Below are 56,687 nucleotides of genomic sequence, written 5' to 3'. Positions count from 1 at the left end.
AACTCCTGAATCGTCGAATTGATCGCCGTGTATTCGCCGCCGATGCCCATGCCGGTGAGGAAGCGAAACAACATGAAGCTCCACAGGCTGAACGAAAACGCCGTGGCGGCCGTCGCGCTGATGTACAGCGCAAGGGTGATAAAGAACAGCTTTCGCCGCCCCAGGCGGTCGGTCAGCCACCCGAAGAACAACGCGCCGAGCACCGCACCGGTGATGTACGCGCCGCCCGCCAGACCGATATCGGCGTTGCTCAATCGCAACACCGGACTTTCTTTCAACGCCCCGGAGACCGACCCGGCCAGCGTAACCTCCAGCCCGTCGAGCAACCAGGTGATGCCCAGCGCAAACACCAGCAACGTATGAAACCGTCCCCACGGCAACCGGTCGAGACGCGCCGGGAGGTCGGTTTCGAACAACTTGCCCTTGCCCTGCTGCGATTCGGATGGAGTGCCGGTGGTGCTCATGCCTGATCCTTGCGCCAGTGATCGGGGTGATCTCTGGCTTGAGAGTCCGGCGTGTGGGAGGGAGTTCAGACGGTGCACAATCAAGTCGGACCAGCGTCAATTCGTACGCCGTCCCCCAAAGCGCGAAGATGACGAAGACGCCAGTGCGCCGGGCCAGTCAACTCCACGCACCTGACCCGATCGCGCACCAAAAGGCCCCCTGCGACTAGGGGCGCTCAGCCAAGCCGGGCGCCACCATGAGCTCAGGCCGCACCCACCGCTCGTACTCTTCGGGCGTGATAAACCCCAATGCCACCGCTGCCGACTTGGGCGACAATCCCTCCTGCAAAGCCTTGCGGGTGATTTGGGCGACGCGGTCGTAACCCAGCACGGGATTGAGGACGGTGGCCATGAGCAAGGCGTTCTCCAGGTTGTCGTTCAGCTGTTGACGGTTGATCTCCAATCCCCTGAGCAGTTTGTCGGTGAAGATGCGGACAGAATGAGTGAGCACGCCGATCGACTGCAGCAGGTTGTGAATCAGCACCGGTTTGGCCACGTTCAATTCAAACACGCTGGAGGCACCCGCAAGGGTGATGGTGGTGTGATTGCCCATGACTTGCATTGCTGCTTGAACCAGCACCTCGGCAAGGGTCGGATTGCGCTTGCCCGGCATGATCGATGAGGTCAGTCCATCGTCTGGCAGCCGCAATTCACTCAGCCCGCAACGAGGCCCTGAACCCAACAGGCGAATGTCGTTGCCAATTTTGCTCAAGGATACCGCCAGCACATTCAGCGACCCGGACAGTTCGACCAGCGTGTCATGGGTGCCCATTCCCTCGAACTTGCTTGGATTTGGCGTAAACCTCTCTCCCGTCACAGCACTGAGCGCTTCACAAAACGCGACATCGAAACCTTCTGGCGAGTTAAGGCCTGTGCCCACCGCCGTTCCCCCCTGAGGCAGCAAACGCAGCCGTGGCAGGCAGCCTTCTATACGCTCGATACCGTGGTCAATCTGGTGGGCAAAGGCGTCGAACGCCTGCCCCTGAGTCATCGGGACCGCGTCCATCAGGTGCGTGCGACCGATCTTCAATACACCGGCCCACGCCTGCGCCTTGTCTGCCAACGCATCTCGCAATGCACCCAGCGCCGGCAACAACTGATCGCGCAACTGCAGGGTTGCTGCCAGGTGCATCACCGTGGGGAAGCTGTCATTGGACGATTGCGAGCGATTGACATGGTCGTTCGGGTGCACCGGATGTTTGCTCCCCAGTTCACCGTTCAAGGCCAGGTTCGCCAGATTGGCAATGACCTCGTTGGCATTCATGTTGGTTTGCGTCCCGGAGCCAGTCTGCCAGATCGTCAACGGGAAATGCTCGTCAAACGCCCCTGAGGCCACTTTTTCAGCGGCGTATTCAATCGCCTCTGCCAATGTGGCGGGCAATACGCCGAGACGTCGATTGGCGCGCGCCGCCGCGACCTTCTGCTGACCGAACGCGTGGATCAACTCAGGTGAAAAGCGCTCACCGTGGCCGCCAAACACCTCCAGCGCACGCTGCGTTTGCGCCCCCCAATAGCGGTCAGCCGGTAGGGTGACAGGGCCGAACGCATCATGTTCTGTTCGGGTGAGTGTCATAGCGCTGCCCCCGGCTCGCGGCCCAGTTCCCGTCGATATTCCTCGCGGGCGGTCTGTTCGGAAAACTCACCGGCCCACTTGGCAACCACAACGGTAGCCACGCTGTTGCCAATGGTATTGCACGTGGCAATCGCCATAGACATGAAACGGTACACGCCAAACAGCAAGGCCAGGCCCTCGGCCGGCAACACGCCAACGGCAGTCACGGTGGCCGCGAACACCACGAAGCTGCCGCCGGACACTGCTGCTGCGCCTTTGGACGTCACCAGCATGATAGCGATGATGCCCAATTGGTGCTCCCAGCTCAGCGGCACACCGTAGGCATTGGCAATAAACAGGACGCACAACGACATGTAGATGGAGGTGCCGTCCAGATTGAACGCATATCCGGTCGGGAGCACCAGGCCGACGCTCTGTTTCGAACACCCAAACTTCTCAAGCTTCTGCAACAGCCTGGGCAATGCACTTTCGGAAGATGCGGTCCCCAGCACAATGAAAATCTCGTCCTTGATGTAGTTAAGGAAGCGCCAAAGGCTGAACCCCGAAAGTCGGCACACCGCACCCAGCACCACAAAGATGAAGAAGAAAATCGCCACGTAAAACATCAGCACCAGATTGGCCAGCGACATCAGGACCGCCGTGCCATTACTGCCCACCGCGTAGGCGACCGAGCCAAACGCGCCCAGCGGTGCAAACTTCATGATCAAGTTGATGAATTCAAAGAAGCATTCAGAGATGCGACTGAGCCCTTCTTCGATGACCTCGCGACGCTCAGGCTTGAGCGCCAGTAACGCGAAGCCAAACAGCACCGAGATCACCAGAACCTGCAATAACTGGCCTCCGGCAAAAGCGCCCACGAAGTTGTCAGGGAAAATGCCGTAGATGAAATCCATCGTCGAAACGGGGCCATGCCCTTTGGCAACCGCAGCGCTCGCCGCAGCAGCCGTCGCGCTGCTCGGGTGAGCGTCATGCATACCGGAGCCGATCTGCAGCAGGTTGCCCCAGACCAATCCGATAGCCAGCGCCACGGTCGACAAGACTTCAAAGTAGATCAAAGCTCGCAGTCCGAGTTTGCCCACCCGTTTTATGTCACCCGCCGAGGCAATGCCATGGACAACGGTGAAGAACACCAACGGAGCCACGGCGGTCTTGATCAGCTTGAGAAAAATGTCGCCAAGGATCTTGAAGCTGGCGGCCGTTTCCGGGGCCAGAAAGCCGAACGCGATCCCCAGGACCATGGCCGCGATGACCTGAAACGTCAGGTCGCGGTAAAACGGTTTTTTACCGGTAGAAGACATGCTTGCGCTCTCATTGTTGTTATGGGGCAAAAACAGGATTTGAAACAGCCAGCGACCGGACGCGCCACACTCCGCGTCCGGCCTCGAGCGTCAGCGCTTGACTGAACCTTCACGCTCCAGCGCGCGGTCAACCATCTGGGGCGCCAGACCCAGGTAATTGCACGGGTCGGTGAGGCGTTGCAGTTCCGCCAGATCCAGCCGTTCGGTGACTGCGCCTTGTGCGAGCAGCGCGTCAAGCAGGCTGATGTTCTGGTCGTTCGCCTCGCGGCAGGCGGCATATACCACGTCGTGCGCCAACTGCCGACCGAGCGCAGGCGCCAGCCCCATCATCACCGCTTCGGCGACGATCAGACCCTGCGTCATGTTGAGGTTCTTCAACATCCGCTCAGGGCGAACCTCAAGACCGGCGAGCATGAATTTCGCCTGACCAAGTGACGCCGCGCTGAGGGCGAACGCCTCCGGGATGGCGATCCACTCTGCCTGCCACGGGCCGGTGGAGCGTTCGAAGTCCTGAATCATCGCGTCAAGCATCAGGCCGGCCTGTTGGCGCACCCCCTTGGCAGCGGCGTACATCAGTTCACAGGAAATCGGGTTGCGTTTCTGAGGCATGGTGCTGCTGGCGCCACGTCCTTTGACGAATGGCTCGTAGGCTTCACCCAATTCGCTGGTCATCATCATCATGACGTCCAAAGCGACCTTGCCCAGCGAAGCCGTGACCAGCCCAAGAAAATTGAGCGTTTCGGCCAGACCGTCGCGGGCTACGTGCCAGGTGGCTTGCGGCACGCCGAGGCCCAGTTCGTTCATCAGCGCTTCCTGCACGTCCAGTCCCTTGTCGCCAAGCGAGGCCAACGTTCCAGCGGCGCCCGCAAACTGCCCGACTTCCACTCGCGGACGCAGCTCTACCAGGCGCTCGGCGTGACGGTCGAACATGCTCAGCCACACCGCGCACTTGTAACCGAACGTGATCGGCAACGCATGCTGCAAGTGCGTACGCCCGGCCATCGGCGTGTCGCGATAACGCAGCGCCAAGCCAGCCAGCAGGCCACGCACGGCCTGAATATCGCGCTCGACCAGCACCAACGCAGCGCGCACCTGCAGGACAACGGCGGTGTCCATGATGTCCTGCGTGGTTGCCCCCCAGTGCACGTAGCGGCCTGCCTCACCACAGGTTTTCGACAGTTGCTCCACCAGCGGCAGGATTGGATAACCGACGATTTCGGTTTCGTGTTGCATCAATGCAAGGTCCAGCGACTCGAAGGTCGCTTTGGTTGCAATCTGCTCAGCCGCCTCCGCCGGGATCACGCCGCAGCGTGCTTCGGCCCGTGCCAGCGCGACCTCGACTTCGATGTAGCGCTCAATCAAGGCCCTGTCGGAAAACACGTGGCGCATTTCGGCGGTGCCAAACATGTCGCGAAACAGCGCGGAGTCAAAAACGGTAGTGGACATGGAGAAGGTCTCAAATGTTGTTATTGGCCGTACATATTTTATATGTCCGTACATAATTATTACCCCTTGCCCTGATACACTGTCAACTCGCTGTGGAGAGAGCTCGATGGAAGGCATCAATCAAACGCGTTACGCGGCGGTCGCCGACGACCTGATGGAAGGCATCAGCAGCGGTCGTTACCCCGTCGGTTCGTTGCTACCGACAGAGTTCGAGTTATGCGAGCTGTACGCAGTGAGCCGGCACACAATACGTGCGGCGATCACGCAGTTGCAGAATCAGGGCATGGTGTCGCGGCGCAAACGCGTCGGCACCCGCGTGGAAGCGGATACGCCCAGTGGCGGGTATTCCCAGTCGCTGGCGTCGGTTGCTGATCTGGTGCATGTGGCCGAAACCCACATTCGGGATGTGCAGGAGGTCCGTCACTTCGTCGCCGACATCGCTCAGGCCAGGCGTCTGGGTCTTGAGCCAGGTTCACATTGCTTTTGCATGTCCAGCATCAAGGTCGATGTCAACCAACGCCATTCGCCGCTGTGCTGGACCGATGTCTACGCCGATGAAATCTATGCGGCAGTTATTCCTACGGCCGAGCAGTGTCCTGGCGAACTGATTGCCGCCTTGATTGAGCGGGAGTTCGGGCAACGGATCGATACGGTGGACCAGCAAGTCCGCCCAGTGCAACTGAACGCCGAGCTGGCGACACGCCTGAATGCCGCTGCCGGTTCACTGGGTCTGAACATCATTCGTCAATACCGTGATGATCAGGGCGCTCTGATCGCGGTATCGGAGACGGTCTACCCGGACGACCGCTTTACCTTGGTGATGCAGATGAAGCGTGAGAGGCGTGCGTCTATCCACGACGTCTGACCCTTTTTAGCCTACAAAAAAAAGCCCACCGATCGGTGGGCTCTCTGTTTGCTTGCAGCCGTCCAAGCGTTACAGGTTGAACACCGTCACCAGCTTGGTGTTCAGGTACGCCTCGATTGCCTCGGTGCCGCCTTCGGAGCCGTAACCGGAATCCTTGACGCCGCCGAACGGTACTTCCACCAGGCCGATGCCCTGGTGGTTGATCGACAGCATGCCGGCTTCGATGCGGGTGCTGAGGATGTGGGCGGTTTTCATCGAGGTGGTGAACGCGTAGGACGCCAGACCGAATGGCACGCGGTTGGATTCCTTAACGGCGTCTTCGACGGTGTCGAATGGCACCAGCAACGCCAGTGGACCGAACGGCTCTTCGCTCATGACGCGCATGTCAGTGGTCAGGCCACTGAGCACGGTTGGCTGGAAGAAATAACCCGGGCCGTCGATGGCCTTACCGCCGGTGTGCAGTTTGGCGCCTTTTTCACAGGCATCGTTGACCAGCGCGGACAACGCCGGCGCGCGCCGTTCGTTGGCCAATGGGCCCATGGTGACGCCCTGCTCCAGACCGTTGCCGACTTTGACCTCGTGGGTGAGGCCGACGAACTTCTCGACGAACGCATCGAACACGCCACGCTGCACCAGAATACGAGTCGGAGACACGCAGACCTGACCGGCGTTACGGAACTTGGCGGTCGCCAGGGTGCGCGCCGCCAGGTCGATGTCGGCGTCGTCGAACACCAAGGCAGGTGCGTGGCCGCCCAACTCCATGGTGGCGCGTTTCATGTGCTGACCGGCCAAGGCTGCCAGCTGCTTGCCGACGGGCGTGGAGCCGGTGAAGGTGACTTTCTTGATGGTCGGATGGGCAATCAGGTAACTGGAGATCTGTGCCGGATCGCCGTACACCAGACCTATCACACCGGCGGGCACGCCGGCGTCGATGAAGGCGCGAATCAGTTCCGCAGGCGAAGCCGGGGTTTCTTCCGGGGCCTTGACGATAATCGAGCAGCCCGCTGCCAGCGCAGAAGACAACTTGCGCACCACCTGGTTGATCGGGAAGTTCCACGGGGTGAATGCCGCGACCGGGCCGACGGGTTCCTTGATGACTTTCTGTTCCACAGACACATTGCGCGACGGCACCAGACGGCCATACGCTCGACGGCCCTCTTCCGCCAGCCAGTCGATGATGTCGGCGGCGGCCAGGGTTTCCATGCGCGCTTCGGCCAGTGGCTTGCCTTGCTCCTGGGTCATGATGCTGGCGATGTTATCGACCCGGTCACGCAGCAGGTTGGCGGCTTTTTGCATGATCTTGTAGCGGTCATATGCCGGGGTGCTGCGCCAGGTTTCAAAACCACGCTCGGCAGCGGCCAGCGCCTGATCCAGGTCGGCGATGTTGGCGTGGGCAACCGTGCCCAGGGTGTCGCCCGTCGCCGGGTTGATCACGGCGATGGTGCGGCCGTCTTCACTGGCTCGCCATTGGCCATCGATATACAGCTGAACGTCTGGGTACATAAGAAGCTCCGAATGCGCCTGAAGGAGGCGGGAGAATGATAAAAACAAGCCGGACAATTTACGGGCATATACCAGTAATGGTCAAGGCTGCTTGATAGGATGTCTGATGAGGATGACAGGCATCGATGACGAGCAAAGGTTGCGTCAGCAGAACTGCATGAGTTGCTCCGCGTACGCCTTAAGCACTTCGCGCTGCATTAAAAAGCTGGCGTATTTGCCTTCGCGAATGGTGGAAATCAAACCGGCGCGTTCCAGCTCTTTGGTGTGATGGGACACCGTGGCGGCGCTCACCGGATGCACCTTGAGCAACTCGGCGCAGGGCACCGGTTCTGTCGACTCGCTGATCTGGACCAGAATCTGATAACGCCGGCGATCGGCCAAGGCCCGAGAGATCAGGGCGATTTGCAGATCAGTCAGCGGAAATTGATGTGCAGTGCTCATGAAGATCAGTAAACCCCAGTTGAAACCTCCTTGTCGGGACCTTTTGGTTGAGAGTCATGCCGACCACCGCTGACTTCCCAGAATGTCACACCCTGAGTTCGACGCCAGCAGACGGCTCAGGTTCACCGGCCACAGAATAAGCGTCTGCCGCACACCCGCGTAGTCTTTTCTGGCATTCTGCGCGCCCTTTTTACTACGACCTTGCGTCCCGCCCATGCCATTTTTTTGTACACAATTTACAAATGAATTGTTTTTCCATTTGTCGACATGTTGTAGAGTCGCAAAACCTGACCATCCAGACAGTTTTTGTATACAGGTCAGTACAGCGTCACTTGCAAAGCCCATGACCGTATAAAAACAAATGGCAGGCTAAACATGACCACACCGCAAAGCAGCTCTTCGTCCCGCCCCGTCTCAGCCAAGAACAGGACCGACCTGATCTACGGGCTCAATGACCGTCCGCACTTTACCGCCGCGATATTTGCAGCGTTGCAACACGTGCTCGCCAGCTTCGTCGGCATTATCACACCCACCCTGATCGTCGGCAGCGTGCTGGGGCTGGACAGCGAAGTGCCCTACCTCATCAGCATGGCGCTGTTTGTGTCCGGCCTGGGCACCTTCGTCCAGGCCAAACGGTTCGGCCCGATCGGTTCGGGGCTGCTGTGTTTACAGGGCACCAGTTTTTCGTTTCTCAGCGTGATCCTCAGCGCGGGATTTCTGGTGAAAAGCCGAGGCGGCGGTACCGAAGAAATTCTGTCGACCATTTTCGGCGTGTGCTTCTGCGCCGCCTTCGTCGAAGTTGCGCTAAGCCAGTTCATCGGCAAGCTGCGCAAGCTGATCACGCCTGTGGTCACCGGCACCATCATTACCTTGATGGGGCTGTCGTTGTTAAAGGTCGCCATGACCGACATGGCGGGCGGCTTCGGCGCCACCGATTTGGGTTCCGCCACCAACCTGGGGCTGGCTGCACTGGTGCTGGGCACCATCGTGGTCCTCAATCGTTTCAATATTCCGTTGCTGCGCCTGAGCGCAATCATCATCGGCCTCACCTTGGGCTTCTTGGTGGCCTGGTACATGGGCCGCGTAGACTTCGCGCACATGCCGCAGGTGCCGGTCATGAGCATTCCGGTGCCGTTCAAATACGGCTTCTCGTTCGACCTGCTGGCGTTCATCCCGATCGCGGTGATCTTTCTGGTGTCGCCACTGGAAGCGGCCGGCGATCTGACGGCCAACTCGATGATCTCGCAGCAACCCGTCAGCGGGCCGGTTTACATTCGGCGGATCAAATCGGGGCTGTTGGCTGACGGTCTGAACTCAGCGATGGCGGCCACCTTCAACAGTCTGCCCATGGTCACGTTTGCGCAGAACAACGGGGTGATACAGTTGACGGGCGTAGCAAGCCGGTACGTGGCGTTTTTCATTGCCGGGATTCTGGTGCTGTTGGGGCTGTTCCCAATCATTGGCGCCGTCCTGCAACTCATGCCCAAGCCCGTGTTGGGCGGCGCCACGCTGATCATGTTCGGTACCGTGGCGGTCGCAGGCATCAAGATCCTGTCCGAGGCCGGGCTACACCGCCGCAACATGCTCATCGTGGCGATTTCGCTAGGCATGGGTTTGGGCGTCGCGGCGGTCCCGGAGGTGTTGCGTGAGCTACCCAAAGCGTTGCACAACATCTTTGAATCGCCGATTACCGTCGGCGCGTTCTGCGCAATCCTGCTCAATATCTTCCTGCCGGAAGAGTATGTGGAGGACGAGCTGACCGAATTCGACCCGGAAGCCTCAACCCTAAAAGTGTTACAGGACCCGGCACCCGACGCCGCAAAGAGCGCCGAAACAGAACCTCTCTCCACGCGAGCGGTCGCACAGTTGAACCGCTAGGCTGCTTGGCAGGGGTGCAGTCGTGCCCCTGCCTGGCCTCGGCAACTGGAGCATCACGATGCAATTACGTCCCCTGCGGACCTTTTTTGCCTGCTTGCTGGTTTTGGGCTTGAGCGCCTGCGCGCTGTTCCCCAACCGCGACCCGCTGAACATCAACGTGGTAGGCATCGAGCCACTTCCCGGGCAGGACCTGGAAATCCGCTTTGCGGTCAAACTGCGCCTGCAGAACCCCAACGATACGGACATTCAATACGACGGCGTCGCGTTGAACCTTGACGTGAACGGTAAGCTGCTGGCGTCGGGCGTCAGCGATCAGAAAGGCACGATCACGCGGTTTTCTGAAGGGGTGTTGACCGTGCCGGTGACCGTGTCAGCCTTTGCCGCACTGCGTCAGGCAGTCGGCCTGACCGAGACGCAGCGTCTGGACAACCTGCCTTACGAATTACACGGCAAGCTGGCGGGCGGGCTGTTCGGCACGATGCGTTTTTATGACAGCGGGACCTTGAGCCTGCCACAGCCGGCAAGTGGCAGTTGGTGAGCTGCACCCAAACCCTGTACGCCCCAACCCTGTAGAGACGCGTTTGCCCGCGATGTCGGCAGGTCGGCAACGAAGAGGTTGACTGACATGACGCAATCACGGGCAAGCGCGCTCCTACAGGTGGCATTGATCACGGACATGTTCATTCAATCACTCACAAATCGCACGCCAGGCTTGGCGCGCTCATCCACCACCAGTTCGAACACGTCTGGCCGCGAATAATGACCGACAACGTCGAAGTCGTACCGCGCGCGCACCAGTTCGTCCGTGTCGATCTCAGCCGTCAGCAAGCCCTTTTCTCCCACGAGCGGTCCGGCCAATACCTCTCCCATGGGGCTTACGATCACGCTGCCGCCATTGATCAATGGGCGTTCAGAGGGCCAATTGGCCACCTCGATGCCTAATGCGTCGGGCGACGCCTGCACCTGACACGCGCTGATCAGAAAGACCCGTCCTTCCTGCGCTACATGGCGCATCGTGCATTGCCACATTTCCCGCTCATCCACGGTCGGTGCACACCAGATCTGCACGCCTTTGGCATACATCGCGGCGCGCAATAGCGGCATCTGGTTTTCCCAGCACACCGCAGCACCGATGCGCCCGGCCTTGGCATCGATGACCGGCAACGTCGACCCGTCACCCTTGCCCCAGATCAGCCGTTCGGTGCCGGTTGGCATCAGCTTGCGATGCTTGGCGACCAGACCGCCCTGCGGCTCGAAGAACAGCACAGTGCAGAACAGACTGCTGCCCGCTCGCTCGATCACCCCGATCACCAGGCTGGCGCCTGTGCGGGCCGACATCTCGGCCAATGCGCCGGTCTCGGCACCGGGAACATCGATGGCGTTCTCGAAATAGCGGGCGAATGCATCACGCCCCTCCGGCAGTCGATAACCCAATTGAGTGCCGAAGGTTTCACCTTTGGGGTATCCGCCGAGCAACGCCTCGGGCATCACCACGACGCTGGCGCCGGCATCGCGGATGGCCCCTTCGTAAGACAGAATCTGCGCCAGCGTGTCGGCTTTGCCTCCGGGCAAGGCGCCGATCTGCAGCGCAGCAACGATGGATTTGGGCATTGGAAAACTCCTGTTGAGCGGTAAGAGGCATCTGTTGCTAATTCTCTATGCCTCAACCAACATGAATAAAGCCCTGCTCAATTGTTAATGATATGAACCAGATGAATATCGCTGACGTCGACCTCAACCTGCTGAAAGTCTTTGAAGCGCTGCACGATGAAACCAGCGCCAGCCGTGCAGCCCTGCGCCTGGGCGTCACGCAATCGGCGGTCAGCGCGGCGCTGCGGCGTTTGCGCGACGTGTACGACGATCAATTGTTCATCCGCACCGGACGCGGCCTGGCGCCCACCTTGCGAGCCAATCAGCTCAAACCCGTGGTGACGGACGCCTTGAACAAGTGCCGACAGAGCCTGGCCATGGTCGATCCGTCAGGCGCACATTTCGAAGGTCGCTCTGTCGCGCTGGGGCTATCGGATGATTTTGAGATGGCGTTTGGCAGGCGCCTGATGGCGTCCATTCGCGAACGAGCGCCCGGCCTTAGGTTGATCTTTCGTCAAACCCACAGCCAGATCGTCGGCGCGGCATTGATGGCGCGCAGCATCGATCTGGCGATTGCGTCAGGCGGACTGGCCGACCGGTTGCTGAGTCGAAGGGTGTTGGGTGAAGGGGATTATCGGTGTCTGGCCGATCCTGCGAGCCTGAGGCCGGGCCAGCAGGCACTGACGCTGGACGAGTTCATCGCCCGCGAGCAGATTCTGGTGTCGTCGGGAGGCATCATCGGCATGGTCGATGAGGGGTTGTCGAGTCTGGGCCTGACGCGAACGGTGTGCGCATCGACCACCCACTTCGCCGCGCTGCCCTACCTGCTCAAAGGCACTGACGCGATCTCGACCATCCCTGGGCATGCGGCCGAAGCGGTGGCGCACTTATCGGGCCTGGCCCTGCTCGACTGCCCGTTGTCGATGCCGCGTTACCCCATCGAGCTAGGCTGGCGTACCAACGCTCAGATAGACCCGGCGGTCATGAAAGTACGAGAGGCCATTGAGGCGCTGTTCAAGGTCAGCGCCTGATCCGTCAGCCTCGGGCGGCGGCCACCAGCCGGTTGACTTCGGCACGGACCATGTTGGCGAATTCCGGCGGCGACATGGCATCCAGCTCGGCCCGGACCCACTCCGACCACTTGCCTTTGCGCTTGGCGCGCTCGCCCATCAGCCGGGCGGCTTCGCCCTTGGCCTTGCCAAGGTTGCTCTGCCACAGCTCGAACAGACGGGACTTTTCGTCTTCGATTTCGGCGCGTTCGGCGAGAGACTTGTTGGCCAGGTTGTAACTCATGACGTTTACCTCGGTCTGCAAAAACGGGTGTTCAAAAACAGGACGCGTGATTCCGGGCAGTGCTGGCCCGAAAGCGTCAGCATCTTACACGTGACGGCACGGATGCCCGATTACATTCGTCGCACTTTTTACGTAGAGGCGCACACACACTGCAACTTTTCCGGCCCCGGATGACTCCATTGGTCACTGCCATTATCAACTGAAAGGAAATAACCATGGCCCGTAAAACTGCAGCCCAGACTGCCGCCGAACAGATCAAGGATCAGGCATTCAGCGAATTGGCGGCCCTGATCGAAGAGTCCGACAAACTGCTCAAGGACAGCGCCGCGCTGGTCGGCGAAGAGGCAGATACCGTGCGCCAACAGCTGAGCGTGAAGCTCAAGCAGGCGCTGGATTCGGTCAGCAACGTGCGTGAGCGCACCAAGCCTGCCGTCGAAGCCACCGAAACTTACATCGGCGGCCACCCTTGGCAGACCGTGGCAATCTCCGCCGGGTTTGGTCTGGTTGTAGGTCTGCTGCTGGGTCGTCGTTGATTCAAACCAGGCCAACCCTGTAGAAGCGCGCTTGCCCGCGATTGCGCTGGATCAGCCAAATATTCTTTGGCTGATACTCCAAGTTCCAGGGCAAGCGCGCTCCTGCAAGTAAACACTTAGCTAGCGAAAAGGGCTTAACCCTGCCGCTGCGGCACCACGCCTTGCAGCAATCGGCCAAAGTAATCCGCCGTGAACGCCAACGGCTCAGTGTCCTTCACGCCCACGGTCTTTCTCAGCATCCAGTCACGGCGCCCCGCATCCAGTTGCAAGCTGTATTTTTCCTGTCCATGCAGGCTCAGGCCGCTGACTGAAAGGCTCACCTGCCCTTTCGAACCCATCGCATCGGGCACGAATTCGACCGGATGAGCACCCAACGCAAAGCACATGCGGCGCGTCATGAACGGCGAGTTTTCGTCAGGGTATCCCTTGTTCTGGGCCAGATGCGGTTCGTACTCAAAACGGGTTTGCCCCGCTTCGACCAGGGGTGCAAGCCAGTCTTCGACCTGCTGATACAGGGCCTCGATACTGGCGTTCCACTGCGTCAGGTCATCGCGAAAACGCTGATGCTTTTGCTCCTCGAAACGCTGATTGGCAGACAGCAGTTCACTGAGGCGTTGAATCTCGTCCATAACGGCGATTCCCGGTTCACCCGCTCGAGCATTCGAGCGCGTGAACGGAGGGTGGCACAGCAGACCCGTGCTGTCGCGTCACATCGTCGGGAGAGACTCAGGATTTGGGCGGTATCACTTCCAGCTGTGACAGGCGATGGCCCTTGACCAAGGCGGCATCGATATCGGTCTTGGCTTTTTCGGCGACTTCCTGCGACTCGAACGGGCCGATCATGACCACTTCCTTGCCCTCGACCTTGACCACGTACGAAGGATAATGGTGCTCGACCAGCCAGTACGTCATATCGCTTAGCGCTTCTTTCAAATGAACGCGAATGGTCCATTGAGGTGACGCCGGGGTCGGTGCTTCTGCGACCGAGTCAGCGGTCGATACCTTGGGGGCTGGTGCGGGTTTGCCAGCGTCACAGCCTGCCAGCATCAATACCGCCACCATCATTGCCATCTTGCGCACGTCTGTCGCTCCTCGTCTGAAGTGGCGAGAGTCTACCACCGCAGGCAACCGCGAGTTGTAACGGGAAGGATCGGCGAACGGTGATCAACCACCGACCACCGGCCCCTGCGCATCACACCTGCGACTTTCCGACGCGGCCCGGACTCGGGGCCTCAGCGCCACGCCCATGACCATTCGAAGCCTGTTCCATGGAATGCCTCACTGTTGTTTTTGGATGAGGGGAAAGGACTGAACGGATACTGCAGGTCTCTCTGTGGGAGCGAGCTTGCTCGCGAAGCGATCGGTACAGCCGCTGCCTTGTCGGTGGTTGAACCATCGTCTTCGCGAGCAAGCTCGCTCCCACAAAAGGGCTATTACCCGTCGAGCGAAATCACGCGCCCTCACCCAGCTCGCGCATCACTGCATACAACGCCGACTTGGCTTCGAAACCCACGCCCGGGATATCCGGCAGGCCGACATAGCCGTTTTCGACGCGGATGCCATCGGCGAACCCACCGAATGGCTGGAACACGTCCGGATAGGATTCGTTGCCGCCCAGGTGCAGGCCCGCGGCGATGTTCAGCGACATCTGGTGACCGCCATGGGGCACCACGCGGCGTGAGGACCAGCCCAGCTCTTTCATGACGTCGAGGGTGCGCAGGTATTCCACCAGGCCGTAGGACAGCGCGCAGTCGAACTGCAGGAAATCGCGGTCCGGGCGCATGCCGCCGTGGCGCAGCAAGTTGCGGGCGTCCTGATGGGAGAACAGGTTTTCGCCTGTCGCCATCGGCAGGTCGTAGTGATTGGCCAGTTCCGCTTGCAGCGCGTAATCCAGCGGATCGCCGACTTCTTCGTACCAGAACAGGTTGTACGGCTTGATGGCTTCGGCGTAAGCAATACCGGTCTTCAGGTCGAAACGGCCGTTGGCATCGACCGCCAGACGCTGACCATCGCCCACCACTTCCAGCACCGCTTCGATGCGGCGCAGGTCTTCGGCCAGCGGCACGGCACCGATTTTCATTTTCACGACGTCATAGCCGCGATCCAGATAGCTCTGCATTTCGGCCTTGAGCTTGGTCTGGTCCTTGCCGGGGTAGTAGTAACCGCCGGCGGCGTACACCCAGACCTTATCGTCCGCCACACCGTCGCGATAACGGTCGGCCAGCAGGCGGTAAAGGGGCTTGCCCTCGATCTTCGCGACCGCGTCCCAAACCGCCATGTCGATGGTGCCCACGGCGACCGAGCGCTCACCATGACCGCCCGGCTTCTCGTTGGTCATCAGGGTTTTCCAGATGGCGAACGGGTCCAGGTTGTCATGTTCCTTGTCGATCAACGATTCAGGGTCGGCCTCCAGCACGCGGGCCAGGAAACGGTCGCGCATCAGGGCGCCCTGGCCGTAACGGCCGTTGGAGTTGAAGCCGTAGCCAATGACCGGTTTGCCATCGCGGATCACGTCGGTGATCACCGCAACGACCGAGCAGGTCATCTTGGAGAAGTCGATGTAGGCATTGGCAATCGGCGAGGCAATGGAAACGGTTTTCTCGCGGATATCGACGATACGCATGGGTAACTCCTATTGTTTTTTGATAGCGATTTCGAATGGTGGTGCAGCCGTTGGTGGACTCACTCTAGGGCTGGACCTTTCGCTGCGGCCAATGCTAAAAACGCGGCACTCAATGCGCGGACGGCATCACGATGGAATTGGTCTGGCTGGAAGATTTCAATGCGCTGGCGCAGAGCGGCAACTTTTCTCGTGCCGCGGAACTGCGTCATGTGACCCAACCGGCATTCAGCCGAAGGATCCGTGCGCTGGAGACATGGGTCGGCGTGGACCTGTTCGAACGCACCACACAGGGCGCGATGTTGACCGATGCCGGGCGACACATGCTCGGCAGTGCGCAGGAGATGACCCGGCGCCTGTATCAGATGCGTCAGGAAGCCCGCGAAGTCGCCGGCAAACAGGCGCGCACGCTGCACTTCGCGGCCACGCATTCGCTGTCGTTCACTTTTTTCCCCGGCTGGGTTCGTGCGGCGGAACGCACCAGCCCGATCGAGGCGATACGGCTGCACTCGGACAATATGCGGGTTTGCGAGCAGATGCTGCTCGGCGGCGAAGTGCAGTTTTTGCTGTGTCATCAGCACCCGGACGTGCCGCCACAATTTCCCGCTGAATCCTTCCATTCAAAAGTGGTGGGCAGCGACGTGCTGATGCCTTTGCAGGCACAGCAGTTCGAACCCAACTCGGTCGCCGAACCGCTGTCATTGCTGGGTTACACAGCGGAATCAGGGCTGGGGCGAATCGTTTCGGCGCGCCTGCTTCAGGAGTCGCAACCACCCCAGATGCACACGGTGTTCAGCTCACACCTGGCGGCCGTCCTGCTGTCAATGGTGCTGGAGGGCAAAGGCTTTGCCTGGCTGCCGAAAACACTGGCCGAACCCGAATTCGTCAGCGGCAAGCTGATACGCGCACTGGACGCGCACTGGGATATTGCGCTGGAGGTCCGCCTGTTCAGGCCCGCCATGGCCCTGAGCGATTTCGCGGAGGATTTCTGGGCGAAACTTTAGCCGTCTCGATACCCCTGGGCGCGGCGTGCAACGACCACGAAAAAGCCCCGACATTCTGGGATTGCCGGGGCTTCCGTTTTGGGTTCAACGGCTGGCGAAGTACATCGTGACTTCAAAGCCGATGCGCAGATCGGTGTAGGTCGGTTTGGTCCACATAGGCAACACTCCCTGGCGACACCGGGACAGTCCGGTGGCTCAGTTATACGCCGATGTTTACGCGCCGCAAGGCCTGCAGCAGCCAGACCTGGCAGTGACCCTTACCGCCAGCGCAACACGGTCGCTACACCTGTAGCACCGCCGGGACGAACGTTGCGCAACAGAACGGGCGGATGAAAACCCTTTGGCCGCGCAGCAGTGGCGTTGCGCTCATCCAAGGTGAGCCGGTACGGGTTTTGCTGCGGTGTTTTTGCATCACTGGATTATTTTTTGTAACAGGTGATATTCCTGATAAAGGCTAGTCTGAAGCATTACGCCCGCCGCCAAGAACGTTCGCGGCCTCATTCGTTGAGCACTGAAGAACAATAATTCATGCGCTGTCACCGCCAGGTCGCAGACGCATCAGGAGAGAACGCTATGTCCTTGCAGAGCACGGGAGCCGGTCCCGCTGATCTCAATGCCTTTGTCGGAGACTATTTCCCCGACCGCAGCCTGCCTTCCGATGGTCTGATCGTGCAGTCCTGGTATCGCAGCGTCGTGGAGCACGGCCTGGAACCCGCCGCCCGCGGCAACAAGGTGGTGCTCAGTGCCGCCGAGATTCATCGCCATCAGGATTTTCATCACGACTACATGTCCATCGCCGGCCAAGGCGTCAGCGGTCTGGCAAAACGCGTGGGTCAGGCGGGTTTTGCAGTGCTGCTCAGCGACGAGCACGGCATCGCCCTCGATTCTCGCGTGCCCACCACGGGCAGTGCATATGCCGACTCGGGGTTGATCGTCGGCTCGCGCTGGGACGAGTCGCGGGTCGGCACCAACGGCATCGGCACGGGCCTGGCCTCGGGCAGCGCGCTGATCATTCACCGGGACGAGCACTTTCTGCGTGAGAACGACCGACTGAGCTGTTCCGTGTCGCCGATCTTCGATTCGCTGGGCAATGTGCGCGGCTGCCTGAATGCCTCATGCCTGAACAGCAACGGTCCAAAAGAGGCACAGTATCTGACCCTGCAACTGGTGATCATGTACGCGCGGATGATCGAAAACGCGTATTTCCGCCACAGCCACCGCAACACCCTGACGCTCATGGTCAAGCCATGCGATGAGATCAGCGACCTGGCCAACGAGCAGTTACTGGCGCTGGACGATCAGGGACGGGTCATCGGCGCCAACCGCGCCGCCTTCGTTGAACATGAAACCCACGGCCACGGCGTACTGCTTGGGCGCAGGCTCAGTGACCTGCTGCCGGTGGACGTCGATGAGCTGCTGCGCTTGAACAACGGTGGCGCCAATGCGACACGGCTGCGCATCGGGACGCGTCTGGTGGAGGTCGGGCTGCGCATGCCGGTCAAGGTTCGCTCCGCCAAACCTGCCGACAGTCGGCCGACCGCCGGCATTCACCGCGCGCCAACCTTGGTTCAGCTCAGTGGCGCGGACGTTCGCCTGCAACAGAGCGTGGCGCGCTTGTACAAGGTGCTGGACAAGGACCTGCCCATTCTCATCAACGGCGAAACCGGCACCGGCAAAGAAGCCTTCGCCCGGGCGATCCATCAGGCCAGCCGACGTCGGACCGGGCCCTTCGTCGCGCTCAATTGTGCGGCGATTCCCGAAACCCTGATCGAAAGTGAGCTGTTCGGCTACCGCAGCGGGAGCTTCACCGGTGCCAACAAGAAGGGCATGAAGGGCAAACTGGAAATCGCCAACGGCGGCACGCTGTTCCTCGATGAAATCGGCGACATGCCGGCTCATCTGCAAACCCGTTTGTTGCGAGTGCTCGCCGAACGTGAAATCTCGCCGCTGGGTGCCGACACGCCGCTGCCCCTGGATATTCAGGTGATCTCGGCAACCCACCAGAACCTCTCACAGATGATCGCGGGCAAAGCGTTTCGGGAAGACCTGTTCTATCGCCTCAACGGCATGACCCTGCAACTGCCAGCGTTGCGCGAGCGCAGCGATATCGGCTCATTGATCGAAACCGTCCTGCGCGATCAGCCCGGAGGGGAACACTGCCGGATCGACACCACGAGCATGGCGTTGCTGAGCCGGTACGGCTGGCCAGGCAATATTCGCCAGTTGATCAATGTGCTGCGTTACGCCGTGGCGCTGGCGGACAATGGCAGGATCACCACCGATTGCCTGCCTGCCGAACTGCTTGATCAGGCGCAAGCGCTTCACTCGCTCGCGCCTGTCGAAGCCCGACCGCCTTTGGCGCGATTGGCTGCCGACGATGAAGGCCAGCATCTGCTGGAAGCCTTGCGCCGTCACCAATGGAACATCACCGCAGTGGCTGACGAATTTGCGGTGGCGAGGTCGACGCTGTACCGCAAGATGAAGAAATACCGCCTCGTGGCGCCGAACCGAATGACCTGACGAACGCGTCAGGCCGGGCAGTGCCTTACTTCATGAACCCTTCCATGAAATCGGCCACACCGCTGGCGATCTTTCGCCGCCACGGGGCTGTCGAGGGATCCGCGAGGGTTTGATCCTCGTGCACAAAGCTGCGGATGATCGCGTTGTAGCCCAGCCAGCGGCAGGGTTCAGGCTCCCAGCCTTTTAGCCGGTTGAGCCCTCCCTCGCGGATGACCCAAGGCTGATGAACCAGCGGTGTATCGCGCTCAAGGATCAGGTCGGCAAGCGTCCGACCGCCCAAATTACTGGCGCCGACGCCCTCCCCACCATACCCGCCTGACAGCGCAATACCGGTGGCTTTATCACACAGCATGTGCGGATGAAAACGTCGGGACATGCCCAGGTTGCCGCCCCACGAATGCGTGATTCGGGTGTTTTTCAGTTGCGGGAACAGTTCGCCAAACAGGTAGCGGCGCAACTCGACCTCGCTGTCGGTCAGGTCGAAGTTTTCCCGCAGACGCCCGCCAAACTGATAACCACCCCGGGCACCGAACACCAGCCGGTTGTCCATCGAGCGTTGACCGTATGTCACCTGCCGACTGTTTTCACTAAAGGCCTGACCGTGACTCAGACCGATCTCGTCCCAGACACTTGCGGGCAACGGTTCAGTGGCCACCAGCAGGCTTTGTACTGGCAATTGATAGCGTCCCAACGGTGGCATTTGCGCGGCGTAACCTTCCACCGCCGGCACCACCCAGCGGCTGCGAACCTCGCCGTGAGCCGTCGACACCTGCCCGGATCGCCAATCGGTGGCGGGCGTTGTCTCGTAGATGCGCACGCCCATGTTTTCGACCACGCGCGCCAGCCCTCGCACCAGTTTTGCAGGGTGTATCGTGGCCAGATGAGCGTAGTGAATGGCGCCGTAAGGGCGGGCGATGCGCAACTGCCCGGCCAGTTGATCAGGGTTTAGCCAGCGATAATCGGCCTCGGTCAGCCCATGCATGTAAAGCTTGTCCAGGTATTCACGCAGAGTCCGTTCCTGTTCGGGGTAGCGGGCGGCGCAGTACAGCGCACCACCTTTGCGATAATCGCAATCGATGCCTTCGCGGTCGAGAACGGTTTTGACCTCGTCGGGAATGCCGAACAACAGGTCATACGAGGCGCGACGCTCTGCGGTCGACCGGCCTGCCAGCATCCGGTCCTCACCCAGCAGGTTTCCCATCAGCCAGCCGCCATTACGCCCCGAGGCACCGAAGCCTGCGGTCTGCCCCTCAATGATGACGACATTCAGATCCGGCGCCTGACGCTTGAGGTAATAGGCCGTCCACAGCCCGGTGTATCCCGCGCCAATGATTGCCACATCAACGTCCAGATCCTCTTGTAACGAGGGTCGCGGTGACAGGGGTTCGTCGAGCTGGTCCATCCACACGCTGATCGTTTGCCAGGCGGGCATTGCACTCTCCATCAAACAAAGGCCGATAACGACGATCCTAGTCGTTACGCGTAGCGGCTGTCGTGCTTGCGTGCCCGCAAAGAATACCGCCTACCGGGATTCGGTCTGTTTGATCCAGGCCTTGGGCGACAGACCCGTGCGCTGGCGAAAGCAACGGTAGAACGCGGACAGGGAATTGAAACCGGCGGCGAAAGCCAGCTCGTCGATGCGAACCGGTTGCGGTGTGTTTTCCAGTGCATCGAGCACGTGCTGCAAACGGGCCTGATTAACGTAGCGATAAAAGCTTTGGCCCAGCACCTGATTGAGCAGATAGGACATCTGGTTACGGCTGTAGCCGCAGGCCGTGGCGACGCGCTGCAAATCCAGCTCCGGGTCCAGATAAGGCTGCTGACCCTGGAAGTAATCTTGCAGGTCATCGGCCATGAAGCTCAACTGGCGAGGCGAAAGGCCCAATCGACTGACACTGGGACGGGCACTTGGGCCGGCGCTGTCATCGGCGTTCTGCCGCACCAGCGAGGCATATTCGTTGACACGCCAGATGAGCCCTCCACGCACAGTGATCGCTTCGCTGGCATGGAACGACACCAGCCCTCGCCCACCGCGCAGCGTCACTTGGTACTGAATGAACGCCGTATTGCCGTCGACGCGGATACGGTCACTGTGCTCCAGCGCTTCGCCGGCTTGCCGGGGCATGCTGAGGCGCACGTAGTCACGCAGCTCGGACAAACCCAGCGTGCAGTTTTGAAAGAAATCGTTGTATTGGATGTCGGGGTGATACAGCGCCATGACGCCGTCCAGATCGCGGCGTTTCCAGCACAGGTGATAACGCAAGACGGTTTCGCCGGTGGCCGCCGTGTGTTCAGGGCCGTCGTCGGGCAAGGACATGGGTGACTCGGGTGGTGGTGGAGACGGGTGACAAATTACACGAATGTGAGCGGGTTTGAAGACGTGTGCTGTGCAAAACCCGTTGCAGGCGTGAGCGTGTTGGCGAGCACGTTCACGCCTGCAGGATCGGCGTCACGTCGCGATACCGATGCAAGAACCGACGACAGATCGACCGGCGGCACGCGTCAGATCTGGATATACACCACATGCGTGTGCGTGAATTCGTACACGCCGTGCTTGCCATCCGCGCCGCCGATCCCTGATTTACGAACCCCGGCATGGAAACCCTGCATCGCCTCGAAGTTCTCGCGGTTGATGTAGGTCTCGCCGAAATCGATCTCGTTGCAGGCACGCATCGCGGCGCTCAGGTCGCGGGTGTAGAGCGAGGACGTCAGGCCGTATTCGCAATCGTTGGCCAACGCGATGGCTTCGTCCAGGTCGTCGACGATCTGGATCGGCAACACCGGTCCGAAAATCTCCTGACGCATGACTTCCATGTCCTGACGGCAATTGGCGAGCACGGTGGGCTGGTAGTGAAAGCCCTTGCCGTTCCTGTCCGCAATGGCGCCACCGGTGATGATCTGCGCCCCCTCGCTGACCGCGGTCTTGACCATCTGAGCCACCTTGTCCAGACCCGCCTTGTTGACCAGCGGGCCCATGTCCAGGCCCTCTTCGGTCAGCGGATCGCCATATTTGGTCGCCGCCATGGCCACGCTGACCTGCTCGACGAATTGATCGGCGACTTTGCGTTCGACGTAGACCCGCTCGGCGCAGTTGCAGACTTGCCCGGTATTGATCACTCGCGATGCGGTAATCGCTTTGACGGCCAGTCCCAGGTCGGCATCGGCCAACACAATGGCCGGGGCTTTACCGCCCAGCTCCAGGTTCAGTTTGGTGATGTTGTGTGCCGCAGCCGCCATGATGCGCTGGCCCGTGGCGACGCTGCCGGTAAAGTTGACCATGTCCACGGCGGCACTGGCGCTGAGCGCATTGCCCACGGTCGCGCCCCTGCCCGAAACGATATTGACGACGCCTTTGGGCAGGTCGGTCTCAGCCAGCAGCCTGGCGAACTCGAAGCAATTGATCGGCGTTTCTTCGCTCGGCTTGATGACGATCGTATTGCCGGTGATCAACGCCGGGGCAAGTTTGCGGGCAATGAGGAAGAACGGGAAGTTCCACGGCAGGATCCCGGCCACCACACCCAATGGTTTGCGGAACACGAAGATGTTTTCGCCAGGCCGGTCGCTGGTGAGGATTTCCCCTTCCAGGCGACGGCCCCACTCGGCCATGTAGTCCAGGTAATCGGCGGTGAAGTTGACCTCCACCAGCGCCAGCCCCAACACCTTGCCCTGCTCGGCGGTGATGATTCGTGCCAGGCGGTCGGCATTCTCGCGCACCTTCGTCGCGATCCGGCGCAGGTAACCGGCGCGTTCATTGGCCGGCTTGCGTGCCCAGCCCTTCTGCGCACTGCGGGCGGCCGCGATGGCGCGCTCGACCTCACTGATGCTGGTTTCCGGCACAGACCCCAGCAGCTCGCCATTGGCCGGGTTGAAGACTTCGATCAGGCTGTCGCCCGCGCTGAAGGCGCCGTCGATGTAGCTTTGGTAGATCGGTAAGGAATTGCCCATGAATGCTGCCTCTGCTGATTGATTGTTCTGTTGCGTTCCTTCCAGAACGCGTCCGTTCTCCTGCGGGAGCGAATGCATTCGCGAGAGGCTGACTGGACCGACACACTCGCATCGCCTGCCCGATTTCTTCGCGAATGAATGCGCTCCCACAGGTTCTCCGCCGCCGCTGATTTCGGGGTCACTGGGTCGCAGCGGTTTTGGCCGATGCCATTTCTTTCTTCAGGTCGTTGGCGCGCTTGATGATGTATTGATGCACCAGTTCCACTTCGTCCGGCTTTAGTTCGTCGGCGAACGACGGCATGCCATCGTTGACACGACCGCCGTAAACGATCCCGAGGAACATCTGGTGGTTTTCCTTGCTGAGCATGCGCAGGTCCGGCAACACGCCTCCGCTGATCGCGTTGATGCCGTGGCAGGTGTCGCAATGGCCGTTGAACAGCGCACGGCCCTTGTCCACCTGTTCGGTGGTGCCGGTGAACGCAGGAGGATCGACCTTGCGGTCGGCGTATTTGTATTTGAGGTCAGGCAGCTTCGCCGTCCCACCCAGCTTGTAGGTCAGCACTTGCGCGTTGGGCTTGACCCCGGCGCGCAGCGACAGCGCACCGGCAAAGGTCGAAAACGCACCGCCCCAGCCCGCCATGAACGTCACGTACTGCTCGCCGTCCACCTCGTAGGTCACGGGGCCTGCCATCACACCGGTGTTGGCGGGTTGCTCCCAGAGCACTTTGCCCTTGTCCGCCGAATAGGCGACCACCCGCCCATCCGCCGTGCCCTCGAACAGCAGGTTGCCCGCGGTACTCAAGGTGCCGCCGTTGAAGATCGTCGAGTACGGCACTTCCCAGCGCGCTTCCTGCTTGAGCGGGTCCCAGGCGATCAGCTTGCCGGTCCAGGTGTCCGCCAGTTTGCGCAGGCCTTCAGGGTCTTCCGGCATCATCCCGGTATTGACCTGCAGCTGGTACATGCTCTTGAACTTCTTGCGGGGTGGCTGGCCGTCGACGTCCTGGTACAGCGCCGACATGATGTGCGCCGGGATGTAGACCAGGCCGGTTTGCGGGTTGTAAGACATCGGCTGCCAGTCGTGGGCGCCCCAGAACGCAGGTTGCACCAGCAGCGCTTTCTTCTCGGGATCGCGCCAGTAAACGGCGGCTTTCTCGTCGACGATCGGCCGGCCGGTCTTCATGTCGACGCCGGTCGCCCAGTTGATCGGGACGATGTTCTTCGCCGAGAGCAATTCGCCGGTCTTGCGATCGATGACATAGAAGAAACCGTTCTTCGGCGATTGCATCAGCACCTGACGCATTTTGCCGTCGATCTTCAGGTCCGCGAGCATGATGTGCGCGGTCGCGGTGAAGTCCCACGCGTCCCCCGGGGTGGTCTGGTAATGCCAGACGTACTCGCCGTTGTCCGGGTTGATCGCCACGATGGAAGACAGAAACAGGTTGTCGCCCTTGCCTTCCGACCGCAGCCGCGGGTTCCACGACGAAGCGTTGCCCACGCCGATGTACAGCAGATTGAGTTTCGGATCGTACGACATGGAGTCCCAGACCGTGCCGCCGCCACCCTGCTCCACGAACTTATCGCCAAACCAGGTTTTGCTGGCGATCTCCATGGCCTTGTTTTCCGGCGGCAGTTTCGGGTCACCCGGCACCGTGAAGAACCGCCAGTCCTGCTTCCCGGTGTTCGCATCGTAAGCGGTGATGTAACCGCGCACGCCATATTCGGCACCGCCGTTGCCAATGATGACCTTGCCCTTTACCACGCGCGGCGCACCGGTGATGGTAATGGAGCGGTCCGGGCTGGTCCGGGTGTCCACCGACCAGACCTTCTGCCCGGTTTTGGCATCGATGGCTTCAAGACGACCGTCCAGAACGCCCACGAAGACTTTACCGTCCCACACCGCCACGCCTCGGTTCACCGCGTCGCAACAGGCTTCGCCCGCACGACTGCGGTCCGAATGCGGGTCATACTTCCACAGCAGTTTCCCGTCGCGAGCGTCGAGCGCGTAGACCACCGAGAACGGCCCGGTGGTGTACATCACGCCATCCACCACGATGGGGGTGGCCTCGACGCCCCGGTCGATATCCAGCTTGTATGACCAGGCCAGACCCAACCCGCTCACGTTGTTGTCGTTGATTTTTTTCAGTGGGCTGAAACGCTGCTCGTCGTACGTCCGCCCGTGGCTCATCCAGTTGCCCGGCTCCTGATCGGCGGCGCTGATTCGCGCACCGTCGACAGCGGCGGGCTGCTCGGCCGCGAGGCTCGAGGCGATGAAGCCGCCCTGGGACACGAAAGCGACACTCAGCGCGACGGCGCTTACAAACAGACGGGGGGGTGTGCCGGGAAGGCGAAGGTGCTGGCCAAATCGGTTCATGTGGCTCTCCGTTCTTATTAGAACCGGGCGCTCGTGTGCCCCGGCTTGACACGGAAAAAGCAAGCGCTGTGCCACGCCCGTGAAACGTCGATCTTTCAGTCACTTATGGCGAGAACTGCGAGCGCAGCACACTGCTGTCGCGCTACACTTGTCGCGTTTTGGACGACACACGCCGCAACAACCCCACGGTGGAGTGCGACAGCCAACGGGGTTTGATCCTGATTGTTTTTCGATACTGTCTGGCCACCGCCGAACCGGATGCTGGCATTGTGGTCAATCTCTCAATCGAATGTTCATCAGCGTGCTGTTCATGACCTCAGTCACCCGTGACACAAACGCATACCACGGGGCGAACCTCGCTGGCGCGGTACTGCCCTCAAGCACGCTATGCTGCAAGCCCGAACTCTCGTGAACACGTCGAATCCGCCAACGATGGCCACAATGACCGAACGCACCGCGACCGATACCCCATCGCCTCTGGACGATCCCGCACAGTGGATCATCTGCGAGCACTGCGATTCGCTCTATCAGGCTCAAAGCCTGAACAAGGGCGAGGCTGCGTATTGCCTGCGGTGTGCTGCCCTGCTCGACCGCGGGCACCGCATGACCATAGAACAGATGCTGGCACTGAGCATTGCGGCGGGCATCCTGTTTATCTTCGCCAACGTCTTTCCCGTCATCAGCATCAGCATGAAAGGGCTGTATAACGAGGTGACCTTGTGGGGGTCGGTCGAGGCCCTCGCCCAAGGGCAGATCACCCTGATCGCGCTGGTGGCAGGCCTAGCGATCATTCTGGCACCGGCCCTGCAGATCGCCCTGCTGTTCTGGGTCCTGGTCCACGCGCACCGCAACGAAATCGCGCCGGGTTTCAAAACCTGCATGCGCACCCTTGAACATTTGCGCCCCTGGAGCATGCTCGAGGTCTGCCTGCTCGGCATTCTGGTGGCCATCGTCAAGCTCGCCGGCATGCTCGACGTCCATCCCGGCGTGGGCCTGTGGGCCATGGCGATGCTGATGGTGTTGATCGTGCTGATTGCCGGAAAAGACATACGCAGGCTGTGGGACGAGTTGGGAGTAGAACCCGAATGAACGGCATTCCTTTCGCCCGTGAGCACAAGGTCACCCTCTGCCATGTGTGCAACTATGTGTGCCCACAGGACGCCCACGATTGCCCGCGTTGCGACTCCGCCGTACACGCCCGCAAACCCAACAGCCTGATCCGGACATGGGCCTTCCTGATCGCCGGCCTGATTTTCTACATTCCGGCAAACACACTGCCGGTGATGTTCACGACACTTCTGGGCAGCGCCAGTGAAAACACCATCATGAGCGGTGTGATCGAGTTCGCCGAAGGCGGCTCCTGGGACATCGCCATCCTGATTTTCGTCGCCAGCGTGCTGGTGCCCTGCATCAAATTTCTGGTGCTGGGGACGCTGTTGATTACCTGCCAGCGCCGCAGCCAGTGGGCCATGCGCGAGCGGTCACGGCTTTATCGGTTCATCGAGTTGATCGGCTACTGGTCGATGCTCGACGTGTTGGTGGTCGCCCTGGTGGCGGCGCTGGTTCAGTTTCGCGGGCTTAGCACCATCGAGCCACGGCTGGGCATCCTGTTCTTTGGTTTAGTGGTGGTCATGACGATGTTGGCCGCCATGAGTTTCGATCCCCGGCTCATCTGGGACGCAGAGGTTGAAGATGTCTGATAACACCCTACCCCCGTCAGCGCCCGCGCCTGTACGTCCGCAGGTCAAGGCGCGCAAGGCCCGCATTTCACTGGTCTGGCTGGTACCGATCGTTGCCGGTGTCATCGGGCTTTCGATGGTCGTCCACGACTTCCTCAACGTCGGCCCCAAGGTCGTGGTCAGCTTCCAGACCGCCGAAGGCCTGGAAGCCAAGAAAACGCAGGTCAAATACAAGAACGTGGTGATCGGGACCGTAACCGACATTACGCTCAGCGATGACCGCACACACGTTCTGGCCACCATTGAGCTGAACCAGTCGGCGGCGCCGTTTACCCGCGCGGACTCTCAATACTGGGTGGTACGTCCGCGCATCGGTGCGCACGGCATCTCCGGGGTCGACACCTTGCTGTCCGGCGCATTCATCGGCGCCGACGCGGGCAGCTCGGAAAAGACCGAGAAAAATTTTACCGGCCTTGAAAACCCGCCGCCCGTCACCTTTGGCGAAAAAGGCAAACGCTTTATCCTGCACACCGACGACCTGGGCTCGCTCGACATCGGCTCGCCCATCTACTTCCGTCGCATTCAGGTGGGCCAGGTCGTCGCGTACGAACTCGCCAAGGACGGCAAAGGCGTCGATGTCGAGATTTTCATCAACTCGCCCAACGACAAATACGTGCTCGACGACTCGCGGTTCTGGAATGCCAGCGGTGTCGACGTCAGCGTGGGTGCGGCCGGCTTGAAGGTCTCGACCCAGTCACTGACCTCGATCATTTCCGGCGGCATCGCGTTTCGCGAGCCTAAATACAGCCCCGACGCCAAGCCCGCTCAGGGCAATGCCGAATTCAAGCTGTTTGAAGACCAGGCCACCGCCCTCGCGCCGCCCGATGGCGAGCCCAAGTACATCCGCATGCGCTTCAACCAGTCGCTGCGCGGTCTGGTGGTCAATGCGCCGGTGGATTTTCTGGGCGTGAACATCGGTCGAGTGGTGTCGGTCGACCTGGACTACGACCCCGCCACCGGCTCATTCCCGGGCGTGGTGGGCGCCGTGATCTACCCGCAGCGCCTTGGCGCGGCCAACGACAAACTCAGAGAGCAGGCGGGCGGCGGCGACGAAGAAGAACAGACCTCACGCATTCTTGGCCGCTTCGTCGAACGCGGGCTCCGGGCTCAGGTGCGCACGGGCAACCTGCTCACAGGCCAACTCTATGTGGCGATGGACTTCGATCCGAAAGCCCCCAAAATCGCCTACAACGCCAAGGCCCGACCGCTGGAAATTCCAACCGTGGGCGGCAGCTTCGACAAGCTGCAGGAACAATTGCAGGCGTTCGTCGACAAGCTGGGCAAAATCCCGATCGACGAGTTGGCGACCAATCTGAACGGCAGCCTGGTTGAACTGCAAAAAACCATGAAGCAGGTGAACACAGACATCCTTCCGCAAATGCGCGGCACCCTGCAGCAAGCACAGAAGACCATCGGGACCGCCAATTCGGCATTCTCCGAAGATTCGCCAGCGCGCCAGCAACTGGGTCAAGCGATGGAAGAAGTCCAGCGCACGGCCCGCTCGGTCCGCGTGTTGACAGACTTCCTCAGCCGCCATCCTGAATCGCTGATCCGTGGCCGCTCCGGTGATGCAGCCCCGGGTTCGTACAAAGGTTCTTCCTCTTCCCGTGAAATCGCTCCGGAGCCTGCCCAATGATTGTGCGCAAACACCTGTTGACCCTGGCCTGCGCGTTGGGCCTTGGCGCCTGTTCGTCGACACCGACGCATTACTACACCCTGATCGCGCCCGCCATCCAGGCACCCGCCACCACCGCGCAAGCGCCTTTTCAGTTCGAGATGCAGCCGGTGCTGATGGCCGTACAAGTGGATCAGCCGCCGCTGGTGGTGCGTCAGGGCGATGGCAGTCTGGCCATTCTGGAGAACGAACGCTGGGGCGCGCCGTTGGGCGATGAGTTCCACGACGCCTTGACCGGAGAACTGGAGCGCAGGTTTGGTTCCCGCGACCTGGCGGGCCTGCCCAAGCAGAACGACGAGCCGGTATTGTCGGTGCGCACGGATGTGAGACGGTTTGAATCGGTGCTCGACCACTATGCAATGATTGACGTGGTCTGGAACCTGAGCCTGCGCAACAGCGGAACCAAACGACAGTCACTGACCTGCAGCAGTGTCATTCGTCAGCCAGCAGGTGTCGGCATGGAAAGCCTGGTTCTGGCCCATCAAAAAGCAGTATCCCGTCTGGCCGACGCCATCGCCAAGACGGCGAATGAATGGGCGCGTCAACCCACTTCCCGTTGTCCTTCATAAACACAGCAAGTACCGGATTTGATACAACGTAATGACCTCAAATAAACCCCAAACAGACTGTTCGGGGTTCTTCAATACATTCAATCGACAGCCTTTATAAAACTTGTACAACCTTACGCGCACGTACAATTCTTGTAACAATGTGCTCAAACGACTGTTTAAGAATAATGCTTTCGCCCTTCCCTAGAATGGATCCACAATCCGCCGCATCGGCCGCAAAGCCCCGTCCACCGGGACGTGGGCCCACACGATGCATTGCTGCCGTCGCAATAAACCGTATGTCGTCCACACTCTCGGTGCATGAGAGTGGAGGTGAGAGGTAACCCGACGGGTCGCTTTTCCACACAACGGTGAATGACCAAACCAGGGAGAAACTTATGACAGGGATAGGTCCGAGACTGCGTCAGGAACGCCATCGTCTCAAACTTTCGCAAAGTGCAATGGGCACCCTCGGCGGAGTAGAAACCAATGCACAAGGCAACTACGAAAGTGGCGCCCGATATCCAAAAGCCGATTATCTGTTGCGCCTCGTCGACGCTGGCGTCGATATCACGTACGTCATGACCGGCACCCGGTCATCGGACGTCGGCCCCTATACTTCAGTGACGCCGCCACCCAGCCATGTCGTCGATGAACATCTGGGCAAGGTCACCCATCAATTGCATCGCAACCTCCATGGACTCATCGATGCGCTTTACCAGATGGCGTTGCTGATCGAGTCCCGGGTGAACGACACCGCTGATGAAGCGGTGAAGAAGGAACTCGATACCATTCGTTCTGAAGCACAGGCACTTGCGCAAGCGTCTGTGAGACTGATTTTCGTCACCTCGAAACTGAGCTGATTCACGCAGCCACGGTGTACAACTCAACGGACGTTGGGGCATGATCCGGGCACCGTCAGACCTTCTGGACAGCACCGTGCCCCTCGCCGACCACGACCTCACCCGCCTCACTGCCTGCGCCGCCGCTCGCCTGCTTCAACGTCGCGAACTGAGCGCTCAGGACCTGCTCACCGCATGCCTTGAACGTATTCAGCGACGAGAACCTGAAGTTCTGGCCTGGCGCCAGTACGATGCGGAACGCGCGATGGCGCACGCTCGACAACTCGACAACGGCCCTTTGCGCGGCCCTTTGCATGGCTTGCCGCTGGGCGTCAAAGACCTGTTCGACACTCGAGACTTTCCTTCTGGCTATGGCTCGCCGATCTATCAACGCCATCAGCCCGTCAACGACGCAGCGGCCGTCGCGCTGTGCCGGGAAGCCGGTGCAATCGTCTTGGGCAAGACGGTCACCACAGAGTTCGCGACGTTCACACCCGGTCCGACTCGCAATCCGCACAACCGCGCCCACACGCCCGGCGGATCATCGAGCGGTTCGGCCGCTGCCGTTGCCGCACATATGGTGCCGCTCGCGCTGGGCACGCAAACCGCTGCGTCGGTGATTCGACCGGCCGCCTATTGCGGCATCGTCGGCTTCAAGCCCAGCTTTGGTCTGATTCCGCGGGCTGGCATCAAGAGTCTCAGCGAGTCGCTGGACACCGTTGGCGGGTTCGGGCGCAGTGTCGAAGACGTTGCCTTGCTGACCTCGGTACTGGCCAACGCCCCGCAATGGCGTCAACTGCCCCAAGACGCCAAACCTCGCGTCGGCGTGTGCCGGACGCCCCATTGGGACAACGCCAGCCCCGCCGCACAACAAGCGTTTGAAGCCACGGTTCAACGGTTGATCAAGGCAGGCGTGCGGGTGGTCGATGTCACACTGACCGACGCCGTCTGCGCTCTGACCGAGGTACACAATGAGGTCATGTGCGCCGAGGCGTTCAAGGCGTTGAGCGATGAGCGCTTGAACCACCCGGATCAGTTGAGTGAACGCCTGAAAACGATGCTGGAGCGCGGGTCACGGGTGACCTTTGAAGACAGCCTGAGACACCGTGCTCAGGTGGCTTCGGCAAGGCATCAGCTGGGACGTGGATTTGTCGATTACGACCTGTTGTTGACGCCCAGTGCTTGCGGCGAGGCCGAACAGGGGCTTGAGCGCACTGGCGACCCACTGTTCTCGCGAATCTGGAGCTTGCTGGGATTACCAAGCCTGAACCTGCCGGTTGGGTTCGGGCCGCAAGGTTTGCCGCTAGGCGTGCAGTTGATAGGGCCCGTCATGAGCGACACCGCCACGTTGGCGTTTTGCGCATGGATCGAGCGCAGCCTCGACGCGTAATACTCCTCAGGATCATGAGTGCCCGCGAGCGCAGTCGTTCAGACACCCTCGCGGTGCCTGAACAATGGATCGCGGGCGAGCCCGCTGGTAGTGCTGCTCGGTTTAGCGACGCTTCATCCGGTCGATGATCACCGCCAGCAACAGGATCGTGCCGCGAATCACGTACTGGTAGAAGGTGTCGATGTTCTTCAGGTTCATCGCGTTTTCAATGATCGCCAGAATCAGCACCCCGGCAATCACATGGCGAATCATGCCGATCCCGCCACTCAGTGACACACCGCCCAGTACACAGGCAGAAATCACCGTCAGCTCGAACCCCTGACCAACCATTGGCTGCCCGGACGTCATGCGCGAGGCCAGCACCACACCCGCCAGAGCGCCAATGACGCCATGCACGACGAAGATGATGATCTTGGTGCGATCAACATGCACACCGGCCAACAACGCCGCTTCCTGGTTGCCCCCGATGGCCAGCGTGTTGCGGCCGTAGGTGGTGTAGTTGAGCAGCCAGCCGAAGAACACGAAGCACACGACAGTGATCAGGATCGGCACCGGCACGCCGAACAGCTGGCCGTTGCCGAACACAAAGAAGGATTCCTCGCCGACGCCGACAGCCTTGCCGTTGGAGAAGATGTAAGCCAGCCCGCGAACGATCTGCATGGTCGCCAGTGTCGTGATCAGCGCATTGATGCGCAGCTTGGCGATGACGATGCCATTGATCAGGCCCACCACCAAGCCCATGGCCAGTGCTGCTGAGACGCCAAGAAACACGCTGTCGGTGTCGCGGATGACGATGGCCGCGATGACCCCGGAGCAGGCCAGTACAGACCCGACCGACAGGTCGAAATGCCCGGAGGCCAGGCAATACAGCATCGTGCAGGCGGCAATACCGACCGTGGAAATCGCCAGACCCAGGCCACGCATGTTCAACGGGGACATGAAGTTGTCGATCAGCAAGGCACAGAGCACAAAGATACCCAGTGCAGCCAGAAGCATCGCCCAATCGTCGACGAATCGACGCATGTTCATGCCCTGGCGGGGAGCCGTCAGGCTGGTTTCGGTAGACATACGCACCTCGTTTTTATTTTTCACTGTCGTGACCAGATTGTTCAGCCGCGTGTGCGCGGCAGTGCCAATTGCAACAAACGTTGTTCATTGGCCTCATCGCGAGAAAGCTCGCCGGTGATAGCGCCTTCGCTCATGACCAGAATGCGGTCGGAAATACCCATGACTTCCATCAGATCGCTGGACACCACGATGACCGCGATGCCGTCGGCGGCCAGGTTATGGATGATCTGGTAGATCTCGGATTTGGCGCCGATGTCGATGCCGCGTGTCGGCTCGTCCAGCAGCAGGACCTTCATCGGCATCGAGAGCCAGCGACCGAGAATGGCCTTCTGCTGATTGCCGCCCGAGAGGAACAGCATTTGCTGATCTGGCGAAGGTGTCTTGACGTTCATTGAGCGGATCTGGCCCTTGGCGTTTTCCCGCTCCCACTTGCCCTGAATCAGGCAGCCCAGGTGCACGTGCCGTGGCCGCGCGCCGATGTTGATGTTCTCGGCGACACTGGACAGCGGCACGATGCCTTCCTTCTTGCGATCCTCCGGGCAGAGCAGAATCCCGGCGTCGATGGCGTCGCGAGGGGAACGCAGATTCAGCGACTGCCCCTCCAGCTGCAACGTGCCGGCCTGACTGCGGGTCAGGCCCGACAGCATGCGGAACAGTTCAGTACGGCCCGCGCCGACCAAGCCGAAAAAGCCCAGCACCTCGCCCTTCTGCACCGCGAAACTCGCAGGCTCCTGAAGCCCCGGTCCCATGAGACCAGTCACCCGCAGGCTCGGCCCTTGATGCTGACGTGGACGGTAGTTGTAGATGTCCTGAATGTCGCGCCCGACCATGCAGGTCACCAGCCGGTCGTGATCCAGCTCGGCCATGTCCTCGAAGGTGCGCACGAAGCGGCCATCCTTGAACACGGTCACCGCATCGCAGACGCGGAAGATTTCTTCCATGCGATGGGACACATAGAGAATGACCCGCCCTTCGTCACGCAGCTTGACAATGATCGCCATCAGCCGGTCGATTTCCCGCGCCGACAGGCTGCTCGTGGGCTCATCGAAAGCGATGACGTGGGCGTTGCGCGACATGGCCTTGGCGATTTCCACCAACTGGCGTTGCCCCAGCGACAGATCGCCCAGACGAGTGCCCGGATCGATTTCGTCGGCCAGGCCCTTTAACAGCTCCCGCGCGCGACGAATCATCGCCCGACGATTGACCATGCCCCAGCGGTTGGGCATGTGGCCGAGCAGCAGGTTCTCCGCCACCGACATTTCCGGCACCAGATGCAGCTCCTGGTGAATCACCGCTACGCCAGCGGCAATGCTGTCGGCCGTGGACTTGAACGCCAGATGCTCGTCGCCGATCTGCAGGTCGCCGCTGTTGGGCTGATACGAACCGCCGAGGATCTTCAGCAGCGTCGATTTGCCCGCGCCGTTCTCGCCCATCAGCGCATGAACGCTGCCTGGCCGAGCTTCGAAATTGATGTCCGACAGGGCCTTCACGCCGGGAAATGTCTTGCCGATCCCGTTGAAGCGCAGGCTGCCGCCGTGCTGCGTTTGTTGTTGAACCGATGCCTGTTGCATGAACCACCTCCACCTCGCTCCACCCCTGACGGAGTGGAGCGAGGTCTTGCAGATATCCGCCTGAACTTCAGGCGTCCCGACTCGACTGCCGCGTTACTTGTACAGACCGATTTTGGTCAGCACGTCCTTGAAGTTGGCGCGGGTGATCAGGGTCACGTCGTCCATGGCGGTGTACTTCGCAGGTTCCTTGCCGGTGGTGACCCACTCGTACATTTGCAGGGCGGTGTTGTAGCCCTCTTTGTCCGGGCTAGGCAGCATCGAGCCGAAGAAGCCGCTTTCCTTCTTCTTCAGTTCGTCGATGGCGTCGGTGCCGTTGATGCCGATACCGATCACGTTGGCCGGGGCGAAACCTGCGCCGGCGGTGGCACGTACGCCACCCAGAACGGTGTTGTCGTTCATGCCGCCGACGATGAGGTTTTTCGCGCCGCTTGGCAGTTTAGGCAAGGCCGCGTTGGTGGCGTCCATGCTGCCAGGTACGTCGAGGGTTTTCTGCGGCGTGAAGAGGATGTGGTCTTCTGGCAGACCGGCTTTTTTCAGCGCATCAACCGAACCGTCGGTGCGTTTCTTGCCCGTGTCCAGTTCGTTGTAGGTGTTGATGATCGCGTAGGTTTCTTTCCAGTCCCACTTGCGGTTCTGCGCTTCAGTGGCCATCGCCGCGCCCTGTTTCTGGCCGACTTCGAACGCCGCCATGCCCAGGTACGGCACGTCTTCCATGAACTTGCCCTTGGCGTCGACGAAGCGGTCGTCCACCGCCATGACCTTCAGGCCATTAGCCTTGGCTTTGGCGACGATGGCAGGGCCGAGGGAGACGTCAGGCGGGCAGATGACAAAACCCTTGGCGCCATTGGCGGCCAGGTTATCAATCGCGGAGAGGGTTTTCTCGCCGTCCGGTACGGCAATTTTGATCACTTCAAAACCGTGATCCTTGCCCGCCTGTTCAGCGAAGGCCCATTCGGTCTGGAACCAGGGCTCTTCAGCCTGCTTGACCAGAAATCCGATTTTGACCTTGTCGGCAGCGGACACACCGCCGCTCATGCCCAGAATGGCGGTGGCAACAGCGGCACAGCACAGGGAACGAATCCCGTGGCGACTCAACATAGCTAACTCCTTATTTTTATTGACTAGCTACAGCGTTCAGCAGTGAATGTCGTGACGACCGAACCGTTACCGGCGCGGGCGTCGATCGACTGAAAACAGTCATATCATATTATCAATGACGTCTATGTAACCGAGTGTCACACCCTCTTGAGCGGTCCGACATTCATCCGGAAAAACGATGTGAAACCTGCCCTCGGATGCCCGTTTCGACGCTGATCACACAGCCATCCAGCTCCAGCGCATCACTGGCCGGTCTGGCACTGGTGACGAACAGCGTGGTCATGTCCGGTCCGCCGAACACGCAACTGGTGGGATGACTCAGCGGCACTTCGACGATCCGGTCGACACGGCCATCCGGCGCAAAGCGAATGAGGCAGTGACCGCCCCATCGGGCGTTCCACACATAGCCCTGGGCATCCATGGCGGAGCCGTCGGGCACGCCGCGTTCGTGTTGTTGCGCCCAGAGCGTGCGCTCGCCCAGCGCTCCGTCAGCCTGAATCGGGTAGCGATAGATCACCCCGTCGAGGCTGTCGGCGCTCAGCAACGCGTGGTCGTCATCAGCCCAAAGCAAGGTGTTCACGATGCCTTGCCCATTGAGCAACGGCGTGACGCGAGCATCGGCATCGACCCGATAAATCCCGCCGGAACGCCGCTCCAGTGGGAGGTCGCCGCCTTCGGCATCCAGGTTGTTCTGCATGCTGCCGAGCCACAGTCGGCCCTGGCGGTCACACCGAGCTTCATTGGCGCGGTTGCCCGAAATCGGGTCGGCGACGCACAGCAGCGAAAACGCGGGGTGGTCAGCGGGAGAATCAAGGTCAAGCCGGTAGACACCGCTGGCGAGAGTCACCAGTGCGTCACCGTGAACAGTGGGAATGAACGCAGACACCGGCTCGTTGAATTGCCAGTGGCGCACCTGCCCTTGATGCAGGCGCAGCGCGCGGAATCCGGCGATGTCGACCCAGTACAGCGACTGTTGAACGTCATCCCAGAACGGCCCTTCGGCCAATTTGAATCGCTGGTCACTGACCGGCTGCCACTTCATAGCGAATGTCCTTTTTTATTCTTGTCGGGGGCCGACGCCCCCTCTTGTCTACTGACCTTCGAACGCTTAATGCGCCAGCGATCGCGAGATCACCTCGCAGGCGTTTTCAATCAGACTCATGCAGGCCCAGACACCCCGAGCCGAATCACGTGTTGCGATGGCGTCGGCCAGGTCCTTGTGCAACGGCAACGTTCTGCCCAGTTCACCCGGTACGGCCGAGGACACCTCGAACGAAATCGCCAGCAGCGCACCGAGCGCGGGCAGCATCTGCTCGATGAACTGGTTGTGACTGGCCGCCAGCACCGCTTCGTGGAAACGCTGGTCGGCGTGGTTGTAGTCACCCTTGTCCTTGACGCTGGTCTCCAGCACACGGTACGCGGCCTGAATCTCGTCAATCTGCTGCGGCGTCGCACGTTCACACGCCCAACGCACCGCCATCGGTTCAATCGCGCGGCGCAGGTCGAGCAGGTCCATCACAAAGCTGGCGGGCAAGCCTTTGGCCGCTAACCAACCGACGACTTGCGGGTCGAACAGATTCCAGTTGCGGACCGGCAAAACCCGCGTCCCCACCTTCGGACCGACTTCCAGCATGCCCTTGGCCACCAGCGTCTTGATCGCTTCGCGGATCACCGTACGGCTGACCCCGAACTCTTCACCCAAGGCCGCCTCGACCTTCAACGACTGCCCTGCCCCTACGTTGCCTTGAGCAATCCAGGCACCCAGGCGGTCTACCGTCGACGCGTGAAAACTGTTGCTCATTCGACCACCCCTCCTCGCGGCGTTTTCCGCGAATCGAGGCTAATCATCATACGATTGAGTGTCAAACGCCTGTACAACCCGAAAAAGCTCGTCTAAACCTGTTCGACGAATCGCATCAGACTGACCGCGCCTCAATAGTATTACAATTTATTTTTAAATCGAGTGGTTTTGCTCTATAAATCGATTAATTCGGTGATGAGACACCGAATAGTATTACGAATTCCAGTTGCAAGCCTCCGCGGCAAGGTGACTCTCCTTGTTGATGGATCTTGCAGCCTGTCGCTGTTCCTAAAACAACAAAAGGAAGGACGTAATGAGGAAGACGCTTATCCCTGCTATTGGGCTCTCACTGCTCGCAGCAGCCCTTCAGGCAAATGCCGCCGGGCTCTCTGCGGAACACGCGGCTTTCGGCAAGATGCCGGATGGCACCACCGTCGAGAAATACACCCTGCGCAACAGCCTCGGCATGCAGGCCACAGTCATCACCTACGGTGGCACTCTGCAGTCGCTGCTGGTGCCGGACAAACACGGCAAGACCGAGGACGTCGTACTGGGCTTCGATGACCTGGACGGCTACCTCAAAGGCACCTCCTACTTCGGCGCAACCATCGGGCGCTTCGGCAACCGCCTGGCAGATGGCAAATTCAGCCTCGACGGCACGACCTATCAAGTCCCGCAGAACGACAAGACCAATGCATTGCACGGCGGCCCGAAGGGCTTCGACAAGCAGGTGTGGAAGGCTGAGCAGATCAAGGACAAGGGCTGGGTCGGGGTCAAACTGACCTATGTGTCGGCCGACGGAGAAATGGGCTTCCCCGGCACCCTGAAAACCGAGGTGACCTACAGCCTCAACGAAAAGAATGAGCTGCGCATTCAGTACCACGCCACCACCGACAAGCCGACGGTGCTGAACCTGACCAACCACAGTTACTTCAACCTGGCGGGTGCCGGCAATGGCGACATCCTCGACCAGGTGGCGATGGTCAAGGCGTCGCACTACACGCCTGTCAACGTGAAGCTGATTCCGACAGGCGACCTGCCGCCCGTGGCGGGCACACCGCTGGACTTCCTCAAGCCCACTGCGTTCGGCAAGCGAATCCGGGAAGATAACGAACAGCTGAAGTTCGCCGAACCCACTCAGGGCGGGTATGACCATAACTGGGTGCTGGACACCAAGGGCAAGGTATCGGCGCTGGCCGCTGAAGTGGTCGATCCCAAATCCGGTCGTCACCTGCAACTGTTCACCAGCGAACCTGGCGTACAGCTCTATACCGGCAACTTCCTGGACGGCACCGTCAAAGGCAAGGGCGGCAAGATTTACCCGCACTGGGGCGCCTTCACCCTGGAAACACAGCACTACCCTGACTCACCGAACCAGAAGGGTTTCCCGTCGACACGTCTTGATCCAGGCAAGGCCTACACGCAGACCACCGTGTTCAAGTTCGTCAGCAAGTAAACCCAACCACATTCGCCATGCCCTAGGCATGGCGAATGCCTGTTTACTCGTCCACCGCGACTCCCGCAAGCCGCGCCTGAACGCGTACTCCCCTCCTCAGGACCACGATCCATCCATTCGCGTCCATCCGGTTTTTCGCCCGCCCTCTTCTGTACCGAACGTAACCGTTTGGCACCCAAAGCATTATTTCGAGTGAATTTTCCGCACAGCAGCGACTCACTGAACTGTGAGCGACTGATACGGAGGTTTGCAAGAGTGGCACAGTACAAGCACTTCAGAATCGATTATCTGCTGCATGGCAAGTACAAAAGCTTCTACATCAGTGCCGAAGCCATGGACAACGCATCGGCCTGGCATTGGGCATCCGTGGACGCAGGATTCGGGCAGATACCGAAGTACCGTTCGGACAAAGTGCCGAAAGTCAGCAAACCCAAAGCCGAGCAACTCGGGCTGACGGATGTTGAGTGGGCTGAATCCTGAGACGAGGGCTCAGTCTTGGGCAGAGCGCTGTGCTCTGCCCTCTCCTCGGCAGCATCTGCGGGTCTGCTGCAAACCTGCGAGAGCGAACTTCCTCGCGAGCGCAGCCGTTAAGCTCCATCCATGCTGAGTGACCTTTTGCAGCCGGTCATGGACGCTCTTCCAACTGCTTTAACCCAGCCCCGCCGCTGAATGGATTTCTGACAATTGGCGCACTGCATCGGTGCCATTGAAGGAACTGATCATTAAACGATCATTACGAGTCAGCCCTTGCGTTTAATGGCTTGCAGCCAGTTATCCACAGAGATATTCACGCTTTCCGTGGACAACTTTTTGAACGATATCCCGTTGACTTTCAAGGACTACCCAGCGTAGGCCCTCGCCAGAAAACGCGTCAAAAGGTGCCTCTGCTCCACCGCCTCGACGCCCGCGTTGGCCTGCAAAGAACTCACCCGATACTTGCAAGTTGGCCTGAACAGGTCTATTAACTTCCAGCGTTGCAGCAATGCTGCTGTCGAACATTCATTGAATCGGACCCCGACAGGTCATGCGAATCACCAACCTCCCCATGGCCTTGCGCCGTTCCAAAGTACGGCACTCTGCCCGTCCGCCGGATACCTCGTCTCTCGCTTGAGCGCGCCTCGACAATCGCGCCAAGTCCGTTCGCTTTTCCCCTTTCAGTACGCCTGCCACCACGACCTCGCGCCTGCACGCTTGGCGTTGTCACGTGGCCTGATCCTGCGCGCCCATGCGGCGCAAGCGAGAGACCCATGAAATTTGCACCCGTTGAACATGCCCAGCGTTTTCTCACTCAACACCCCGATATCGAGATGTTCGAACTGTTCATCCTCGATGCTAACGGCGTACCGCGCGGCAAGCTGTTGCACCGCGATGAGCTGATCGCTGTTTATGAAAATGGACGGCCGTTGCCGAGTACGATTCTGGGCCTGACGCTGCAAGGCGACGATGTCGAGAACTCAGGACTGGTCTGGGACGTGGGTGACATCGATTGCCGCGCCTACCCGCTGGAGGGCAGCCTGGTGCGCCTGCCGTGGCGGCAGATTCCAACCGCCGCAGTACAGGTCAGCATGCACCCGACCGAGGGTGTGCCAGCCAGCATCGCCGATCCTCGTCACCTGCTGATCAAGGTCATCGAGCGCTTGAACGCCGACGGCTATTACCCGGTCATGGCCTGCGAGCTCGAGTTTTATCTGCTCGATGCCAAACGCGACGCCAATGGCCGTCCGCAACCCGCGCCGGACGCCGACGGCTCCCGCCCTCGCCACACGCAAGTCTACGGACTGCGAGAACTGGAACAGATCGAACCCTTCCTCGCCGACCTCTATGCCGCCTGCAGGCTGCACGGCATTCCCGCGCGCACGGCGATCTCCGAATACGCGCCCGGGCAAGTGGAAATCACCCTGGAACACGGCGACGCCCTTGAAGCCATGGATCAGGCCGTGCGCTACAAACGCCTGGTCAAGGCCGTCGCGCACACGCACGGCATGCAGGCTACGTTCATGGCCAAACCGTTCGACGACCTCGCCGGCACCGGTATGCACATGCACGTCAGCATCGCCGACGCAGACGGCCACAATCTGTTTGCGTCGCAAGATCCGGCGGGCACGCCACTGCTGCGCTACGCCGTTGGGGGAATGCTCGAGTCGCTGCTCGACTCGTTGCTGCTGTTCTGTCCGAACGCCAATTCCTATCGTCGCTTTCAGGCCAACAGCTACGCGCCGCTCGCGCCGACATGGGGCGTGGATAACCGCACCGTCAGCCTGCGCGTGCCGGGTGGACCGGCGCACACCCGCCACATCGAACACCGTATCTGCGGCGCCGACGCCAACCCTTATCTGGCGGCGGCTGCGATCCTCGCGGGCATCCATCGCGGCATCACACACAGCATCGACCCAGGCGCACCCGTCGAGGGCAACGGCTACGCGCAAGCGACGCGCCTGCTGCCCACTGACTGGTTGACCTCGCTGACCGCACTGGAAAACTCGGCATGGGCCCGCGATGCGCTGGGAACGGAATTCCTGGGGGTGTACCTGGCCGTCAAGCGCGCGGAATATCGGCAGTTCATGGCCGAGGTGGGGGAGCAGGACTGGCGTTGGTACCTGACGCAAGCCTGACCATTGAACCCACTTCTGACGAGTATCGGACATGACAGCACGAAGCAATTCCTACTACACCGCAACCCTGAATCAGGAAACGGACTACCCGACGCTGCACGGCCAACATCAGGTCGACGTGGTGATCATTGGCGGCGGCTTCACCGGCGTCGCCACGGCAGTGGAACTGGCGGAGCAAGGCCTGAAGGTCGCTATTGTCGAAAGCCACAAGATCGGCTGGGGAGCGACGGGACGCAATGGAGGACAGGTGACCGGCAGCCTCTCGGGCGACGACGCCATGCGCAAGCAGATGCGCAAAACCCTGGGCAACGACGTCGACGACTTCATCTGGCAACTGCGCTGGCGCGGACACGAGATCATTCGACGTCGCGTCGAAAAATACGCCATCGCCTGCGACCTGCGACACGGCCACCTCCACGCTGCCTACAAACCCGGCCACATGAACGGCCTCAAGCACGACCATGACGAAGCGGTGCGTCGAGGCATGGGGGACGAGGTCACCCTGCTCGACCGCAGCCAGGTGCGGGACATCCTGCAAACCGACCTTTACTACGGCGCGATCAAGAACACCCGCAACCTGCACCTGCACCCGCTCAACCTGTGCATTGGCGAAGCCCGGGCAGCAGAAGGACTGGGCGCACTGATCTTCGAGAACAGCGAAGTCGTGCAGATCGTTCACGGTGACCGGCCCGCTGTCATCACGGCCCACGGGCGCATCGACGCGAAACAGGTGATGCTGGCAGGCGACGTCTACCACCGCCTGGAGCCCGGCAAACTCAAGGGCAAAATCTTTCCGGCCATGGGCGGCATCGTGACCACCGCGCCTCTGGGCACGCTCGCGACCGAGCTCAACCCGGAAAACCTCGCGGTGTACGACTGCCGTTTCGTTCTCGACTACTACCGGATGACGGCCGACGGAAGGCTGTTGTTCGGGGGCGGTGCCAACTACAGCGGCAGGGATTCGCGGGACATTGCCGCTGAACTGCGCCCGTGCATCGAACGCACGTTCCCGGCCCTGAAAGGCGTGGCCATCGACTATCAGTGGAGCTGCGCGATGGGCATCGTGATCAACCGCATCCCGCAGCTCGGCAAGCTGTCGGACAACGTCTGGTATTGCCAGGGTTACTCGGGGCACGGCATCGCGACCACCCATATCATGGGCGAGATCATGAGCCGGGCGATCACAGGCCATCTGGAGCAATTCGACACGTTTGCCGCGTGCCAGCACATCCGCGTGCCGATGGGCGATGTCCTCGGCAACCCGATGCTGGCGGCGGGTATGTGGTACTACCAGATGCTTGAACGGCTGCGCTGAGACCCTGAAACGGGGGCCGGGCGATCAGCCCGGCTGCGCAATCAACGTCAAACGTCAACGACTCTCGACCGCGTCATAGCGCCAACAGCAATGGCGATGACCCGGCAGGATGATACAGCCTCCGAGGCTCAGAATCAGGGCGCAGAGGGCGAGCAGTTTCAGGGATCGGGACATGGACATTTTCCTCTCATAGAACGCGGGCGGCTGTCAGCCAACGGGACCCGCCGGCGTCAGCGTTATCCATTGAACGGAACAACCCGACAGCATCCGTCGTTACGAACGCACCCTTTTTTTAAAAAAAAATGGCGTTTCCCGCGACGGACATCGGCGCGTCCTGCGTTAAACCCTTAGCTGCACTCACTTTCGCGTGCAGGCATCAAGGAGTTGTCATGAGAGTCCCACCATCTCTGGCGAAATTACGCTATGCCCTGATCATCCCGCTGGCCTTCGCGGCGTTGGCCAGCACACCGGTCTATGCAAGGACCGAGGTCATCATTCAGCAAGCCCCTCCACCCGTGCGCATGGAGCCCATCCCGGGCGCTCGTCCCGGTTATGCATGGGACCGTGGACACTGGCGCTGGCAAGGCCGGGGTTATGCCTGGGTTCCGGGTCACTGGCAGCCGGTGCGGCGTAATGCCCGCTGGGAGCCCGGACACTGGGAGGCGCGAGGTCCTAACTGGTACTGGATAGAAGGTCGCTGGGTGCGCTGAACCAATGGCGGGATTGTGGTCTGTAGTTACAGGATAGTTCAGCCCACTTTCCCGCCAGCCCTCAATCGGATCTGGCTGCCCAGTGACCGGACCGAGACACGCCCTATTGAAAGACACTGATCCGGACATCGAGTTGTTGGCCCGCGTCGGCAACAACGACCCGGAGGCCGTAAAAGAAATGGTGTCGCGCAAGTTGCCCCGCTTGCTCGCGCTGGCCAGCAGAATGTTGGGCGACGCCGAAGAAGCACGTGACATCGCCCAGGAAAGTTTTCTGCGGGTCTGGAAAAACGCGTCCAGTTGGCGCAGTGGCCAAGCCCGATTCGATACGTGGCTGCACCGCGTAGCGCTGAACCTGTGTTACGACCGCTTGCGCAGTCGCCGAGAGCGGCCGCTGAATGCCGTCGCCCTGGAAGACGAACAGCTGATCGAAGCGATCGACAGCTCGCCGTCGCCCGAAGAGCAGTTACAGGATCAGGCGCAAAGCACACAGTTGGCCGCGGCGCTGGCCGCATTGCCGGAACGTCAACGTGAGGCCATCGTCTTGCAGTACTACCAGGAGCTGTCGAACATCGAAGCGGCGGCGCTCATGGAGGTCAGTGTCGAGGCACTGGAAAGCCTGCTCTCGCGAGCAAGGCGAAACCTGCGCCGCTATTTAGCCGAATCGGACCGCGTCGAATCAGACGGGACGGTCACACCAGGGAGAGGAAAGCGATGACGCCCGAACGTTTTGCCCATCTGGCCGATGCCTACGGCGCCGACCTCAAACACTGGCCCGAAGCCGAACGCGAGGATGCACGCACACTGATCGCGAGCGGTAATACACGCGTGCTTGGCGCACTGGACCTGGCGGCCTGGCTCGATCAGCGACTGGACACCCATCAGGCGGCACAACCGGATGTACGGCTGATTCAACAGGTCGTCGCCTCGGCATTTGCAGTCGAGCGCCCCGCTTTGCGGTCGCGTTTTTCAAACTGGCTGCCGCGTCTCGGCTTCGTCGGCGCGGGCGTGGCGGGCATCGCTGCCGGCATGCTGGTGGCCTCCCTCAGCCTGCCGCTGACCGGCACGCCCGATGTGCTTCCAAGCATTTTCGATCATGGCGATGCCGACCTGATGCTGAGCCTGGATGCCGAGGAGAGCGAGCAATGATTCAATCGTCAAAGCGCTTGAAAACCCTGCTGGTGGCGTCGCTGCTGCTCAATGTCTTCCTCATCGGGGGCGTGGTCGGCGGGCTTTATCAATGGTCCAGCCATCAGCGCACGACAGGAACGATGGTGCAGCACGGCTTACGCCAGACACTCGCGCAACTGCCCGAGGCGCAGCGGCATCAACTGCGGCGAATGCTGCGTGAAACCCGCTTGAAAAATAAGCCGCTGATCGTTGCCAGTCGTCAGGCGCATCTGGACGTCATTCATCGCCTCCAAGCCCCGACGCTGGATCGCGATGCGCTGGACGCCGACCTGGACCGCGCGCGCACCGCTGACATCACCTTACGCACACGGGTCGATGCCACGCTGGCGGATTTTGCCGCCAGCCTGCCTGCGGATGAGCGAAAGACGCTGGCCGAAGCGATCGCCTCGCGCCGCCACAATAACGCCCCAAAGGTGATGAACGACTGAACGTGGGCGACGGATTTTGCCCACAGCCGCGTTAAACCCTTGTACGCCTCATCCCTCTGGCCGAGGCAGGATGAAACAAGGATTACTTATGCTGCGAATCATCAAGGCTGTATTGATCGCCACGGCAGTGACGATCTCGTTGTCAGGTTGCGTTATCGAACGCCCTCACCCACGCCGACCACCGCCGCCTGTCGAAGTGGTTCCGGTCATGCCCGCCCCCGGGGCGCAATGGGTCGGCGGACACTATCGCTGGGGCGGTAACCAATGGCTGTGGGTGCCAGGTCACTGGCGCAGAATCTAAAGCGAACCCTCAGGCAGCGGTCCCCTTGGCCTGCTGCTCAAGATGGACCTGCAGCTGTGGGTCTATCTGTAACGCAGCGGCCAACTCATCCAGATAATGACGCTCGGCGTCCTGTTGATCGTCCACCAGCAGGACGCTTGCCAAGTACATTTCTGCCGCCATGCCCGGCTCATTTTTCGCTGACTGCGCGACCTCGGTGGCGTTGAGCGGTTTGGCGACCTCATTGTCCAGCCACTGCTGCAGTCCAGGATCGTCCGTGTGCTGAGCGATTTCTTTGCTGATCATCGCCCTTTCCTGGTCATCGATCTCCCCATCCGCTTTCGCGGCGGCAATCAATGCGCGCAGGATCGCGTGACTGTGATCCTCCGCCTCCGGGCCGGCCAACTGATCCACCGTCCGCGGCGCTTGTTGTGGCGCTGAGGCCTGTTGCCGCTGCCAGGCCTGGTACGCCTGGAACGCCATCATCCCCAATGACGCCAGCATCGCGTAATTCGTACCGCCATGGCGCGCCGGCGCATTTCGCCCAAGACCGCCGCTCGCGGCTCCACCCCCTAACAAACCACCGAGCAGGCCACCGAGCCCTCCCGCGCCGGCGCCGGATCCACCGCCGCCCAACAAACCACCGAGCAAACCACCCAAACCGCCTTGCCCTGCGGTATCGGTACGTTGCTGCGTCGCGGATCCCTGACTCGCGCGCAAGAGTTGTTCCAGCAAATCACTGGTGTTCATGACTCTGTCCTCATCCAATAAGCGTACGCCGAATTCCAACGATAGCCCCCGGACGGTGGAGAGCCATGACCGTCTGGCCGACATTGACACATCACCTGCGGCCGCAGGCCCGCCACGGGCAAACGCACTGCGCGCCAGCATCGGCGAGTTTTCGCTCAACGAAGGAAAGAGGGCATGCTAAAGCCGGATCAACGCCCGGCAGACAACTGCGCTCACAGCGAACGCACAGGATGGCAGGCACCGATTGCCGGTGCCTGTCGTTACCTCCTGATCAAGCAGCGCTGAGCACCCGCGCCAACGTTGCCTTGACCTTGCCAATGCCGTCGTGCAGCGCCTGCTCGATTTCAGCCATGGTGATCACGGCCGAAGATTTACCCGCGGCCGGATTCACCACCAGCGCCAGACACGCATAGTCCAGCTCCAGCTCTCGGGCCAAGGCGGCCTCCGGCATGCCGGTCATGCCGACGATGTCGCAGCCGTCACGCTCCAGACGAACGATCTCCGCCACCGTTTCCAGACGCGGACCCTGGGTGCACGCATAGACGCCGAAATCGCTGAACGCGCACCCTTCTGCCGCCAGCGCTGCAATCAGACGCGCGCGCAACGGCTCGCTATAGGGATAACTGAAGTCGATGTGCGTGACCTGCTCCAGATCGTCCGCAAAAAAGGTGTGTTCACGCCCGCTGGTGTAGTCCACCAGATCATGGGGAACGCAGAAATGTCCTGTGCCCATGTCAGGGTGAATGCCCCCAACCGCGTTGACCGCCAGAATGGCTTGCGCGCCTGCCTGCTTCAAGGCCCAGATATTGGCGCGGTAGTTGACCTTGTGCGGCGGAAAACGATGCGGATGGCCGTGACGTGCTAGAAACATTACTTCACGCCCGGCGTACTCGCCCACCTGAATGTCACCCGACGGAGCGCCATAGGGGGTGTTCATTGGCAGTGACTGCCGAATGGTCAGACCGTCCAGTTGCGTCAGGCCAGTGCCGCCGATAATCGCGTAAACAGTCATGGCAAATCCTTAATCGATCAGTTGAGCGGAGCGCAAAGCGCCCAGCGCCGCCAGCCAGCGTGGATGCTGACGGTATTCGGTGGTGACCAGGCCCTGGCCGCGCATGCGAGCGAGGCGCGCAGGTACGCTGAGCTTCATCCGTTGCGCAGCGCTCAAGGCCAGCTCCGCCGCCGAGCGATCGTTGCACACCAGCCCCATGTCGCAACCTGCCGTCAAAGCCGCTTCGATCCTGCTGGCCGCATCACCGACCACGTGAGCACCGGCCATGGACAGGTCGTCACTGAAGATCACACCGTCGAAGCCCAACTCCCCGCGCAAGATGTCTTGCAGCCAACGGCGCGAAAAGCCTGCGGGTTGCGAATCGACTTGCGGGTAGATGACATGCGCGGGCATCACGGCCGCCAGCTGCCTGCTCAATTGCGCGAAGGGCACCAGGTCGTTGGCGCGAATGGTTTCCAGGCTGCGCTCGTCATTGGGAATGGCCACATGGGAGTCCGCCTCGGCCCAGCCATGACCTGGAAAATGCTTGCCGGTGGCCGCCATGCCCGCATCGTTCATGCCACGAATAAACGCACCTGCCAACAACGCCGCACGTTCTGGATCGCCTTCGAATGAACGGCTACCGACCACGGCGCTGCGTTGGTAATCCAGATCCAGGACCGGCGCAAAGCTCAGGTCCAAGCCGACCGCCAGCACCTCGGTAGCCATCAACCAGCCACATTGCTCGGCCAGAAACTCGGCATTCGGGTTGTCCGCGATCGCACGCATGGCGGGCAAACGCACGAAACCCTGACGCAGGCGCTGAACGCGACCGCCCTCCTGATCCACCGCGAGCAGCAGGTCGGGACGAATGGCGCGAATGGACGCACTCAGCTCGCGGACCTGCCGAGGGCTTTCAATGTTTCGCGCGAAAATAATCAGGCCGCCCACTTCGGGCTGACGCAGAAACTGACGATCTTCGGATGTCAGCCAGGTACCGGCGATATCCACCATCAGGGAGCCTTGCAGGCCAGAACTCATATGAAGATCCTTCAACAACCGTTGCTCAGTGCGGCATGGTGAGGGATCGACGGGTGCGATGCAAATGCTCGCACCCTCGACGTGGCAGCAAGCCCAGGATCAGACTTTTGCAGGGGCTGGTGCGGCGCTTTTGCTGCGTGGCTTGAGCTGGGCGCTGATCATCGCAGCATCAGTGACACCGGTTTCGGCACGCATGCCAGCGGCAAGGAACGGCACCATCAGCCTCATGACCTGTTCGATGGAGGTGTTGACACCAAAATCGGTTTCCGCGATGGCGCGCAGGGCCTTGATGCCGGACATGCTGAACGCTGCGGCACCCAGCATGAAATGCACGCGCCAGAACAGTTCGATCGGGGGAATACGCGGTGCGGCTTCATTGACCAGCAGCATGTAACGGCGAAAAACCTTGCCGTACATGTCTTCCAGATAACGCCGCAAATGGCCCTGACTCTGACTGAACGCCAGCCCCAGCAAGCGCATGAAAATAGACAAATCATTGCCGCTTCGAGGCTGCACGACCAGCGCCTGTTCGACGAGCATCTCAAGCAGCTCTTCAAGTGTCGGCTTGTGCTCGGGCCTGGCCTGACGACGTTCCAGCTCTTTATCGAGGCTGGCGCAGAAAGGCCCGAGAAACCGCGAGAACACGGCTTGAATCAGCGCCTTCTTCGAACCGAAATGGTAGTTGACCGCTGCAAGGTTCACGGAGGCCTTGCTGGTGATGAGCCGCAACGACGTTTCGGCAAAACCCTTTTCCGCGAACAGCTGCTCCGCAGCATCGAGAATTCGTTCAACTGTTTCCGACTGAGCCATGGTTAATCGCCTGACAAACACTTGTTTGAAACATACGTTTCAGTCGACGCGCTGTCAACCCTGGCTGTTCGCTTTCTGCCTGATCAGTCACGCCATTTAATCATACAAACCGGGGCGTTGAGACACTCTCTCCCGCCGACGTAACGGCTCTGAGGAACAACCGTCAGGCCCGACCACTGAAATGGAGGATTGCCAAGACGCAATCACTGTATATAATCCCAGTCACTGTATAAAAAGCCAGAGCGATGCACATGATCAAACTGACGTCACGCCAAGCCGAGATTCTGGACTTCATCAAACGCTGCCTTGAAGACAACGGCTACCCGCCCACCCGCGCGGAGATCGCTCAGGAACTGGGGTTCAAATCACCGAACGCTGCGGAAGAACATCTCAAGGCGCTGGCCCGCAAGGGCGCAATCGAAATGACACCGGGCGCTTCGCGGGGCATCCGGATACCAGGCTTCGAAGCCAAGACCGAAGAAAGCGGCCTGCCGATCATCGGCCGTGTGGCGGCGGGCGCCCCGATCCTGGCGCAGCAACACATTGAAGAGTCCCTGGCGATCAATCCCGCCTTCTTCCATCCCAGCGCCGATTACCTGTTGCGGGTTCACGGCATGAGCATGAAAGACGTCGGCATCCTCGATGGCGACCTGCTGGCGGTGCACACCACCCGTGAAGCCCGTAACGGCCAGATCGTCGTGGCGCGGATCGGTGATGAAGTCACCGTCAAACGCTTCAAGCGTGAGGGCAGCAAGGTCTGGCTGATTGCCGAGAATCCAGACTTCGCGCCCATTGAAGTCAACCTGAAAGATCAGGATCTCGTTATTGAAGGGCTGAGCGTTGGCGTCATTCGCCGCTAAGGAGAACGTTTATGCAGTTCCCACAGACACCGCAACAACATGCACAACTGCCGCTGTTCGAAGCATTCATGGCACCCAGCCTGCCCATGCTCGACGTTCCGCGGCTTCAGGTACCGGTATTGGACGACATCGTCGAATCGCCCTGGAGCAACGAACCCGAAGTCTTCAGTGAATTGTCATTGCGCGGCGCCGCCGGAAACTGCCTGAACCTGCTTGCGCCGATTCTGCGCGACCTGAGCCAGGACACAAATGATCGCTGGCTCACCCTGATCGCACCTCCAGCCAGCGTGACGCAAGCGTGGCTTCGCGACGCAGGACTAAACCGGGAGCGCATTATCATGATGCAGCCACGGGGCACGCAAAGCGCGCTGGAACTGACTCGCGAGGCCTTGCGTCTGGGCCGCAGCCACACCGTGGTGAGCTGGATCAACCCCATCTCCAGCCACGCACGCCAGCAACTGGTCAGCGCAGCGCGAAGCGGGAGCGCACAAAGCCTGAACATTCGTCTGGGCTGAAACGCCTCAACGGACGCACGGGACAGGTAAGGGAATATCCCGGGCTTCTTTATCGCAAAGAAGCCGGCTGGTAGACATGCGACGATGCCGATCCTGAACAGGAGCGACGCAGAATCAATGCAGGACCCGAGGCCCCTCTTCTTCTTTGCTCAACTCGCCTTCGGCCAGGCGGCCGGCCATCTGCACGCCAACGCTGAGCATCGCCTTGGCGACTTCAACGTGTTGACCCTGCAGAAATGCCTTGGCGTCCTCGGAAAAATTCAAGGTCACGAGGGACCCTTCATCCTCGGCGCGGCGCAGCTCGATGCGACCGTCAGGCAGTTCAACGATTTCCAGAAAAGAGGTTGGCATCAGGACAGTTCTCCACGAAAGGCGGGCATTGTAACAGCCTGATGACTCATGCCCTAGCCCATCGATCATTCTGTCTCAGCACTCACTCAACCCTTCACGAAAGCGGATGGCGAGCCCCTTGAGCTGCTGACGCCAGCTTTCCATCTCCTCGCGGGTCAACACAGGCTCTGCTGATTCGTCGCCACCGACGGCAATGATCAACGGCTGAGTGACATCGCCTTTCGGTTTTTTCGGGGCACGAGGCGGCTGAAACAACGCGTTGTAGGATGCCAGCAATTGCGCCAGCCAGGTTTCGCGCTGCTGTGCCAGTTCAACCAGCTCACCCATTTCAGGAATGGCGATGGCCTCCAGCACCTGCGGCGTCAGGAGGTCCTCGGCGCGCGGGGAGTTGGCCTGCGGCAGGCGATAGAAGCCCGCAATTTCGTGGCACAGCCCCAACAATGCGCCGTACAGATGAAACACTGCCGACTCCCGCTCGGCTTGCTCCAGCCCCTGTGCGTTCATGGCCCGGCTTTCTTTGGCCTTGGCCATGGATTCCAGCGCGAGTCCTGCGAAGAAAATCTTCTGATTGGTGCGGGTATAGAGTTCGTGAGCCATGACGACGGCCTCCACATCAATGAAATTTGAACGAGTAAGCCAGGGTCAAAAAAATCCCTCGGCGCACGGTGCACGCCGAGGGATCTTTTAACGCAAAGCGCGAAGGCTCGCCAGTCTGACGGGAATCAGGCGGGCTCGATCAACGCTTGTCTTCGACCTTCCAGGTGCCGCCGTCGTAGAACGCGCGCCAGCCTGTCGGCTTGCCGTCCACTTCGGTCTGCACATATTGCTCCTTGGACTTGCGGCTGTAACGGATCACTGCCGGACGGCCATCTGGATCTTTCTTCGGCGCTTCGCACAGGAAGTGGTACTTCGGATCGATCTCGTCCTTGTGCGGCACGATTTCCAACACCAGTGGCGCACGGGTCTCGCGATTTTTCGGGAACTGGCTGGCTGCCAGGAACAGGCCCGAAGCGCCGTCACGAAGGATGTAGGTGTCGTCCACCTTCTCACACTTGAGCTCCGGCATTTTAACCGGGTCCATCTTGGGCGGCGCCGCTTCACCGCTCTTCAGCAGCTTACGTGTGTTCTTGCAGTTGGTGCAGCCGAAGAACTTGCCGAAACGGCCGGTCTTGAGCTGCATCTCGCCGCCACACTTGTCGCATTCGACGCTCGGGCCTTCATAGCCCTTGATGCGGTAGGTGCCTTCTTCGATCTCGTAACCGGTGCAGTCCGGGTTGTTACCGCAGATGTGCAGTTTGTGCTTCTCATCCAGCAGGTAAGCATCCATGGCGGTGCTGCACACCGGGCAACGGTGCTTGCCGCGCAGAACGCGGGATTCCGACTCACCCTCGTCGTCCTCGGCAATTTCATCGCCCGGCGTCAGGTTGACAGTGGCCTTGCAGCGCTCTTTCGGCGGCAGGCTGTAGCCCGAGCAACCGAGGAACACGCCCGTCGATGCGGTACGAATCTGCATCGGCCGTCCGCACACCTTGCACGGGATATCCGTCATGACCGGCTGGTTGGCGCGCATGCCGCTGTCGGCAGCCTCGGCCACTTCCAGTTTTTTCTTGAAGTCGCCGTAGAACTCGTCGAGCACGTTCTTCCAGTCACGCTCGCCTTGCGCCACGTCGTCGAGGTTCTCTTCCATGCCGGCGGTGAAGCCGTAGTCCATCAGGTTCGAGAAACTCTCGGACAGACGCTCCGTGACGATGTCACCCATCTTTTCCGAATAGAAGCGACGGTTGTGAAGCGCCACATAACCGCGATCCTGAATGGTCGAGATGATCGCCGCGTAGGTCGACGGGCGACCGATACCGCGCTTTTCCATCTCCTTGACCAGGCTCGCTTCGGAGTAACGCGCGGGCGGCTTGGTGAAGTGCTGACTCGGGTCGAGCTTGATCAGCTTCAGGGTGTCGCCCTGGGCCATGTCCGGCAACACGTCGTCATCGCCAGGCTTGCTCATCTGAGGCAGCACACGGGTGTAACCGTCGAACTTGAGGATACGACCCTTGGCACGCAGCTCGAACTGACCCGCGGCCACGCTCACAGTGGTCGACAGGTATTGCGCCGGTGGCATCTGACAGGCCACGAACTGACGCCAGATCAGCTCATACAGGCGCTCAGCGTCACGCTCCATGCCCGTCAGCTTGCTCGGGTGGGTATTGACGTCGGAAGGACGAATCGCTTCGTGAGCCTCCTGAGCGCCTTCTTTGCTGCTGTACACGTTCGGCGATTCAGGCAGGTACTTTTTGCCGAATTCGGTTTCGATGTACGTGCGCGCCATCGCCACAGCGTCGGCCGACAGGTTCGTCGAGTCCGTACGCATGTAGGTGATGTAACCCGCTTCGTACAGACGCTGGGCCATCATCATGGTTTTCTTCACGCCGTAGCCAAGACGATTGCTCGCCGCCTGCTGCAACGTGGAGGTGATAAACGGTGCCGACGGCTTGCTGCTGGTCGGTTTGTCTTCACGCTTGGCGATGCTGTAAGCAGAAGACTTGAGCTTCTCCAGTGCCGCCATGGCCTGCGCTTCGTTCAGCGGCTTGAAGGCTTCGCCGTTCTCGCGCGCCACTTCGAAACGCACGTTGGCGCCCTTGGCGGTGCCCAGATCGGCATGAATTTCCCAATACTCTTCCGGGATGAAGGCGCGTATCTCACGCTCGCGCTCCACCACCAGCTTCACGGCAACGGACTGCACGCGACCTGCCGACAGGCCCCGGGCGATCTTTTGCCACAACAGCGGCGAGACCATATACCCCACGACGCGGTCGAGGAAGCGGCGCGCCTGCTGAGCATTGACGCGGTCGATGTCCAGCTCGCCCGGCTTGGAGAAGGCCTCCTGGATGGCTTTCTTGGTGATCTCGTTGAACACCACGCGCTTGTAACGATCGTCGTCACCACCAATGGCTTCGCGCAGGTGCCAGGCAATGGCTTCCCCTTCGCGGTCCAAGTCCGTCGCGAGATAGATGGTGTCGGCATCCTTCGCCAACCGGCGCAACTCGTCGATCACCTTCTCTTTGCCGGGAAGGATCTCGTACTTGGCTTTCCAGCCATGCTCCGGATCGACGCCCATACGCGCCACGAGCTGGCGCTTGGCCTTTTCCTTGGGCGACAGCGCAGGCGCTTCAGACGCGGTTTTGCCGCGCTTGGCAGCAGGCTCTTTGGCGGCGCTCGCCGAACCGCTGGTGGGCAGGTCTCGGATATGGCCGATACTCGACTTCACCACGTACTGGCTGCCCAGGTACTTGTTGATGGTCTTGGCCTTAGCCGGGGATTCCACAATGACCAGCGATTTGCCCATGGATCGGAAAATTCCTAATGCGAGAAAAAAGACGTTGGAGCCGTCGAGGCCCCGCTATATATAGTGGCTACAAGGTGAGGTCAAGCAGAGGCTACTGCAAGGTCTCGCCTTACGACCTTGAAAAAAGGTCAGGTTCGGCCTGGACCAAAGCAAAGCGCGGCACGTGCTCGCCGTCAACCTCAACCGATTCCAGAAACATGCTCAAAGGGCGTACCCACAGGCCGAATTCGCCGTACAGCGCCTGATAGAACACCACTTCCTCTTCCGTCTCGGAATGCTTGGCGACACCGAAAACACGGTACTCGGGGCCTTTGTAGTGGCGATAGAGACCTGGCTGTAACTGCATGGAGCGAACCTCACGGATTGACGCGAAAAAAAACTTTCAAAAAACATTTCTTGAGAAAAACAAAAGCCGGGGCACCAGGCCCCGGCTTGCACACTCAGACCGGTTAAACGCGTTCGAACACGGTAGAGATGCCTTGGCCAAGGCCAATACACATGGTGGCAACACCCAGGGTGCCACCCTTCTGCTTCATGACATTGAGCAACGTGCCGGAAATACGCGCTCCCGAGCAACCGAACGGGTGACCCAAAGCGATAGCGCCGCCGTGCAGGTTAACCTTCTGGTCCATCTTGTCGAGCACTTTCAGATCTTTCAGTACAGGCAGCGCCTGTGCAGCGAAGGCTTCGTTGAGCTCGAAATAGTCGATGTCAGCAATGCTCAGACCCGCGCGCTTGAGGGCTTTCTGAGTCGCCGGCACCGGTCCGTAACCCATGATCGCAGGGTCGACACCGGCGACAGCCATGGAGCGGATCACCGCCATCGGCTGAATGCCCAGGTCCATCGCACGCTGACCGGACATGACGATCATGCACGAGGCGCCGTCAGTGATCTGCGAGGACGTACCCGCCGTCACGGTACCACCTTTTGGATTGAAGGCAGGCTTGAGGGCCGCCAGACTTTCCAGCGTGGTTTCAGGACGAATGGTCTCGTCGAAGTCATACATCTTCAGGAAGCCGTTCTCGTCATACCCTTGCATCGGGATGATTTCGTCCTTGAAGTTGCCTTCAACGGTCGCCTGGTGCGCCAGACGGTGCGAACGCACGCCGAACGCATCCTGTGCTTCACGGGTGATGCCGTGCATCTTGCCGAGCATTTCCGCTGTCAGCCCCATCATGCCCGAGGCTTTCGCTGCATACAGCGACATGTGCGGGTTGGGATCGACGCCGTGCATCATGCCGACGTGGCCCATGTGCTCGACACCGCCGATGACGAAGACGTCACCGTTGTTGCTCATGATCGCCTGAGCCGCCGTGTGCAGCGCACTCATGGACGAACCACACAGGCGGCTGACCGTCTGCGCAGCGGAGGTGTGCGGGATCTGGGTCATCAGCGACGCCATGCGCGCAATGTTCCAGCCCTGCTCAAGGGTCTGGTTAACGCAACCCCAGATCACGTCCTCGACTTCCGCCGGGTCGACTTTGCTGTTGCGTTCCAGCAGTTTGCTGATCAGGTGCGCCGACATGTCTTCAGCGCGGGTATTGCGGTGCATGCCACCCTTGGAGCGGCCCATCGGGGTGCGACCGAAGTCGACAATCACGACGTCTCTCGGATTCAAGCTCATATTTTCACCTGTTCGTTGGGCACTTAGCCGAAGAAGCGCTGGCCGGTCTTGGCCATTTCGCGCAGCTTCGCTGTGGGGTGGTACAAAGCGCCCAGATCAGCGTATTGGTCAGCCAGGGCAACGAATTCAGCGACACCGATCGAATCGATGTAGCGCAGCGCACCGCCACGGAACGGAGGGAACCCGATGCCGTAGATCAGGCCCATGTCAGCCTCGGCCGCCGTATCAACGATGCCGTCTTCCAGGCAACGCACGGTTTCCAGGCACAGCGGGATCATCATCCAGTTGATGATGTCTTCGTCAGTGACTTCACGCTGTTCGTAGACGATCGGCTTGAGCACTTCCAGCACGGAAGCGTCGACGACCTTCTTCGGCTTGCCTTTCTTGTCGGTCTCGTAGACGTAGAAGCCTTTGCCGTTCTTCTGACCGAGGCGGTTGGCCTCGTAGAGCGCGTCAACCGCGGAGCGACGGTCGTCTTTCATGCGATCCGGGAAACCTTCGGCCATCACGTCACGGCCGTGGTGGCCGGTGTCGATGCCGACGACGTCCATCAGGTAAGCAGGGCCCATCGGCCAGCCGAATTTCTCCATCACCTTGTCGATGCGCACGAAATCAACGCCGGCGCTGACCAGCTTGGCGAAACCGCCGAAGTACGGGAACAGAATACGGTTGACCAGGAAGCCCGGGCAGTCGTTGACCACGATCGGGTTCTTGCCCATCTTCTTGGCGTAGGCCACCGTAGTCGCCACCGCGACTTCGCTGGACTTCTCGCCACGGATGACTTCAACCAGCGGCATCATGTGCACCGGGTTGAAGAAGTGCATGCCGACGAAGTTTTCAGGACGCTTGAGGGCTTTCGCCAGCAGGCTGATGGAGATCGTCGACGTGTTGGACGCCAGAATGGTGCCCTCGGCGACCTGACCTTCCACTTCGGACAACACCGCTTGTTTGACCTTCGGGTTCTCGACCACCGCTTCGACCACCAGATCGACATGGCCGAAATCGCCGTAGGACAGCGTTGGACGAATCGCATTCAGCGCTTCAGCCATCTTCGCAGGGGTGAGGCGGCCCTTCTCTACGCGCTTACCGAGCAACTTCGACGCTTCGTTCAGGCCCAGTTCAATGGCCTCCTCACGAATGTCCTTCATCAGGATCGGCGTGCCTTTGACAGCCGACTGGTAAGCGATGCCGCCACCCATGATGCCGGCGCCCAGTACGGCTGCCTGCTTCACGTCCTTGGCGACTTCGTCGTAGATCTTGGCTTTCTTCTTCAGTTCCTGATCGTTGAGGAACAGACCGA

The 56,687-nt window shown here is 60.4% G+C and carries 55 protein-coding genes (2 of these 55 only partly in view); 24 read left to right on the top strand and 31 right to left on the bottom strand.

Annotated features, from left to right (window positions below):
- The 4 genes from AB4N84_RS22485 to AB4N84_RS22470 form a co-directional block, all read right to left on the bottom strand.
- Positions 1–464, bottom strand: the start of a protein-coding gene (locus tag AB4N84_RS22485; protein ID WP_460043241.1) for an MFS transporter. Its footprint begins 1,006 nt before the window's first position; the window shows 464 of its 1,470 coding nt (coding positions 1–464); its start codon is at positions 462–464; the stop codon falls past the left edge of the window.
- 205 nt (positions 465–669) lie between these two features.
- Positions 670–2,076, bottom strand: coding sequence for a class II fumarate hydratase (locus AB4N84_RS22480; protein WP_460043239.1), 1,407 nt, complete (start codon positions 2,074–2,076; stop codon positions 670–672).
- Positions 2,073–3,374 (bottom strand): C4-dicarboxylate transporter DctA, encoded by a 1,302-nt coding sequence (gene dctA, locus AB4N84_RS22475; RefSeq protein WP_074749713.1) that lies wholly within the window; start codon positions 3,372–3,374, stop codon positions 2,073–2,075. Before dctA ends, AB4N84_RS22480 begins: the two co-directional genes overlap by 4 nt.
- Positions 3,375–3,464: 90 nt before the next feature.
- The gene (locus tag AB4N84_RS22470) at positions 3,465–4,820 is read right to left on the bottom strand and encodes a class-II fumarase/aspartase family protein (RefSeq protein ID WP_460043237.1); all 1,356 of its coding nucleotides are present in this window, start codon (positions 4,818–4,820) and stop codon (positions 3,465–3,467) included.
- Between the two features lie 115 nt (positions 4,821–4,935).
- Here AB4N84_RS22470 and AB4N84_RS22465 point away from each other — a divergent pair, with 115 nt between their 5' ends.
- Entirely contained in the window at positions 4,936–5,685 is a 750-nt protein-coding gene (locus AB4N84_RS22465; protein WP_460047101.1) for a GntR family transcriptional regulator, read from the top strand.
- 69 nt (positions 5,686–5,754) lie between these two features.
- Here the strand turns inward: AB4N84_RS22465 and AB4N84_RS22460 are convergent, their stop codons facing one another.
- Together AB4N84_RS22460 and AB4N84_RS22455 are read right to left on the bottom strand one after the other, a co-directional pair.
- Positions 5,755–7,188 carry an NAD-dependent succinate-semialdehyde dehydrogenase gene (locus AB4N84_RS22460; protein WP_074749711.1) on the bottom strand — a complete coding sequence of 478 codons (1,434 nt, stop codon included), beginning with the start codon at positions 7,186–7,188 and terminating at the stop codon, positions 5,755–5,757.
- A 144-nt stretch (positions 7,189–7,332) separates the two neighbouring features.
- Positions 7,333–7,629 (bottom strand): ArsR/SmtB family transcription factor, encoded by a 297-nt coding sequence (locus tag AB4N84_RS22455; protein WP_074749710.1) that lies wholly within the window; start codon positions 7,627–7,629, stop codon positions 7,333–7,335.
- Positions 7,630–8,004: 375 nt separating this feature from the next.
- Here AB4N84_RS22455 and AB4N84_RS22450 point away from each other — a divergent pair, with 375 nt between their 5' ends.
- The gene (locus tag AB4N84_RS22450) at positions 8,005–9,507 is read left to right on the top strand and encodes a nucleobase:cation symporter-2 family protein (protein ID WP_460043236.1); all 1,503 of its coding nucleotides are present in this window, start codon (positions 8,005–8,007) and stop codon (positions 9,505–9,507) included.
- Between the two features lie 58 nt (positions 9,508–9,565).
- Positions 9,566–10,045: an LEA/WHy family protein gene (locus AB4N84_RS22445; RefSeq protein WP_460043234.1), complete on the top strand. Its 480-nt coding sequence runs from the start codon at positions 9,566–9,568 to the stop codon at positions 10,043–10,045.
- Between the two features lie 146 nt (positions 10,046–10,191).
- On the opposite strand, the gene AB4N84_RS22440 is transcribed toward AB4N84_RS22445, so the two are convergent.
- Complete coding sequence (locus AB4N84_RS22440; RefSeq protein WP_460043232.1) at positions 10,192–11,118, bottom strand: carbon-nitrogen hydrolase family protein; 927 nt, start codon at positions 11,116–11,118, stop codon at positions 10,192–10,194.
- A gap of 92 nt (positions 11,119–11,210) precedes the next feature.
- On the opposite strand from AB4N84_RS22440, the gene AB4N84_RS22435 reads away from it, so the two are divergent.
- A complete protein-coding gene (locus AB4N84_RS22435) occupies positions 11,211–12,128 on the top strand; it encodes a LysR family transcriptional regulator (protein WP_460043231.1) in 918 nt (305 codons plus the stop codon).
- Between the two features lie 4 nt (positions 12,129–12,132).
- Here the strand turns inward: AB4N84_RS22435 and AB4N84_RS22430 are convergent, their stop codons facing one another.
- Positions 12,133–12,390, bottom strand: a complete 258-nt coding sequence (locus AB4N84_RS22430; RefSeq protein WP_074749705.1) for a hypothetical protein — start codon at positions 12,388–12,390, stop codon at positions 12,133–12,135.
- A gap of 215 nt (positions 12,391–12,605) precedes the next feature.
- Here AB4N84_RS22430 and AB4N84_RS22425 point away from each other — a divergent pair, with 215 nt between their 5' ends.
- Positions 12,606–12,923, top strand: coding sequence for an ElaB/YgaM/YqjD family protein (locus AB4N84_RS22425; protein WP_074749704.1), 318 nt, complete (start codon positions 12,606–12,608; stop codon positions 12,921–12,923).
- Positions 12,924–13,057: 134 nt separating this feature from the next.
- Here AB4N84_RS22425 and AB4N84_RS22420 read toward each other — a convergent pair whose 3' ends face one another.
- The 3 genes from AB4N84_RS22420 to AB4N84_RS22410 all read right to left on the bottom strand — a co-directional run bounded on the left by AB4N84_RS22420 (position 13,058) and on the right by AB4N84_RS22410 (position 15,546).
- Entirely contained in the window at positions 13,058–13,552 is a 495-nt protein-coding gene (locus tag AB4N84_RS22420; protein ID WP_460043229.1) for a hypothetical protein, read from the bottom strand.
- Between the two features lie 97 nt (positions 13,553–13,649).
- Positions 13,650–14,003, bottom strand: a complete 354-nt coding sequence (locus tag AB4N84_RS22415; RefSeq protein WP_074749702.1) for a hypothetical protein — start codon at positions 14,001–14,003, stop codon at positions 13,650–13,652.
- 370 nt (positions 14,004–14,373) lie between these two features.
- Positions 14,374–15,546 carry a mandelate racemase/muconate lactonizing enzyme family protein gene (locus tag AB4N84_RS22410; RefSeq protein WP_074749701.1) on the bottom strand — a complete coding sequence of 391 codons (1,173 nt, stop codon included), beginning with the start codon at positions 15,544–15,546 and terminating at the stop codon, positions 14,374–14,376.
- Positions 15,547–15,677: 131 nt separating this feature from the next.
- On the opposite strand from AB4N84_RS22410, the gene AB4N84_RS22405 reads away from it, so the two are divergent.
- Positions 15,678–16,547: a LysR family transcriptional regulator gene (locus AB4N84_RS22405; RefSeq protein WP_460043228.1), complete on the top strand. Its 870-nt coding sequence runs from the start codon at positions 15,678–15,680 to the stop codon at positions 16,545–16,547.
- A gap of 84 nt (positions 16,548–16,631) precedes the next feature.
- Here the strand turns inward: AB4N84_RS22405 and pqqA are convergent, their stop codons facing one another.
- Complete coding sequence (gene pqqA, locus AB4N84_RS22400; RefSeq protein ID WP_074750225.1) at positions 16,632–16,703, bottom strand: pyrroloquinoline quinone precursor peptide PqqA; 72 nt, start codon at positions 16,701–16,703, stop codon at positions 16,632–16,634.
- Between the two features lie 417 nt (positions 16,704–17,120).
- On the opposite strand from pqqA, the gene AB4N84_RS22395 reads away from it, so the two are divergent.
- Positions 17,121–19,067: a sigma-54-dependent Fis family transcriptional regulator gene (locus AB4N84_RS22395; protein WP_460043227.1), complete on the top strand. Its 1,947-nt coding sequence runs from the start codon at positions 17,121–17,123 to the stop codon at positions 19,065–19,067.
- A gap of 25 nt (positions 19,068–19,092) precedes the next feature.
- Here the strand turns inward: AB4N84_RS22395 and AB4N84_RS22390 are convergent, their stop codons facing one another.
- From AB4N84_RS22390 to AB4N84_RS22375, 4 genes are all read right to left on the bottom strand, one after another.
- On the bottom strand, positions 19,093–20,499 hold the full coding sequence (locus AB4N84_RS22390) for an NAD(P)/FAD-dependent oxidoreductase (RefSeq protein WP_460043226.1): 1,407 nt from the start codon (positions 20,497–20,499) through the stop codon (positions 19,093–19,095).
- A gap of 90 nt (positions 20,500–20,589) precedes the next feature.
- A complete protein-coding gene (locus tag AB4N84_RS22385) occupies positions 20,590–21,384 on the bottom strand; it encodes a helix-turn-helix domain-containing protein (protein ID WP_460043225.1) in 795 nt (264 codons plus the stop codon).
- A gap of 185 nt (positions 21,385–21,569) precedes the next feature.
- Positions 21,570–23,012, bottom strand: coding sequence for an aldehyde dehydrogenase (gene aldA, locus AB4N84_RS22380; protein ID WP_074750223.1), 1,443 nt, complete (start codon positions 23,010–23,012; stop codon positions 21,570–21,572).
- A gap of 178 nt (positions 23,013–23,190) precedes the next feature.
- Entirely contained in the window at positions 23,191–25,383 is a 2,193-nt protein-coding gene (locus AB4N84_RS22375; RefSeq protein ID WP_460043223.1) for a PQQ-dependent dehydrogenase, methanol/ethanol family, read from the bottom strand.
- A 441-nt stretch (positions 25,384–25,824) separates the two neighbouring features.
- Between AB4N84_RS22375 and AB4N84_RS22370 the strand changes: the two genes are divergently transcribed.
- The 6 genes from AB4N84_RS22370 to AB4N84_RS22345 all read left to right on the top strand — a co-directional run bounded on the left by AB4N84_RS22370 (position 25,825) and on the right by AB4N84_RS22345 (position 31,577).
- Complete coding sequence (locus AB4N84_RS22370; RefSeq protein ID WP_074749696.1) at positions 25,825–26,472, top strand: paraquat-inducible protein A; 648 nt, start codon at positions 25,825–25,827, stop codon at positions 26,470–26,472.
- On the top strand, positions 26,469–27,083 hold the full coding sequence (locus AB4N84_RS22365; protein WP_460043221.1) for a paraquat-inducible protein A: 615 nt from the start codon (positions 26,469–26,471) through the stop codon (positions 27,081–27,083). The genes AB4N84_RS22370 and AB4N84_RS22365 overlap by 4 nt, the downstream gene beginning before the upstream one ends.
- Positions 27,076–28,758 carry a PqiB family protein gene (locus AB4N84_RS22360; RefSeq protein WP_460043220.1) on the top strand — a complete coding sequence of 561 codons (1,683 nt, stop codon included), beginning with the start codon at positions 27,076–27,078 and terminating at the stop codon, positions 28,756–28,758. The genes AB4N84_RS22365 and AB4N84_RS22360 overlap by 8 nt, the downstream gene beginning before the upstream one ends.
- Positions 28,755–29,366, top strand: a complete 612-nt coding sequence (locus AB4N84_RS22355) for a PqiC family protein (RefSeq protein WP_074749693.1) — start codon at positions 28,755–28,757, stop codon at positions 29,364–29,366. Before AB4N84_RS22360 ends, AB4N84_RS22355 begins: the two co-directional genes overlap by 4 nt.
- Before the next feature lie 377 nt (positions 29,367–29,743).
- Complete coding sequence (locus tag AB4N84_RS22350; RefSeq protein WP_074749692.1) at positions 29,744–30,208, top strand: helix-turn-helix domain-containing protein; 465 nt, start codon at positions 29,744–29,746, stop codon at positions 30,206–30,208.
- A 40-nt stretch (positions 30,209–30,248) separates the two neighbouring features.
- Complete coding sequence (locus AB4N84_RS22345) at positions 30,249–31,577, top strand: amidase (RefSeq protein ID WP_460043219.1); 1,329 nt, start codon at positions 30,249–30,251, stop codon at positions 31,575–31,577.
- Between the two features lie 102 nt (positions 31,578–31,679).
- On the opposite strand, the gene araH is transcribed toward AB4N84_RS22345, so the two are convergent.
- From araH to AB4N84_RS22320, 5 genes are all read right to left on the bottom strand, one after another.
- Positions 31,680–32,645: an L-arabinose ABC transporter permease AraH gene (araH, locus tag AB4N84_RS22340; RefSeq protein WP_460043218.1), complete on the bottom strand. Its 966-nt coding sequence runs from the start codon at positions 32,643–32,645 to the stop codon at positions 31,680–31,682.
- A gap of 41 nt (positions 32,646–32,686) precedes the next feature.
- Positions 32,687–34,216, bottom strand: coding sequence for an L-arabinose ABC transporter ATP-binding protein AraG (araG, locus tag AB4N84_RS22335; protein ID WP_074749689.1), 1,530 nt, complete (start codon positions 34,214–34,216; stop codon positions 32,687–32,689).
- A 93-nt stretch (positions 34,217–34,309) separates the two neighbouring features.
- The gene (locus AB4N84_RS22330; RefSeq protein ID WP_074749688.1) at positions 34,310–35,314 is read right to left on the bottom strand and encodes a substrate-binding domain-containing protein; all 1,005 of its coding nucleotides are present in this window, start codon (positions 35,312–35,314) and stop codon (positions 34,310–34,312) included.
- 163 nt (positions 35,315–35,477) lie between these two features.
- Entirely contained in the window at positions 35,478–36,356 is an 879-nt protein-coding gene (locus AB4N84_RS22325; protein ID WP_074749687.1) for an SMP-30/gluconolactonase/LRE family protein, read from the bottom strand.
- 66 nt (positions 36,357–36,422) lie between these two features.
- Positions 36,423–37,115 carry a FadR/GntR family transcriptional regulator gene (locus tag AB4N84_RS22320; RefSeq protein ID WP_074749686.1) on the bottom strand — a complete coding sequence of 231 codons (693 nt, stop codon included), beginning with the start codon at positions 37,113–37,115 and terminating at the stop codon, positions 36,423–36,425.
- 313 nt (positions 37,116–37,428) lie between these two features.
- Here AB4N84_RS22320 and AB4N84_RS22315 point away from each other — a divergent pair, with 313 nt between their 5' ends.
- The 9 genes from AB4N84_RS22315 (at position 37,429) to AB4N84_RS22275 (ending at position 45,125) form a co-directional block, all read left to right on the top strand.
- Entirely contained in the window at positions 37,429–38,571 is a 1,143-nt protein-coding gene (locus AB4N84_RS22315; protein WP_074749685.1) for an aldose epimerase family protein, read from the top strand.
- 255 nt (positions 38,572–38,826) lie between these two features.
- Positions 38,827–39,051: a DUF6555 family protein gene (locus AB4N84_RS22310; protein WP_062382299.1), complete on the top strand. Its 225-nt coding sequence runs from the start codon at positions 38,827–38,829 to the stop codon at positions 39,049–39,051.
- A gap of 767 nt (positions 39,052–39,818) precedes the next feature.
- Positions 39,819–41,183, top strand: a complete 1,365-nt coding sequence (locus AB4N84_RS22305; RefSeq protein ID WP_460043217.1) for a glutamine synthetase family protein — start codon at positions 39,819–39,821, stop codon at positions 41,181–41,183.
- Positions 41,184–41,214: 31 nt separating this feature from the next.
- Positions 41,215–42,498 (top strand): NAD(P)/FAD-dependent oxidoreductase, encoded by a 1,284-nt coding sequence (locus AB4N84_RS22300; RefSeq protein ID WP_460043215.1) that lies wholly within the window; start codon positions 41,215–41,217, stop codon positions 42,496–42,498.
- A 389-nt stretch (positions 42,499–42,887) separates the two neighbouring features.
- On the top strand, positions 42,888–43,208 hold the full coding sequence (locus tag AB4N84_RS22295; protein WP_074749682.1) for a YXWGXW repeat-containing protein: 321 nt from the start codon (positions 42,888–42,890) through the stop codon (positions 43,206–43,208).
- A 106-nt stretch (positions 43,209–43,314) separates the two neighbouring features.
- Positions 43,315–43,923: an RNA polymerase sigma factor gene (locus AB4N84_RS22290; protein WP_460043213.1), complete on the top strand. Its 609-nt coding sequence runs from the start codon at positions 43,315–43,317 to the stop codon at positions 43,921–43,923.
- Positions 43,920–44,354: a hypothetical protein gene (locus AB4N84_RS22285; RefSeq protein WP_460043212.1), complete on the top strand. Its 435-nt coding sequence runs from the start codon at positions 43,920–43,922 to the stop codon at positions 44,352–44,354. Before AB4N84_RS22290 ends, AB4N84_RS22285 begins: the two co-directional genes overlap by 4 nt.
- Entirely contained in the window at positions 44,351–44,824 is a 474-nt protein-coding gene (locus AB4N84_RS22280) for a periplasmic heavy metal sensor (protein ID WP_460043210.1), read from the top strand. The genes AB4N84_RS22285 and AB4N84_RS22280 overlap by 4 nt, the downstream gene beginning before the upstream one ends.
- Positions 44,825–44,912: 88 nt before the next feature.
- Complete coding sequence (locus AB4N84_RS22275; protein WP_460043209.1) at positions 44,913–45,125, top strand: YXWGXW repeat-containing protein; 213 nt, start codon at positions 44,913–44,915, stop codon at positions 45,123–45,125.
- Between the two features lie 9 nt (positions 45,126–45,134).
- Here the strand turns inward: AB4N84_RS22275 and AB4N84_RS22270 are convergent, their stop codons facing one another.
- From AB4N84_RS22270 to AB4N84_RS22255, 4 genes are all read right to left on the bottom strand, one after another.
- Positions 45,135–45,854, bottom strand: coding sequence for a tellurite resistance TerB family protein (locus AB4N84_RS22270; RefSeq protein ID WP_460043208.1), 720 nt, complete (start codon positions 45,852–45,854; stop codon positions 45,135–45,137).
- 271 nt (positions 45,855–46,125) lie between these two features.
- The gene (locus AB4N84_RS22265) at positions 46,126–46,866 is read right to left on the bottom strand and encodes an S-methyl-5'-thioinosine phosphorylase (RefSeq protein ID WP_460043207.1); all 741 of its coding nucleotides are present in this window, start codon (positions 46,864–46,866) and stop codon (positions 46,126–46,128) included.
- A gap of 9 nt (positions 46,867–46,875) precedes the next feature.
- Positions 46,876–47,874, bottom strand: coding sequence for a beta-N-acetylhexosaminidase (gene nagZ, locus AB4N84_RS22260; RefSeq protein ID WP_460047099.1), 999 nt, complete (start codon positions 47,872–47,874; stop codon positions 46,876–46,878).
- A gap of 111 nt (positions 47,875–47,985) precedes the next feature.
- Positions 47,986–48,696: a TetR/AcrR family transcriptional regulator gene (locus AB4N84_RS22255; protein ID WP_460043205.1), complete on the bottom strand. Its 711-nt coding sequence runs from the start codon at positions 48,694–48,696 to the stop codon at positions 47,986–47,988.
- Positions 48,697–48,947: 251 nt separating this feature from the next.
- On the opposite strand from AB4N84_RS22255, the gene lexA reads away from it, so the two are divergent.
- Positions 48,948–49,556, top strand: coding sequence for a transcriptional repressor LexA (gene lexA, locus AB4N84_RS22250; RefSeq protein ID WP_062382291.1), 609 nt, complete (start codon positions 48,948–48,950; stop codon positions 49,554–49,556).
- 11 nt (positions 49,557–49,567) lie between these two features.
- The gene (gene sulA / locus AB4N84_RS22245; protein ID WP_074749673.1) at positions 49,568–50,071 is read left to right on the top strand and encodes an SOS-induced cell division inhibitor SulA; all 504 of its coding nucleotides are present in this window, start codon (positions 49,568–49,570) and stop codon (positions 50,069–50,071) included.
- A 114-nt stretch (positions 50,072–50,185) separates the two neighbouring features.
- On the opposite strand, the gene AB4N84_RS22240 is transcribed toward sulA, so the two are convergent.
- From AB4N84_RS22240 to fadB, 6 genes are all read right to left on the bottom strand, one after another.
- Positions 50,186–50,422 carry a hypothetical protein gene (locus tag AB4N84_RS22240; protein WP_062382289.1) on the bottom strand — a complete coding sequence of 79 codons (237 nt, stop codon included), beginning with the start codon at positions 50,420–50,422 and terminating at the stop codon, positions 50,186–50,188.
- 75 nt (positions 50,423–50,497) lie between these two features.
- Positions 50,498–51,019 carry a DUF6586 family protein gene (locus tag AB4N84_RS22235; protein WP_074749672.1) on the bottom strand — a complete coding sequence of 174 codons (522 nt, stop codon included), beginning with the start codon at positions 51,017–51,019 and terminating at the stop codon, positions 50,498–50,500.
- A 139-nt stretch (positions 51,020–51,158) separates the two neighbouring features.
- Positions 51,159–53,762, bottom strand: a complete 2,604-nt coding sequence (topA, locus tag AB4N84_RS22230; RefSeq protein ID WP_074749671.1) for a type I DNA topoisomerase — start codon at positions 53,760–53,762, stop codon at positions 51,159–51,161.
- A gap of 109 nt (positions 53,763–53,871) precedes the next feature.
- Entirely contained in the window at positions 53,872–54,108 is a 237-nt protein-coding gene (locus tag AB4N84_RS22225; RefSeq protein ID WP_074749670.1) for a DUF1653 domain-containing protein, read from the bottom strand.
- 103 nt (positions 54,109–54,211) lie between these two features.
- The gene (fadA, locus tag AB4N84_RS22220) at positions 54,212–55,387 is read right to left on the bottom strand and encodes an acetyl-CoA C-acyltransferase FadA (protein WP_346831384.1); all 1,176 of its coding nucleotides are present in this window, start codon (positions 55,385–55,387) and stop codon (positions 54,212–54,214) included.
- Between the two features lie 23 nt (positions 55,388–55,410).
- Positions 55,411–56,687 carry the 3' portion of a fatty acid oxidation complex subunit alpha FadB gene (gene fadB, locus AB4N84_RS22215; RefSeq protein WP_074749668.1) on the bottom strand. 871 nt of this gene lie beyond the right edge of the window, so only the last 1,277 of its 2,148 coding nucleotides appear in the window; the start codon falls outside the window, past its right edge; its stop codon occupies positions 55,411–55,413.

Source organism: Pseudomonas sp. S2_H01 (assembly GCF_054668305.1).
This window is presented reverse-complemented; position numbering and strand designations above follow the sequence as displayed.

What these genes read in the sequence shown, in the direction of transcription:
- AB4N84_RS22480 (WP_460043239.1), bottom strand. Translation starts at nt 2,076, where the DNA reads ATGACACTCACCCGAACAGAACATGATGCGTTCGGCCCTGTCACCCTA.
- dctA (WP_074749713.1), bottom strand. Translation starts at nt 3,374, where the DNA reads ATGTCTTCTACCGGTAAAAAACCGTTTTACCGCGACCTGACGTTTCAG.
- AB4N84_RS22470 (WP_460043237.1), bottom strand. Translation starts at nt 4,820, where the DNA reads ATGTCCACTACCGTTTTTGACTCCGCGCTGTTTCGCGACATGTTTGGC.
- AB4N84_RS22460 (WP_074749711.1), bottom strand. Translation starts at nt 7,188, where the DNA reads ATGTACCCAGACGTTCAGCTGTATATCGATGGCCAATGGCGAGCCAGT.
- AB4N84_RS22455 (WP_074749710.1), bottom strand. Translation starts at nt 7,629, where the DNA reads ATGAGCACTGCACATCAATTTCCGCTGACTGATCTGCAAATCGCCCTG.
- AB4N84_RS22450 (WP_460043236.1), top strand. Translation starts at nt 8,005, where the DNA reads ATGACCACACCGCAAAGCAGCTCTTCGTCCCGCCCCGTCTCAGCCAAG.
- AB4N84_RS22445 (WP_460043234.1), top strand. Translation starts at nt 9,566, where the DNA reads ATGCAATTACGTCCCCTGCGGACCTTTTTTGCCTGCTTGCTGGTTTTG.
- AB4N84_RS22440 (WP_460043232.1), bottom strand. Translation starts at nt 11,118, where the DNA reads ATGCCCAAATCCATCGTTGCTGCGCTGCAGATCGGCGCCTTGCCCGGA.
- AB4N84_RS22435 (WP_460043231.1), top strand. Translation starts at nt 11,211, where the DNA reads ATGAACCAGATGAATATCGCTGACGTCGACCTCAACCTGCTGAAAGTC.
- AB4N84_RS22430 (WP_074749705.1), bottom strand. Translation starts at nt 12,390, where the DNA reads ATGAGTTACAACCTGGCCAACAAGTCTCTCGCCGAACGCGCCGAAATC.
- AB4N84_RS22425 (WP_074749704.1), top strand. Translation starts at nt 12,606, where the DNA reads ATGGCCCGTAAAACTGCAGCCCAGACTGCCGCCGAACAGATCAAGGAT.
- AB4N84_RS22420 (WP_460043229.1), bottom strand. Translation starts at nt 13,552, where the DNA reads ATGGACGAGATTCAACGCCTCAGTGAACTGCTGTCTGCCAATCAGCGT.
- AB4N84_RS22410 (WP_074749701.1), bottom strand. Translation starts at nt 15,546, where the DNA reads ATGCGTATCGTCGATATCCGCGAGAAAACCGTTTCCATTGCCTCGCCG.
- AB4N84_RS22405 (WP_460043228.1), top strand. Translation starts at nt 15,678, where the DNA reads ATGGAATTGGTCTGGCTGGAAGATTTCAATGCGCTGGCGCAGAGCGGC.
- AB4N84_RS22395 (WP_460043227.1), top strand. Translation starts at nt 17,121, where the DNA reads ATGTCCTTGCAGAGCACGGGAGCCGGTCCCGCTGATCTCAATGCCTTT.
- AB4N84_RS22390 (WP_460043226.1), bottom strand. Translation starts at nt 20,499, where the DNA reads ATGCCCGCCTGGCAAACGATCAGCGTGTGGATGGACCAGCTCGACGAA.
- AB4N84_RS22385 (WP_460043225.1), bottom strand. Translation starts at nt 21,384, where the DNA reads ATGTCCTTGCCCGACGACGGCCCTGAACACACGGCGGCCACCGGCGAA.
- aldA (WP_074750223.1), bottom strand. Translation starts at nt 23,012, where the DNA reads ATGGGCAATTCCTTACCGATCTACCAAAGCTACATCGACGGCGCCTTC.
- AB4N84_RS22375 (WP_460043223.1), bottom strand. Translation starts at nt 25,383, where the DNA reads ATGAACCGATTTGGCCAGCACCTTCGCCTTCCCGGCACACCCCCCCGT.
- AB4N84_RS22370 (WP_074749696.1), top strand. Translation starts at nt 25,825, where the DNA reads ATGACCGAACGCACCGCGACCGATACCCCATCGCCTCTGGACGATCCC.
- AB4N84_RS22365 (WP_460043221.1), top strand. Translation starts at nt 26,469, where the DNA reads ATGAACGGCATTCCTTTCGCCCGTGAGCACAAGGTCACCCTCTGCCAT.
- AB4N84_RS22360 (WP_460043220.1), top strand. Translation starts at nt 27,076, where the DNA reads ATGTCTGATAACACCCTACCCCCGTCAGCGCCCGCGCCTGTACGTCCG.
- AB4N84_RS22355 (WP_074749693.1), top strand. Translation starts at nt 28,755, where the DNA reads ATGATTGTGCGCAAACACCTGTTGACCCTGGCCTGCGCGTTGGGCCTT.
- AB4N84_RS22350 (WP_074749692.1), top strand. Translation starts at nt 29,744, where the DNA reads ATGACAGGGATAGGTCCGAGACTGCGTCAGGAACGCCATCGTCTCAAA.
- AB4N84_RS22345 (WP_460043219.1), top strand. Translation starts at nt 30,249, where the DNA reads ATGATCCGGGCACCGTCAGACCTTCTGGACAGCACCGTGCCCCTCGCC.
- araH (WP_460043218.1), bottom strand. Translation starts at nt 32,645, where the DNA reads ATGTCTACCGAAACCAGCCTGACGGCTCCCCGCCAGGGCATGAACATG.
- araG (WP_074749689.1), bottom strand. Translation starts at nt 34,216, where the DNA reads ATGCAACAGGCATCGGTTCAACAACAAACGCAGCACGGCGGCAGCCTG.
- AB4N84_RS22330 (WP_074749688.1), bottom strand. Translation starts at nt 35,314, where the DNA reads ATGTTGAGTCGCCACGGGATTCGTTCCCTGTGCTGTGCCGCTGTTGCC.
- AB4N84_RS22325 (WP_074749687.1), bottom strand. Translation starts at nt 36,356, where the DNA reads ATGAAGTGGCAGCCGGTCAGTGACCAGCGATTCAAATTGGCCGAAGGG.
- AB4N84_RS22320 (WP_074749686.1), bottom strand. Translation starts at nt 37,115, where the DNA reads ATGAGCAACAGTTTTCACGCGTCGACGGTAGACCGCCTGGGTGCCTGG.
- AB4N84_RS22315 (WP_074749685.1), top strand. Translation starts at nt 37,429, where the DNA reads ATGAGGAAGACGCTTATCCCTGCTATTGGGCTCTCACTGCTCGCAGCA.
- AB4N84_RS22305 (WP_460043217.1), top strand. Translation starts at nt 39,819, where the DNA reads ATGAAATTTGCACCCGTTGAACATGCCCAGCGTTTTCTCACTCAACAC.
- AB4N84_RS22300 (WP_460043215.1), top strand. Translation starts at nt 41,215, where the DNA reads ATGACAGCACGAAGCAATTCCTACTACACCGCAACCCTGAATCAGGAA.
- AB4N84_RS22295 (WP_074749682.1), top strand. Translation starts at nt 42,888, where the DNA reads ATGAGAGTCCCACCATCTCTGGCGAAATTACGCTATGCCCTGATCATC.
- AB4N84_RS22285 (WP_460043212.1), top strand. Translation starts at nt 43,920, where the DNA reads ATGACGCCCGAACGTTTTGCCCATCTGGCCGATGCCTACGGCGCCGAC.
- AB4N84_RS22280 (WP_460043210.1), top strand. Translation starts at nt 44,351, where the DNA reads ATGATTCAATCGTCAAAGCGCTTGAAAACCCTGCTGGTGGCGTCGCTG.
- AB4N84_RS22275 (WP_460043209.1), top strand. Translation starts at nt 44,913, where the DNA reads ATGCTGCGAATCATCAAGGCTGTATTGATCGCCACGGCAGTGACGATC.
- AB4N84_RS22270 (WP_460043208.1), bottom strand. Translation starts at nt 45,854, where the DNA reads ATGAACACCAGTGATTTGCTGGAACAACTCTTGCGCGCGAGTCAGGGA.
- AB4N84_RS22265 (WP_460043207.1), bottom strand. Translation starts at nt 46,866, where the DNA reads ATGACTGTTTACGCGATTATCGGCGGCACTGGCCTGACGCAACTGGAC.
- AB4N84_RS22255 (WP_460043205.1), bottom strand. Translation starts at nt 48,696, where the DNA reads ATGGCTCAGTCGGAAACAGTTGAACGAATTCTCGATGCTGCGGAGCAG.
- lexA (WP_062382291.1), top strand. Translation starts at nt 48,948, where the DNA reads ATGATCAAACTGACGTCACGCCAAGCCGAGATTCTGGACTTCATCAAA.
- sulA (WP_074749673.1), top strand. Translation starts at nt 49,568, where the DNA reads ATGCAGTTCCCACAGACACCGCAACAACATGCACAACTGCCGCTGTTC.
- AB4N84_RS22240 (WP_062382289.1), bottom strand. Translation starts at nt 50,422, where the DNA reads ATGCCAACCTCTTTTCTGGAAATCGTTGAACTGCCTGACGGTCGCATC.
- AB4N84_RS22235 (WP_074749672.1), bottom strand. Translation starts at nt 51,019, where the DNA reads ATGGCTCACGAACTCTATACCCGCACCAATCAGAAGATTTTCTTCGCA.
- topA (WP_074749671.1), bottom strand. Translation starts at nt 53,762, where the DNA reads ATGGGCAAATCGCTGGTCATTGTGGAATCCCCGGCTAAGGCCAAGACC.
- AB4N84_RS22225 (WP_074749670.1), bottom strand. Translation starts at nt 54,108, where the DNA reads ATGCAGTTACAGCCAGGTCTCTATCGCCACTACAAAGGCCCCGAGTAC.
- fadA (WP_346831384.1), bottom strand. Translation starts at nt 55,387, where the DNA reads ATGAGCTTGAATCCGAGAGACGTCGTGATTGTCGACTTCGGTCGCACC.